The sequence below is a fragment of the Streptomyces soli genome, from assembly GCF_003999195.1.
GTDB lineage: Bacteria > Actinomycetota > Actinomycetes > Streptomycetales > Streptomycetaceae > Actinacidiphila > Actinacidiphila soli.
Window position 1 is genome coordinate 1 of the sequence record NZ_RJVR01000346.1, and the last position, 57671, is coordinate 57671.

Sequence of the window (57671 nt, forward strand, 5' to 3'; positions counted from 1 at the left end):
CGGCAAGCTTCCGGCCGGCCTCGTCCTGGATCTCGACATCGTGATGGTCCTCCGCCCAGTCATCGCCGATCAGCAGCAACAGACCCTCCCGGTCACGTAGTTCACTTCTTTCAGCAGCCTGCGGAAGGCGCGGCACGCGGCCTAATGGATCCAGTGCTCACGCCCTACGGGGCGGGCACGCCACCCCATCAGCGGTCTGGCCTCCCGGCCGACCAGCAGGGGCACGGTCTGACCCCAGAAGTCGAACGCTTCCGGCGGCGTGAGTGCTCACCTGCTGGCGGCTACGGCACCGAGTCTGACCGACCCGGTAGCTCCCATTAGGCGGCTCCGCTCCGCCCGCTGCCCGAACCGATGCCAACGACCTGAGCCAGGCGCTCGCACACGTGTAACCTCCCGGCATGGTATGCACCAGCAGTCCGCACCCACGCCGTGCTGTCAGCCGAAACCGGACTCGCGGTGTAGAGGCCGGGCAGGTAGACGGGGTTTCGGTCCGCGTCGACCGGGCCCTTGGTGCCCAGACCATGTACTCGCACGACTGCTTCAGGCGGCCCCGCCGCGGTCGGGAGACCGGCTTGTGCCGGGAGGCGATGCCACGCCAGGTCCATCCGGCGGCCTGCAGCGCGTCCGTCACCCCGACACCAGGTGCTTCCTCATCGCCGTAGACACAGGCACCTCCCCACACCGACACCGAACTCGCACCCGCCACGGTCCGCGCCAGCGGGGCAGCCCGTGCACACTCCCTGCACAGACGGGCTCACCTGGGGCTCCCCTTGAGGCCAGCGCAACCTTTCGGGACCCAGCAGGCAACCGTCCGAGCGCCCCGCGATCACAAATGCGCAGGTCACAGGCTTTACGGTTGCAGATCGACCGCTCCGGGCACCGGATCCACAAACCTGCGACCCACGAACAAAATCCGTTGCCCCCCGCATGGCCCAGCGAGACACCCGAAGAGGCATTTCCTCAGGTCAGAGCGTTTCTGACTGGCCATCAAAGTGGGGCGGGTGGAAACTGGACGGTCATGAGAATGGAACCCCTCACGGAGCATCGCCCAGTGCAAGGCCCCATCGTCTACGGCTATCTGCACCTGCCGACGGCCTCCACCAGCCGCCGCATCGCACTCACCGAGTCGCTCACCGAGTACTGCCGCCAGCACGAACTGCTGCTGTCCGGGGTCTTCACCGAACGCAGCCGGATAACAACCGGCCGACCGCCGGCCTTCACCGGCCTGCTCGACGTGCTTGCCATGCCCGGCACGTACGGCGCGGTTCTGCCGGCCGCCGCTCACCTGGGCCCGACCGCGGTCGCTGGCGAGCGAGAGCAACAGATCACCGCGACCGGCACACGCCTTCTTCTGGTACGCGCGACCACGCGGCAGCGAGGTGCCGGCCGGACCCCGCTGCCGCGCCACCGCGTGGCTCCCGCCCCCGTGCCGGACGCCGGAACGTGAGGCTCCCCATGCCCGACCCCATGCAGAAGTTCTTCGATGCCACGCCCGAATCCGTCGGCCACGCCCGCGCCTTTGCCGCCACAACGCTGGCCTCCTGGGCTTGGCCGAGCACATCGACGACGTCCGGGTGTGTGTCTCAGAACTGACCTCCAACGCCCTGGTTCACGGCAGCCTCACTGGAGACGGCTTCTTGCTGAAGCTGACCACCGACGAAGACTTCCTGCACATCGAAGTTCACGACCGCAGCGCACTCCGACCGCATCTCCGCAAGCCGACCGACAACCAGGTCTCCGACCGAGGACTTCTCATCGTCGAAGAGTTCTCCGACGGCTGGGGCGTGGAAGAGCGTGGGCCGCTGGAGAAGGTTGCGTGGTCGCGCTTCAAGGCCACGCCTCTGGCCGACGAGGAGCCCTCGTGCTGACCGGCCGCTACCTCCCCGGCTCCGGCCCGGCACCTGGTCTACTGGCCGCACTGGGCGCCTGGACCTGGGCCGGCGCGGACCCGAGCGGCCAGGACATCGCACACATCCTCATCGCTCATCCGCCCGGCAGGACGGCGTACGACATCGCCGAGACCTCCGAGCAGCGCATGCGGCACATCGCCGCTTTCCTCGGCGGTATGGGCGGCACGTACGACCGAGTGCCGGACCTTGGGGTGTGTCTGTCATTGGTCTCCGGATCCAGCGTGCTGCTTCGGTTCCAGGGCGCTCGCTTCGGACTCCGGCTGCCCTCCTACGAGGCCTGGACCGGCCTGCTCCGCGCCCGGGGCAAGGCCGTCGTACTTCTCGGCCTGAACCCACTGCCGCGCACGGCGAACGCAGCCCAGGTGGACACCTACCTGGAGCAGACACTCATCACCAACCGCCTGCCGTTCGGACTCACCCGCATCCCCGTCCCGCAAGGGCATGATCGTGGCCTCCCGGTAGACGGCCGGGCACAAGGAGGCACGCAGGCATGACGGCGCAAACAGAGTTCGAAGTGAAGGCGCTGGAGATCAACCCGGCGGATACAGCAACGCTCATCGCGGAAGCCGGAGGAGTACACGTGGCGGACCGGACGATGCGCCGCTACGTCTACGACATCGCTCCCGGCGAGCCGGGCCGTTGGATCCGGCTGCGCGACACCGGCAGCGAGGTGACCTTGTGCGTCAAGGAGATCACGTCCACCGCGGTCGACGGCACCCGTGAAACCGAAGTCGTGGTCAGCGACTTCGACACCACCCACGCCCTGCTCGGGCACCTCGGCTTCACAGCCAAGGCCTACCAGGAGAACCTGCGCTCCTCGTGGCTGCTGGACGGGGTACGGCTGGAGATCGACTCCTGGCCGCTGATCCCGCCCTATCTGGAGATCGAAGGCGACGACGCCGAGCAAGTCTGGCAAGCGGCCAAGCGTCTCGGGCTGACCCGGGCCGAATTGACCAGCGAGAACACCACAGCGGTCTACGCCCGATACGGAATCGACCTGGAGACGATCCCGGACCTGCGTTTTCTGACCTGACCGGGCCCCCAACGACGCCAAGGGAAGGCTGCACCATGCACGGCGAAGCGAACCTGTCCGTAGAGATCCGGCCGGACTGCACAGTCCAATCGGATCCAATATCGAATCGCCGTCACGACAGAGCGATCCGCGCCCACTGAACCTCCGTACTCACCCCGGGCCGGGCGCCGCCGTTGACCTGGTCCTGCCGCACCTACTTGTGCAGCGTCTCGGTCGAGCCGATGCCGAGCTTCGAAGCCACAGCTTTCATCGCGGCCCACTCGGTGGCATGATCGGGTCGCACCTCGGCGACCATGCGCACCGCACGTCAGCGCAGCTCAGCGGGGTAATTCGAAGGTCGTGCCATGACTCAATCCTCTCAGAGAATCGAGCCTCCATTCGACCCGGAGCAGTTCAAACTGCGACTACACTCGTTCTGTGGATCTCGATTCTGTGAAGCGGTGGTACCCGCTGGGCTCTGAACTGGTCGTCTATCTGTTCGGTGGACGCCAAGTCACAGGCTCCCTCCAAGAGGTCGAAGCCGACAGCCTGGTGCTGACGACTGACCGGGGACCGGTACTGCTCCATGCCTCCGGCATCGAGCAGGTCGAGCAGGTCGCCGAGAACGCCCGCTGGACTCCCGTTGAGAACATGGCTCCCGCAGCGGCAGCATCTCAGCCTTCTGTCAACCGCTCACCGGAATGGAGCACATTACTCTCGGAGTTCGCCCCCCAACCGAAGCAACCCATGTTCACGGCACCGTCATTCCGGCGAGACATGTCCATCCCGCTCAGTGATACAGATGCGTTGGCATTGGACAAGGAACTCGAAAGGTTAAGCAACCAATACTTGTACGCACGGAAAGTGCGCGAGCCGCATCGGATCCACGCGGCGGTTAAGGCCCTTCTCGGCTTAGCGGAGCGATACCACTACCCACCCGCTTACCATCTAGCGGCCCTCCTATTGCTCGACATAATCGAGTCACCTGGCCAACCCACCCTGCAACAGGCAGAGGAATGGCTCAGCCTATCGGCACACCTCGGCGGACAGTACAGTTGGGATCTGGCCACACTGTGGCTGCGCTTGGGCCGCGACAGAGACGCCATGCAAGAACTGGGACGTACGCTCACACGATCACCGGCCGAAGACATCACCGATCCAGTCTTGACCACCTGGGTCAGTATTTGCGCCGGGCTGGGCGAAACGAGTTCAGCTACAGAGGTTCTGACACCTGCCGTTCACTGCGCTCCTGGACAGCGGATGGCTGCGGTGCGTGCCAGTCTTTACTTGCTATACCACACGCGCGAGGAGGAAGCGCTAAAGTTCCAGAATCTTCTGGCCCTCCCGGTAGCCCAATACGCGGCGGACCACGTCCGTGCAGTGCTGAGCGCATTGCGCTCCGACAATTCTACCGCCGACGCTACCGCGCCTCCCCTCACTGCGGCACCGACCCCGCACACTGGATTAACTACAATCCGGGAACAGACGACCGGCACTCCGGGTGAGATTGCAACGCCCCCCCTTGGGCCGCACATCTACTCGGCAGCGGAGAATCATTACCGCCACGGACGATTTGAGATGGCGCTCCAGATCGCCGAGAAGGGTCTGCTGAGCCATCCGGACAACCCAAAACTGCTCGCTGTCGCGCGGGACGCACGGCTCCAGGTAGCGGCCAAGGGCCGCCCCTCTACCTCACCAGCCCCACCCCGTTCCAGAGCAGGGAGTCCCGCAAGCCCCCGACGCAAGGCACCGCCCGCACCACAAGGTGACTCTCTGTATGCGCAGGCCAAACGTGCCGAACACGCCAAGAGATTCGCCCGGGCGGAAGAGCTGTACGAACGTGCTATCCAGAACGGAGACAGCACCGAGCGATCAGTGCGCAGCCTGGCCTGGATGTTGCACGGTCGAAAGCGCAGCGAGGAAGCGCTGCAACTCCTCGCGGATCCCAGTTATCCTCTGCTGGAACGTCTACCGCATCACAACATGGTCATCTCGATCCTAGGTGACCTCGGCCGCTGGGCCGACTCTGCAGTACGCCTGGAAGAGCTCATCGCGGAAAGACATCCGATTGCCACACAAGTCGGGCTGCTAAAACGGCTGATCTACGCGCATCAGCAAGACCGTGACTGGCCGAAGGCAAACGAGGCCGCACGTCGTCTCCTGGCTCTCGACCCGGACGAGAGTGAATTCAAAGACATTGCTGCCGAGCTGGAACGGGTCAAGAGCACCGGTATTTTCACCAAACTCGACGCACTTCTGGCGGACGCCAACTGGACACCCGAACAATCCCGGATGCTGAGCCCGTTGCTGTCGATGCACCTCGATGAGTGTGAGTATGCCGGTGTACCGCCAACTAGGGTGCAGGGGCAGCGTCTCGGGGAGCGGGATCTGAAGGAACTCGAGTCACTCATCGGCAAGCTCGGCGTCACTCGACCGGGTGACCGGGCTGCCTTCAACCTGTCCACTGCCAGGATCCTTTACGACCTGTCCCTCACCGATGATCCCCGTTTCCGTAAAGCCTTGCGTTCCTTTGCGGCGGCGATGGGTGACCTCTGCAGCGCAGAAGGCCGACCCGGCGATGTAACTCGTACCTACTACGCGGAGTCCGTCTCTCTCGGTCATTGGGATGATACGGGTCGGGTCAAGGTCCGCCAGTTCATCGTCTCCTACCACGCTGCCGATGGCACCATTTCCGGCGACCCTCCCAACTTCGAAGGCTGTCTGACGTCAGTCCTGGCGGTTCGTGTACTGCGCCAGCCGGTTCTACTCGGTCTTCTTTCACTCGCCACTTTCTCCGATATCGTCGGCAAGGAGATTATCAACAAGACGTATACGCATAAGAAGCTCCGCAAGGACTTCACCGAAGAGCTGTGCGGATTCCTCAGCTCCCCGGCACCCGCACTTCTCACGGAAGCGTCCTATCTTGCCCTTTGGCAGGAAGCACTGCGCCGGTTCCGCCTCGAGATCAGCACCCAGCGCCAATCGCTGCAGGTGCTGCATCAACGCGGGGACGTGCTGTCCGCCCTGACGGAGGAGCAGGAGGAGTTGGAGCGCGTGCGTCAACTCTCAGTGACAACACGTTTGGACAGCGAGCGGCTCCGCGCCACCAGCGAGATCCTCGGTGAGCTACGTCACTATATGGATCAGTCTTCCTACTTGGAACAAGAGCGGCTTGAATCTCTGATCCGATCGTCCTTGCAAGAACGGATATCAGAGATCCGGACGAGTCCGACCCGGTTCAGTCTGGAACATCTCGCGCCTTACCTCGAACGGCTGGGAACGGCCCTGGGGGACCATTTCGCCGAGGCTCAGAAAGCCGCGGAACCGGCCACGCTCTCAGTGAGTTCAGTTCTCTCAAGCTACGTACCAGACGCGACCTCCACCATCCAAGTTCAACTCACAGTGGAGAACGACCACCGCCGCAGCCCGGCCGGCGACGTGAAACTGCGTGTGCTGGACAACCCCGACGACTACAGGCTGGTGGAGACCGTCTTCCCAGTCGCCCACAGCCTCCGCGACGGCCAGAAGGAAACCTGCGTCCTGCCACTTGTGGTCACATCTCGGGCTGCCACCGACAAAGTTCTTACGCTGCGCTACAGCTTGGAGTTCACGGTACGCGCCGGATCATTCGGCCGGAGCGTGGCCACGGAGCCCGAATCTCTGTCAGTGCGCCTCGATGACCCCCGCGCCTGGAGAGCCATTACGAATCCTTATGCGGAGGGTGCACCAGTCGAAGACAGAGACATGTTCTACGGGCGTGATCCGCTGATCCGTATCCTTGCCGACTCGCTGGCACGTAGCGAGGCAAAGAGCGTGGTGATCTACGGCCAGAAACGGGCCGGAAAATCTTCCGTCCTCTTTCATCTCCAGCGAGCTCTCGATCCACCGCTAGTGACTGGCTTGAACCGGGCGGCGGTGGGCCCTCAGTTGCTGGCAGCCCGCTTCAGCCTGCTCGAATTGGCCAGCAACCTGGACCATCCGTTCCTCCTCTACAAGATCGCACGCGCTTTCTATTCACGCTTCGAAGATCTCAGCGACGACGGATATCCGGTGCTTGATGTGTCGGAACCCCGACTCGACGACTTCACCACCAGTAGCGCTCCGCAGATTCAGTTTGAGGAGTACATGGCCAGGATGCGACGAAAGATGCGACAGACAGATCCCTACCGGGACTGGCGGCTCGTACTATTGCTCGATGAATTCACCATGCTGTACAGCGCCATTGAGCGCAATGATCTACCACGCGGCTTCATGAAGACATGGAAGGCCATGCTCGAGAGCAAGTTGTTCTCAAGTGTCGTCGTGGGCAACGATCTGATGCCAGCCTTTCTCAGGGCGTATCCTAATGAGTTCCAAGTCGCCCGGCAGGAGCGGGTCTCGTATCTCGACGACGACGATGCCCGTGACCTCATCACTAAGCCAGTGGTAGACGACACCGGGGTAAGCCGCTACAAAGGAAATTCGGTCGATCGAATTCTGGAACTCACAGCTCGGAGTCCGTACTACATCCAACTTTTCTGCAACCGATTGATCGAACACATGAATGCCGAACGCCAGTCCCTCATCGGTCCTGCGGATGTAGACGCGGTAGCAGCGATCCTGGTCCACAGCGACAAGGCGTTGCTGCAGGAACAGTTCGACAACCTGCTCACCCCCGGAGACGCGGACGTGAGCGCGCTGTCAGAACAGACCGTGCTCGAAGTGCTGCATGGCTGCCTCACTGGCCATCGAAGGGACCTGTATCTGGATGGCCGAAAGGCGAGTTCGATACCGGAAGGGCGGCGAGTTTTGGAGGACCTAGTACAGCGGGACGTCATCGCACGCGAAACGGAAGAACGCTTCCGAATCAAGGTGGGTTTGTTCGCCGAATGGCTCTGGGACCGGCGGGTATGAAAAAAGAAACCGGATATCCGGGTACCGATGGTTGGGAGAACCCTTTCGCAGCGGTGGGCCACCCCGTCTACGGGAAGAATCACGTCGGACGATTGGGTGACACCGAGGTGCTTCGGCAGAGGATCCTGCAACCCTCAGCAGTGGCCGGGGCGACCGCGATCGTAGGCCCACCTCGAATAGGCAAGTCCAGCCTTGCCTATCATATGTTGATGCGCCCCGAAGTACGCGAGCAGTATCCCCAGCTGCTGCCCGTCTGGATCAATGTCAGGACTCAGGAGAGTAGCGAACGATTGCTTCGCAAGCTCGTGGACGAACTATGGACAATGATCGAGGAATCAGGGGCTGATATCGTCGATGCGCCGCTATCGCGGCGCAGGGAGCGAGTCCTGGACTCTACCCGAGACTGGGCTGAACTACAGGACGATACTCAGCAGTTCCTGAAGCTGATCCGCCGCAGAGGTTGGAAGGCCGTTCTCATCCTCGACGAGTTTGATTCCGCAAGAGAAGTATTCAAAGCACGACCTGGCACCTTCCAAGCCCTAAGGGAAATTGCATCCAATCCCGAGTGGAGCATCGGATTGGTGACAACATCCCGTCGTGAGCTCCGCGAAATCGTTGATCGTGCGGATCCTGTCGAGTCCACCTTTCCTGGCATCTTCCGGGAAATTTATGTACGGTGCTTCGACTCCCGCGAGATAGCCGAGTTGGTGGACCGAGCACCGGGCGCATCCACCAGTCCATGGCTTGCTCCCTTCCTTGCGAAACTCAACCGAATCACCGGCGGCCATCCCTATTTGGCAAGTATGCTCCTTGATCGATTGTGCACATTGGCACCTGTCGACCCACTAGTGCCGGAAAGCATCGATGTTGCGATATCCGATATGCGACCAGCCCTGCAGCACTATTATAATGACCTAGAGGCATTGTTGCGGGCCGATGGGCGCTTTTTGTCCTTGCTGGAAGTTCTTATGGGGCCACAAATAACGGCTACCCAAGAAGATGCCGAACGCCTTCTGTATCAAGGCCTCATTCGGGCGGACGGTACCCGCTACCGCGCATTCTCAGATGATTTCGAGGATTATCTGGCTCTTGTCGGCCGCCAATCCGATTACTGGAGTAGTTGGGTGGCAGTGGAAACTTTGTTGCGGTCATTTGTCAGCGGCACCCTCACTGACGAACTTGGAGCGGATTGGCTCAATAAAGTGCGAAAGCAGCGGCCAAAATTGGTTTCTCTACTGGACTCCTGGGAGATGACGAGAGATCGAGAAATCTCCTCCTTCGGTGATCGCGCCTCCAGGGAAATCCTCGATTACACTTATCCTCACGATCTATATGCTTTAATTGCCTCTTATTGGGAATATTTCGGCAAATTACTTGGCCGGGATAAGAAATATTGGAATGATAGATTTGAAATATTGTCCAAAGTTCGCAATCCGATGGCGCACAACCGGATGTCTGTGATCACTTCAGCTGAGCGCGGCCTCTTCCACGCCTACTGCGACGAGATCCAGGAACTTCTCACCCCAATCCACCGCTGAGGTCGACACCGCACCCTGGGACCTGACGACTAACAATCTGCCTTCTTGATCTTCTGCTAAGAAGCCAGCTCTTCTACAGCCTCTGAGGGCACTTCCAGGGCACATGAGGGCCGAAGACGCCGGTGACCAGCGTCAACTACTGAAGGTAGTTTTGGCTGGTCACCGGCAGGATCGCCGCAAATCCGCAGGTGAACAACCAAGGAGGTCCACTTGCTCCACGAATGGCAGGACTTCGCCCAGCGCTGCCACGAGTCAGGGCACCAGCTCTACTGCCTGGTTTGGCCGTGACCTGCGGGTTCGCGGGTTGAGCTGATCGTTCAGAGGCCGTTCAAGCGGCCGTCCGGGAGGACCGGTTCAGGTCGCCAGGGCACATTGAGAGCACATGGCCTTGGAAGTGCCCTCCGCACCCGTCAGGGCAAGGGCTTGATCGATGACCCGCCGGGTCCGGGCGGCGCTTGCCGGCATGAGGTGCGTGTACGTCCGCAGCGTGAAGCCGGGGTAGGAGTGCCCGAGGCTCAGCGAGTACGGCGTGCCGGCCTCGCGTCTCCGGCCAATCCGAGACGGCGGCCGCGAACTGCTTCGCGCGGCCCGCAAGCCGCACCGGAACTCGCCCCTGTAAGTACCGCTGGCGCTGACAATTCGGCGCCGATGCGTTGGTTTGTGGCATGCGGCTTGGACCTGGCACGCCCCTACCACGTGGCCGTGGTGACCGCATGATGTTCCTTGATCACGTCACGATCCACCACGGCATCTACCGGAATTTGCAGGGTTGTGCCCTCCAACTCGCTGTACGAGACGTGACCCAGGAGGCTTGGGGCGACGCACACGACGAGCTCGCGGCTGATGGCCAACAACCCACCGTCGAAGAGTCGATGGATGTCCGCTCGCAGCAGCAGTCCTTCCTCGACCCGGTGCCGCTCCGTGGCGGCGAACGGACGAAGGTGAGCCGCCTCAAGTACCTCCGCTGGGGCTGGGCCTGTTATGGCACAGATCAATCCGTACCGACGAACGAGGGCCCTGCGGAAGGCATCCTGCCCCCGTCGAACTGCCGCTGTCATCCGCCGCCGGCCCCCCGGCAGTTCCAAGGGGTACTGTCGTGCTGCACCCGATGCTTGCCCTTGGCGCGGAAGGCAGACACCGCGCGCAGCCACTGCCGCGAGGGTCCGCGCCCGGTCGATTGCCTTGATCGACTGCTGGTCGGACTTGCTCAAGCTGAGCTCAGCCAGTTGAGCCTTGTCCATGCAGCCTTCGAAGGGTTGCCAGGTCCCTCCATAGTGAGCGCGGTACGCGGTCACCTGTATCGTCTCCACCTTCGGCCGGTCGAAAGCATTGCCGCAGGGACTGCACCGGTAGCGGGGTTGTTCCGTCGTCCGCTCCTTGAACCCAGTGCTTCCGCAATGAGGGCATCGGCTTCGAAGCTTTTGTTGGTCCGGCAGGACCTCCAACTCCTCCACATAGCCAATGCCCAAAGCTTCGCGGCCGTTCCGTACAACCACCAGGTCGCCCACCGCAACCCGACGATGGTTACCCACGGTCGAGTCGTAGCTGTAGGACTCCTCCACCATGTCCTCGTAGCCGGCGTTCCCCTGGAACTGCCGTTCCTCGCCAGCGATCAAAAAAGACCAAGCTCCGCCATTTACGGCTGCTGCTGCAATGTCCACCCCGTCCATGGCGGGAGCATACGTGAAGTTCCCCCCTGATCTGACCTCGGAACAGCACAACAGGCAGCCTCTCCTGGTGTCCTGACACGGCGCGGCCAGCCCATCCCTGGCCCCGGCAGGGAATGAACCGCCCGCTGCCCGCTCACGGAGGCCAGGGTGAGGGCCAGGTCGGTCAGGGCGAGAAGAATCCGACCGCGCTGCCGTCCGGGGCGCCGATCAGGGCCGCGCGGTCGAGGAGGGTGTTGTTGGTCTCGCAGCTGGTCTCCGGGAGCAGCACGCAGGCGTGGCACGCAGCGAGGTTGAGGCTGTCCGTTCCGCTGGCCTCGGACTCCATGCAGAGCGGGTCGTTGGAGCACCACTCGGCGCGCTGCAGCGCAGAGCGCAGGGCGATCTCGAGGCGACCGGGTTCCCCCTGGGCGACGATGCCGCCGAGGCTGCCAGCGGAGTCGCTGGTGGCGGTGTAGATGAGGATGCCCGCCATGTCGTCGGCCACGTAGAGCCGCTCACACAGCGATGCGGCCGGGTAGCCGCCGTCCAGGCTCCACTCGTTGATCAGGACATGGGCGAGCGTGTGCAGCAGGAGGTACCGAGGGGAGGCCGGGGAGACAGGAACCGGCTTGTCCGAGTCGCCGGCCCGCTCGCGCAGCAGCGTCGTGTGACTTTCGTGAATGCGCTGCGCCCGGGCGAGGGGACCGGGCTGCTGCTCCCATTCCTTGAGCCGGCTGTCGTCCAGGCGCAGGAAGACTCCCTCGCCGCTGACTTCGATGGCTGGGAGCCAGTCGAGCTTTGGCTTTGCTGCCGACAGTGGGGCGCGACGGCGGACGTCGTCCGCTGCGCTGGGCTCCTCGACGCGGGTGAAGGTCTGCAGGGCCCGAACCTCGCGCAGTCGCTTGACGAGCATGACCTGGTCCAGTCCGTACTGTTCCTGCAGCGCCGAGTTGCCGGCGGCGGGCGGCTCGCAGACGAAGTCCTGGCTGCCGGCCTCCTCCCGCTCGGGGTGGTCCGTCTGCAGGCTGAGGTACTCCTCCCTGTAGATCGTTTCGCGGGCGGAGCTCTCCACGACGGGCTCGTCCGCGAGCTCGGCGTCCTCGCGTTTGAGTTTCTCCACCAGGGCGACGACCTCGGCGGGGGTGTACTCGGGGTGGTGGTCGAGGATCTTCTCGATCCGAAGGTACGCCAGGATGTCCGCCGGGCTCTCGTCCTTCAACTTGTCGTAGATCGGGGCGACGACCTTGGTGAGCCCGTCGCTCCACGGCGGGATGGACAGGGCCGAGTGGACGACGGGGAACCACACCGACGACGAACCTCGCTGGAGGGTGCGCGGCGGCTCCTCGCAGCCCCCTGCAGGAGCGCCCTTGATCCACGGACGCCTGCCCGAGCACCGGACGCCGAGGTTCTTCAGTGCCTGCCGCCGGAAAGCGCCCTCCATGGAGACCTCCTTCGCGCCGCAGCTGCAGCTGATCAGGACGGCACGCAGCGAGGCCGTGGAGCCGTCTGCGCGGAACCTCAGCTCGCCGCCGCACAGGCCTCCGCCGGCGTGTTCGGTGTCCCTGTGGACCCACTTCCAGTACGGGAAGTCGTCGAGGTGCCCGTGGGCGCAGGCCATGACGAAGCGGGAGGGGACGAGGTCCTCCTGGCAGGTTGAACACTCGGCTTTGCCTGCCGGGGAGTTGAACTTGCGGAACGGCTGCAGCGCCCGGCACTCGGGACAGGAGTACATGAGGGGGAACCGAGCGGCGCGCACGCCGTCGGTTGCCAGGTCCGGGTCGGGCGCCGGAGGGAGGCGGAAGCCTTTGACACCGAGCGGCCGGGCGAGGCGCGGCTCCCAAATCCAAGGTGCCTCGGAGACGTTCCAGGAGTCGAGTCCGGAGATGATGAAGGACTCGTTCTCCACGGCGATCATGGCGCCCACGCCATAAGTGGTGATCAGCTGGGCACGGCGGATCTCGCCGAGCCTGCGCGCGTTGCGGACGGGGGCGGCGCCCATGCCGCGGCGACGGGTGCGGGGCGGGAACGGGCTCATGGTCACGACTCCAGGAAGAAGGTGGACGAGGCGTCGACGTCTCGAAGGCTCCACAGGGTGGGCCAACCGGCCGTGTCGTGCGGGTCGTCGTCGAATCCGCTGAGCAGGGCGGGGATGCGGCTGCTGCGTCGGGCCTCGTAGACCAGATTCGGCTGTGCCACTGCCTCGGTCTGCCACCAGGAGACGAAGGCGTCGAAGGCGCGGGCCGTGGGTGTTACCTCGGTCCCGGTGTTGTCGACCGTGGCCACGCGGGCGAGGACGATGGGGCGGACGAGGGCGTTCAGGTCATCGACGAAGGCGTCGATGTCCCGCGCGGCCTCGTTGCGGCGGGCGTCCGGCAGCAGGATTCTGGCGAGGGCCACGATCACTGCGTGCAGCCCGCGGTCGCGGGCTCGGGCGGAGAACGGGGTGACGCTGGTGGACTCCACTTCCCGGTAGAGCGCGGAGTGGAAGTGCTGAAAGCTCTCGTAGTGCGAGCGGTCGCGTGAGCGGGTGGAGTTGAGCATCACCGCTACCAGGCCGGGGTGGCGCCGTCCGACGCGGCTCGTCGCCTGGATGTATTCGGCGGTGGTCTGCGGCTGGCCCATGACGGCCATGAGGCCGAGTCGGTCCACGTCCACGCCGACGGAGATCATGTTGGTGGCGAGCAGCACGTCCAGGACGTCCGACATCGGCAGGTGCCGTTCGACCTCCTTGAGTCGCTTGGGGATGTCGCTGGCGTTCGCCCGACTGCTGAGCTCGGTGAGGCCGTCGATCCGGCGGGGCTTGACCCCGTCGCGGGTGGCCAGGTACTCAAGGCGGTCCTGAACGTCATCGAGCACCTGGAGCTCCGCCGCGGACAGCAGACGCAGGCTATTGAAGTAGCCGACCAGGGTCCAGTAGGCGTCCTTCACCTCGTCCGGCGCCTCGCAGGTGAGCGCCCGGTGGAGCAGGGCGGCGTAGACCCGGATCAGCAGGGTCGACTGGCTGGTGGTGGACGTGAACAGACCGATGTAGCGGCGGGCGGCCTTGCGGTCCCGAGTCGTCTCCACGGCGAACCAGGAGTCCCGGGAGTCCAATCCCCCGGGCGGGAACTGGCTGACCTTGCGACCGAACAGGTGATTGCCCTGCTCGTCGGCACGGCGAATGGTGGCGGTCGAAGCGATGACCTTCGGCTGGTCGGCGAGGGCGTCGACAACGGTCTCGTACAGGCCCGTGAGCGTGCCCAACGGGCCGGAGATCAGGTGAAGCTCGTCCTGGACGATCAATTCGGGCGGCTTGGTGCCGTCCTCGCGGTCACGGTTGAACAGGGCTGCTGTCGCGGGCCGCCAGGGCATGGCGGCGAACTTGTCGACGGTGGCAATGATGAGGGTCGGACGGGCGTGGTAGACCGCCTCGTCGATGAGGTGCACCGGAAGGCCGGGGTGGAAGTCGCAGGCTGAGTTCGGGCAGCGGATCGCCATCCTCAGCAGGTGTTCCTCCACCTCGTAGTTGTTGGCGTCCAGGGCGGTGCCGCACCACGGGCAGGCCTCCAACTGGACCGGGTTCTCCTTCTCCAGGCGCTTGCCGGGACTGACCCGAAGCTCGGTGAGCTTTCTGGCCGCGTTCTCCAGCGTGTTGGGAGTGGCGGACTTCCCGACCCACATACCGATGGAGACCGGCTCACTCCCCAATGTCTTCGGATCCATGGCGCGTCTGCGCTCCATCGCGCAGATCAGCGCGGCGGCGCGCTCGAACTGCTGGAGCGTCAGCAGACGGAGTGTGTAACGCATGAGCACCGTGACGCCGGCGCCTGCCGCACCGTCGCGAATGCGGCGAAGGAAGGTGGTGAAGGCGATCAGCCCGAGGTAGGCCTCGGTCTTGCCGCCGCCGGTGGGGAACCAGAGCAAATCGGCGATGCCGCGATCGGCGTGGTTGGCGTCGACGATGCCTTCCAGGCACAGCAGCAGGAAAGAGATCTGGAAGGGGCGCCACTTCCCCTTCTCGACGGCGGGGACTCCCGGTTTGCCGTCCTTGATCCATGAGGTGCGGGCGCGCTGCTCCGCCATGGCGAGGTTAGCGAGCCGGAATGCTTTCATGATCTCGGGCCGGCGAGGGTCGGCCAGCAGGTCCACACCGCGGTGCATCCGCTCCAGGGTCCGCCGGCACAGCGCGAGCTGTTCTCGGGCGGCCTCCTCGTGCTCGCCACCGCGGAGGCGTTCCGCTTCGGCCGCCTGGGCGCCGATCCATGCCTCGTAGCCGACCAGCAGACCGCGCAGCGCGGCGATGATCTCGACGTCGGGCGCGGTGCCCAGTCCCTGCATGGTCAGCGCGCGGTCGTCGATCTCAGGGTTGGAGTCGGTGAGCAGCACCTCGTGGGAGGGGACGAACTCGGTGCGCACGGCGGCCACGGCAGCTCGTTCGCGGCCGCTCGCGCCGATCGGCGGCGGGGTCCAGTCCCAGCGGGCCGCACAGCCGTGGCCGGTCGCAAAACTGGGGGCGTGACGGTGGAGCAGGCGGCTGAGCGCCTGCTCCTTGTCTACAGCGCCGAGGGCAGCCGGGCGCTCCACGAACGGGGCGGGGCAGCCGTCCGGGGCGGTGACCTCCAGGACGGGCTGGTAAAAGCAGTGGGCGTCGCGCAGGTCGAACCTGCCCACTCGCAGGCTGTTGACCACCGTGGCGGTCACCGTCACCGTCCCGTGCGGTCCGGTCGCCGGGCGTGCCACAACGCGCAGCTCCAAGCCCGGGTGGAGGGTTACGGGCTCGTGAGCGTGGGGGACGGTGACGTCCACGGTGACAGGGTCCAGATGCAACGCGACACGACGCCAGTGCTCCCGCTGTTCCTCGGTGCTGCGGACCTCGGTGCGGCGGGCAGAGATCGGGTTGCCCTCGGCGTCCTCGGGCGCATACGTGGCCGCGCGGACGGTCAACACGATGCTGCCGCTGGTCGCGGGATCCACAGCAAAGGTCAGGCCCATGGAGGAGGGCCTGCGGGTGTTGGCCAGGGCGACACCCAGGTCCGGGGACGGCTCCTCGCTGTCCCGGCGGGCGGTGAAAGGGGTCTCGTCCTGGCCGTCGGCTTCGGATGCCGCGTCGGAGATCTCCGCCCGGGCCTCGTCGTCCTCGGACTGGGGGAAGAGTACGCCGACCGGGTAGACGGTGATCGGAGCGTCATCCTTGAGGATCTCGTGTTCGCCGCCGACCGGTCCGAGCAGGTCGGTGCGAAGCGCCTCCAGAAGCTGGTCGCGCAACGTGTAGTGGGCCATGTAGTCCGGTGCGCTCACAAGTCGCTCTCTTCCGGGAATCCGTGGTCAATGACGTCTGTGGCGGCGTCCGTGTTCCAGTCGAAGCGCCCCATGCCGCAGAGGCGGACGGCCAGCCAAACACCGTGGTCGCCGAGGCCGGCGCGCTCCGTGGCGGCGGCGGAGCCGGCCACGCTCTCGACGCCGTCCACTCGCAGACCCGTGATCAAGGCGGGCCAGGGGCGGTCCAGCGCGGCGCCACCGCGCCGTAGGAGTCGGCACAGGTCACGGCGGAACTGCTCCGAGACCTGTCCGACCTGCCGTTCCTCGTGCAGCATGGCGTAGGGCGGGGACTGTTCCTCGCCGGCTGGCAGCTGGTGCAGGAGTCGCAGTTCCACGGCCTCGCCCGCCCGGATCGAGGTGCGTAGGTACTTTTGCACCTCGACCGCGTCGTGATGCATGCCGCGGGCTCCGTGCGGGGCCTCGTGGCAGACGTCCGTGCCCAAGGCCTCCAGACCGTTACGGGCCCACTTGCTGCGACCGCCGAGGTACCAGCGATCCAGCCGCCGGTCCTTGCGGTAGAGCCACGTCGACGGAGCCTCCAACCGGTAGAGGTCGTCGCGGGGGCGCGTCATCGCCACGTAGAGCAGTCGCGCCTCTGCGGCAGGGTCGTAGTCGTACTTCTTCTTGGGCACCTGGCGCGGAGCCATGAGCGTGCGCGGCTCGATCACCAGCACGCGATCGAACTCCAGGCCTTTGGCCCGGTGCACGCTGGAGATCACCAGCGGCGAGGGCTCCGGCGCAGTGATCTCGTCGGGCAGTCTGCCCTCGGCCAGCGCGCGGTACAGGGCACGCATATCCAGGGTGGCCCGCGGGCCTCGGGCCACCCGGCGTGCGGACTGCCACAGCTCATCGAGCGTGGCACCCTCGGGCAGCACCAGCTCGTCGTTCTTATTCGTATCGAGGAGTCCGGCGAATCGTTCATACGTGATCTGCGAGGCCTCGGTACCGGTCAGCAGCGCCGCCATCCAGGAAGGGGCCGGGCGGTCGCGGGTGGAGCGCTGGAGCCGGTGGGCCACGCCCCCGTCCGCCAGCAGACCGGATACGTGCAGCACCTGGCCGTTGTCCCGGCACAGGACCGCGGTCGTCCCCGGAAACCAGCGCAGCGAATCCAAGGTGAACTCGTCCGTGAACTTCCCGAATTCCGGCGCCTCCAGCAGTGAGGCACGCAGCTCGGCGTGGATGCGCTCTGCGGCCTCGGCCGCCCTGTCGGGGTCGCGGGGCAACTGCTGGAGGCGGGGGCCCAGGGGCAGTGCGACCCGCGACTGGACGGTGCGGGCTCGGAAATTGTCCGAGAGATGCAGTTCGGTCAGGTCCTCGGAGAAGGTCCCGCGCAGCCAGTCGAAGAAGTAGTTGGTCTCGGCGGCACGCTGTTCCGGGTCGGAGACCTGGAAGCCGTAGATGGACTGGGCCGCATCGCCGACAACGGTGAAGCCGCAGTTGTCCGCGAACCGGTCGAGCAGGGCCTGGACCATCTCACGGCGGACGCCGACCAGGTCTTGGACCTCGTCGATCACCACGTGTCCGGGTGCACCCTGCTCGCCTGCCTCCAGGACGCCGCGATCGATGGCCTCGCTCGCGGCAACGATCCGGTCGTCGAATGACACGCCCGTCCAGTCGGTGTCCGGGTAGGCCTGCTTGAGCAGGCTGGTCGCCCAGGAGTCGAAGGTCTGTGCTCGGACCCGACGTGCCGCGGTGGCGTGGCGGTCGATCCGTTCCCGCAGGTCTCGGACGGCGGCGCGGGAGAAGGTGAGGACGAGGATCTCTGCAGCCTCCAGCTCCTCGCGCTCCACCAGAACGTCGAGGCGTCGCACCAGGGTGTAGGTCTTGCCCGCGCCCGCCCCGGCGGTGACCAGTACCCGGGCGTCCCAGGGCTGGTCGACCACCGTCTGCTGATGCAATGTCAGCACATGCTCCTCGAAGTCTTCGAGGGTCACTTGTCTTCGCTCCACAGGTAGTCGAACTCGGTGAAGGCCAACTTTTCCTTGTAGTTCTTGATGTTGTCGGCCAGATTGAGGATCAGACAGGTGGGCTCACCACCATTGCGGGGACCGCGCAGGCCACGGCCGATCATCTGCTGGTAGACGTTCGGGCTGTAGGTGGGACGGGTGACCACCACGGCGCGGGTCGCCGGGGCGTCGAAGCCCTGGGTAAGCACACCGTAGTTGGTGAGGACCTTGATCTTGCCCCCGCGGAAGTCCTCGATGGCCTTGCGGCGCTCGGCCATGGGAGTCGCAGAGTCGATGGCGGCAGCCCGGATGTTGCGGTCGCCGAGCTTCGCCGCGAGGAACTTGGCGTGCGCTACTGAGGTGGCGAACACCAGGACCGGCCACTCGGGGTCCATCTCGGCGATACGGTCCACGATGCGCTTATTGCGGTTGTGGTCGTCGGCCAGTCGCTGCTCTGCGCCTTTGGGGAGCATGCCACCGAACTGCTTGGAGCGGCTCAGCTCGTCTGCGCTCAGAGTGATCTCACCGCCGACCAACTCCTCGTGCTCGACCTGCGCCAGCACGCCGATCTCCTGCAGGTGCTTAATCGCCTTGGTCTGGTCCCCGTTGAAGATCGGCGTCTCGATGAGCGCACCAAAGCGCTGAACCAGCCGCCTGGTCAGCTCCACATTGCTGCGGAACGGGGTGGCGGTGAGTCCGATAAGGTGGCGACTCGTCCTGTTCCGTACCAAGCTGAGTCCCAGGAGTTCCAGAAGCTCCGTGTAGCGCGCCGAGATGGCGACATGGGCCTCGTCCACGATCACCAGTGCGGAGCGGCGGAGCCAGGCATAGTCGTCCGTACCGAGGCACACCTGCAACTTGGCGTCGGTGGCCACGACGAGGTGCGGATGGCCCTGCACGGGGGAGGCCTCGTTGCTCGACCAGAGCCGACTGATGACCAGCGGCATCTCGGCCCCGACCTTCGACCAGACGAAGCGCCAGCTCTGGACAGCCTGCTCGCACAATTCCTCCGTCTGCGCGATCCAAAGGATCGGCCCGGGCAGGCTTCCCTGCTGGCGAACCCAGCGGATCACTCCCTCGGAGGTGACGCGGGTCTTGCCGGCCCCGGTCGGCATGGTGAGCATGGCACGCTGCGGCGTGGGGTTGTCGAGCATGGTGTGCAGGGCGCGAGCCAGCTCCTCCTGGTAGTCGTGCAGCGCGGGGAACTCCGACGGTCCCTCGATTTCGATACGCGGTGACAGCGACGGGACACGGGCACCGGCGAACGAATCGGGGAAGCCAAGGTCCGTGACGAACTTCAGAGCCTTGGTGTCGCCGGTGAACGTATTAGGAGCGATGCCCGGGTAGTCCACGGCCAAGTCCTTGCGGTGGACGCGCAGGATCGACTCGCCGTGGGCGTTGAACGCCATCTCCGCGACGCGGCGCGCATCGGGTTCCCGCCCGTGCTCGTTGACCTCACTTTCCAGAAGGCCCGGCGGCAGCTCGCTGCGCAGCTGCTCCTCCCCGAGCAGGAGAGCGATCTTGTCGATGATGCTCTCCGCCTCCAGGACCTGGCGGAGCTTCGAGCGGACTTCCAGGTTCTGCTCCTGACGCTTCTGGTGGTCGATCAGTTGGCGGCAGCCCTGCGCTTCGAGGCCCCAACCGAACTCGGCGTCCGCCGCCTCGAGAACGTCGAGCGGGGAGAGTCCGTCGAGGACCAGCAGGGTGCTGCCCTCGCGTGCAACGGTCATCGGGATCAGCCGGCTGCCGTTGGGCGTGCGCAGCGTCTGCTCCAGCTCGGTGCAGCGACGCACCTTACGGTTCAGCGCCGGGGCTCCGACGCGCTGCCGCAGCGGCGGGAACTCGTCCACCAGGAGGGTCGCACTACCCACCGGAACCTTGCGGATCGTCTTGGTGATGACGTCGGCGACTTTGCGCATCCCCCAGGTGTCGTACATCTGACGGGCGGCAGCAGCGTCGGACTTGTCCGCGACGAGAAGGGCCGGATACTGCTCAAGCACCAACTCCCGGAAGTCCGCTTCGCTCGTCGCGACCGCGATCTCGGTGTCCGGACGGGTCCCCCATCCGGCACCGATCCGGCAGCGGGTCCGCACATCCTCGGGAAACTCGAAGCCGACGCGCAACAAGAGAGCATAGGCGCGGCCGATGTAGACGTCGTCCGTGCTGATCAACACGCTGTCGAGAAGCTTGCGCCAACGAGCGGGCGGCACCTCCTCGGGCGTAGTGGGCAGCTTCAACCGCTTGGCCTTCTCAGCGCTGATCTCCGCCACGGGAAGCACCCGAGCAAACTCCTTGAGCTGGGGGCCGACGGCCTGGTTGAGGGGAACCAGACCGGCGCTCGTGCGGACGCGCCCGTACTTGGAAAGCATCCACCGAAGCGGGGAAGCGACGGTCTTGTCTCCCGTCGACCCGTAGCGGCGGATCCAGCTCTCGACAACCCCGGCTTCCGGGATGGCTTCGACAAACGCTGCACGCCCTTCGTCGGACAGCAGGGTCAGCAGATGGAGCGGACCGGCAGGAGCGCTGCCCTCGACCGTCAGGCGCCCCAGGCCGGGGCGCGCGGCGTCGGCAGGCAGCCTGCGGATGTAGGCATCGTGCACGGCTTGGCGGTAGTCCTGGAACCAACCCTCCTTCTCAGGGCTGTGATTCAGGCTCGGGATCTCGGCAAGGCCGAGCTCGCGGAAGACGTCCTGGTCATCGGCGTGGAAGTCCATGTCGACCGCGATCGAGGCATCTCTGCTTCCGTCGCTGGGTACGACCGGGCCCGGCAGCAGGCAGTCACGCATGACACGGAAGGAGCCGCCCACGGTGCGCACCCTGAGAGTGGCCAGAGGGTTGGCTACCTTCGCCTGAATCCGTCCGACCTGGGTACCGCTGCCCGCGCTGCGCAGCAGCACCCAGAACTGGGTCCAGGCGTCAGAGGCGTAGCGGTCGAAACCCTGGTCGAGCAGGCCCTCGAAGCGTCCCTGGGCGTCGGATATACGGATGCCAATGGCGTGCAGATGACGAGCCATTTCCGGACGCTCGGAGATGTGCGGGTGGACATATACGACGTCGTCGCGACTCTGCTCCGCACCGGTGCGGTGATAAACCTTGCCGGAGACGGGCGCGACGAGGCCGTGGGACTCGGTCAGCACGATGCGAGCCTTACGGGCCTCTGCGGTCAACACGGAGTCAGCGCTCCGGCGCTCGGCACGGTCCTTCTCGACCATTGCGGACAGAATCCGGATGGCGTGAGCCGAAGCCTCCGGCGTGCCGTCGGCCACCAGAGCCTCAAGCCAGGTCACCACGCTCTCGCGCGACTGCTTCTTCACCGCGAGGATGTGGGTCATCTTGCCGGAGCGCATGTCGCCCCCCTCCTCAACGGAGGGGTGCACCCAACCTTTCGGGCGACGGGGGTACTCCGCCCAGATGCGCAGCCAGCGAGCCTCCACCTCCTTCGGATGGATGTACAGCTCGTGAGGCACCCGGAGCACGCCGTCCTGATCAGGCAGCGACGGCTTGCGGGCGGCAACCTGCCACACCTGGCGCAGCAGGTAATCGTCCGCCCAGTTGATGAACTCCTTCTCACGGCCCGGGAGCAGCGGCAGATAGGCGCCGGGGTCCTCGGCCGGGGCCAGACGAGGCAGGGAGTCGATGACCAGGTTGGCCGCGACCTCCATCAGCTCCTGGTTGAACTCGCTGCCGTCAAGGAGGTTCTGACGGTCCTCATTGGTTTTCCACGCCGCATTGAGGTAGCCCGAGAGGGACATGGGGTACTTGGTCGGGAAGAACGACCAGAACTCCCCGGTGCCGCGCGGGACCGTCAAAAGACCGTCCTTGTTCCGGGTGTACTCGGGCACCGCCCAGGAGACATCGATGACCCCACGGTCGTGCAGCTCCCCGGCGCTCTGGCGCGCGTGGGCGGTCGGGGAATGCTCAACCGAGTACACCTTCCAGTCGTGCATCTCCTGCTTCGCGCCGGTCCGCACCTCGGTGACGGTCCGATGGGCACCCTCGGTGACCACCTTGAGCTCACGGCGGAAAAGCGGACTGCGCCGCCGATCCTCCAGCGTCACCTCACCAACGTGGGAGGAGAAGATCTGGAAGCCGATCGGGAACGGCTCGACGAGGTGCCGCCCCTCGGCGTCCCTGTGACCTGCGATGTCGTACCCCAGGCGCTCCGCGCTGCCGGGCAATAGCGGGAGACGGACGACGGTCGTCGCCCAGCGCAGCAGCGACCGCAGCACAGAGTCGCCGTCGCATTCCTCCTCCATGTCCAGGGGACGCGCCATGCGAAGCACCGGGGTGTCCATGTCGTCGACACGGGGCCGGCCGAGCACAGTGGCGATCTCGTGTGCCGACCATCCGCGGTCGAAGCCGAAGCAGCCGGTCCTGCTGAAGAACTGAGGCGCGTCACTCACCGAAAGCACGGACTTCACGCCCACGCCGAACCGGCCGATCTGCCCGCCACGCTTACGGGAGACACTCATGCGTAGGATCGTTTCCGCGCCCTCCGGAGTCACCGGCGTGCCCTGGTTCGCGCAGTAGAGGTAGTCGTCCGTCAGCACGACATGAAGCTTCCCGCCCGGGGCATCGGCGATCTCATCGGCGCCGTTCTGGACGAGTTCGAACAGCTGTCGGTCGCCGTAACCACCTTGGGTGATGCGACGCTCGTTGTTCGCGTGCTCCTGCACCAGCCCAGGATCAACTCGATAGGTCTCCAGAACCCGAGCGGACTGCTCAAGTACCTTCGCGATGACAGGGGAAATGGAGGTGACGGTGGACTGCCGGTCGCTCATGAATACCTGCTTCAGCGATTGGTCGGTGGGACGAGGTGGGGGTCGGCGGAGCCGGTACAAGTCCGGCCGCTGACCAACGCGGGAAAGCTCTCGACTACTTTTCGAACCTGGAGAGATGAGGAAGCGGATCATCACGCGCGCACCTCACAAGAACCCGTGCTCCTGCGGGTGCCCGCGCTGGGGCGGACTACGGGCCGCCCGAGCGGGAGATCGCGACATCGGCGAACTCTCGTGCGGCCAAGGGTTGCAGGCACACTCCCCTCGCCACCTCAGACTCCTGCCAGGTAGGCCATCGCCGAATCTGCTCTATGGCAATACCTAGCGGGCCAAGAAAGAACTCGACGCGCCGCTAGGCATCCTCGATACTGTTGTACGGCCTGAGGGTCCAGGTAATTCTAATACTCCTGAAGTCCATCAAGAAATTGCCCCCACCCGACTCCGATATGGAAAAACCCTGACCCAGCTACACAGTTTCCTCGCCGGGCCCACCACGCCGCGTACAGACTATCCACGCCGCGTTAAATCTTGCTCCCGCACAGGTTCCACGTCCGATTGAAGACAGACGCCTGCCCACACAGAGTGAAATACTAAGCCTGTTTTCCCCGAAGAATATGACTCTCCCCTAGCGCCAGAAACTACACCCGCTACTCGGTCGGTGCCACCCTTTTGCATTTCTTGCGGATAACAAATAGATCTCAAGTCGGATACGGAACCCAGCACGATTCGGGGTGCTCTGCACATCAATCACCCTGCCTCCCCGGATCCTTCACATCCAGACGCCTTAGCCGCAGGCCTCGACTGCACACGTTCACAACCTAGACCCCGCCACTGACAGTGCGTCCCCAATAGATCATCCGTTCTGCCAGGCGGGGTGCTGGCGCCCTCCGGTAATCACTGCGTCAAGAGTTGTTTGACACTGGAAAACTTGTCAATTGCCCCTGCTAGCATGGCGTGCACTAGGCATACTCAGCCTCCCCAAGGCGAGTTGAGGCCGCAGTTGGAGGAGTTGCGCCCATGCAGGACGGCCAAGAGTTCGGGCCCTGGCTCGGCAGACAGCTACGCCGACAGAACATGAGTCAGGCCGAGCTCGCCGAGCGACTGGGGCTGACGCGCGCGGCAGTTTCGGCCTGGATCACCGGCAGGGCACAACCACGCGCCGAGATGGTGCGTGACATCGCATCGGTCCTCGGAACCGACATCGCCACCGTGCACAACAGGACCACCGACGCGGTCACGGCACGTCCGGTCCGGTGGTATCACCGCCCGGCGCACGCAGACGGAGGCCGCGAGTTCGGCAACGCAGCGGCCTTCGCATTCGATGCGGATCTCGCCGTCCTCGCCCGCGAGGCGACCCAGAACAGTCTGGACGAGCGCCTCGACACGACTCAGCCAGTGCGTGTGCGCTTTACGCTCCACGAGCTGTCGGGCGAACACCTCTCCTCCTTCCTCTCGGCTCTGAAGTGGGAGCAACTGGAGGCGCACTACGAGGCCGCCTCCGAATCACGCCAAAAAGTCGGCCGGGTCCTGGCCGAAGGGCTTCGGGAGATGCAGGAGACCAACTCGCTGCTCCTCCTTCGCGTGGACGATTACAACGCCTCCGGACTGACCGGCCCGGAGTACGAGGACGGCCGCTTCGCCGCAGTCGTCCGTCGCCAACTCGACAGTCACAAGAGCAGTGACCGGGCCGGTGGATCCTACGGTCTCGGCAAAGCCACTCTTTGGGCCACCAGCCGGCTCGGCCTGGTACTGATCAACAGCACACTGTCCGAGAGCCACGAAGGACGCACCACGCGTCGTCTCGTCGGACGCCTCGACCTCCCCTGGCGCGAGGTGAACGGTTCCCCGTACGCCGGTCCGGCCTGGCTGGGTGAAGCGGACACGGAGAAGGACTTCGAGGGTGTCTCCCGCTCCTGGTGGGCCGATGAAAAGACAGCTTCGGAACTCTGGCTGGAGCGCGAAAGTGCCGCTCCCGGCACATCCTTTCTCATCGTGGGTGCTCACGACGCGGCAGGCGACGCCGACAGCCTCCAGGAGATGCACGACAAGCTCAGCGCCGCGCTCGCAGACAACTTCTGGGCGGCAATGACCGCCGGAAGCTCCGCCAACGCGATGCTGGAGGCATCCGTCTGCACGATGCGCAACGGTTCCTTGGTGATCCCCGAGCGGCGCGTCGATCCACGAGAGCGTCACTCCGCGCTCGTGCGTGCACTCAGGGCCTACCTCGATCACGAGACCGTACCCGAACTCACCGCCTCCGAAGAGGTTGCTTACGCGAGGGTGCCCCTGGTTGTTCCGCCGCTTCGCAACACCGGCCGGCAGGCCAAGGGCGTCGAGCACCAGGCTGTCCTCCTGGTCACTTCGGCCGACGACGAGGACCAGCAACACAGTCGACTGGTCTGCATGCGAGGAAGCCGTATGACCGTGATGACCCGACGCCCCCGCGACCTGGGCATCGGTGTGGACCCGTTCCAGGCGGTGCTTCTCGCGGGCTACGCAACCGGTGAGGGCACCGAGGACGTGCACGCCGCCGAGGCATTCCTCCGCGCCTCCGAGCCTCCCGAGCACGACCGTTGGGGCACCACCGACGAGTTGACCGCGACGTACCCCGGCGCATCGAGACGACTCACCGAGTTCCGCGCCGCAATGGACTCCGCTCTGCGTGAAATCGTCGGACGCCGCCCCACTCGGGACGTGCGCGGCCCCGAGGTGCTGAGGACCCTGCTGCGGCTGGACATCCCGGCTTCGGGCGGTGGCCGCCGGGCGGACGGCCACCCGGTCGTGCGCAGCGTCGAAGGTGAGGTAGACGCCGCGGGTGCCTGGTCGCTCAGGGTGTTCCTCAAGATTCCGCCGCGAGAGGATCCGTGGCTGCTCACCCCGGTGGCCAAGTTCGACGTACGCTCCGGCGGGCGGCCGACGCTCTCGTGGTCCGAGCTCACGGCCGTGGAGAACTGCCGAATCGTCGACGGGGTCGTCGTGATCGATCCCGAGGTTCGCAGCGCGGCGTTCGGCGGCGTGACAGCTGTCGGCAGTCACCCGGTGTCCGCGACCATGGCCGGCGTGACGGTCGACATACAGAAGGCACGGGGGGCTTCGGCGTGAACACTCTCTTCCCTTACCCAACGCTGGTCGGGGAGATCGAAGTCAGAGTCAAGCAGGTCCGTATAGACGGCAAGCCGCTTTCCCTCTCCGTGGTCTCCAGGCCACAGCGGGCGGTAGCCCTGCATCAGGTCGAGCGTCCCAACTGGGAGGACGGGTCCATCGATCTCGAGGTCACCCTGCCGGAGCTCGAGTTGGCCGACGGCCCGTGGTCCGAGGTTGCATGCGTCGCGATCCTCACAGAGGGATCCACGAACACACGTGTCGTGCGCCGCCTGCAGCGTGACCGGCTCTCCAGCACGTGGTCGGGCTCCGTCCCCGTGCTGCGGGCCATGCACCGTGATCGCGCCACGCTGAACGTCAGTGCTGTCGCCACTGTGGGCGGCGTTGCCGGACGAACGATCGGCACGGCTGACGAGGCCTGGATCATCGACCTCCTGGCGCGCACCCCGGTCCGGCAACGTGAGATCGAGATCGCGGAAGCCGATTTCCGCGACGGCCCCCAGGAGTGGCTGCGCCCGTTCAAGGACGCACCATGGCTGGTGGAGACCGCCGGTGAGATGCCCACGATCCTTCTCAACAGTTCTTTCGAGGGGATCACCCAGCTACTCAAGGGGTCCGGCAATCCATTGGAAAAGGCTGCTTCCGGCCTGGTGGCCGCTCAGATCGCCGGCGAGGCGTGGACAGCGATGTTCCACTCGGCTGTCGCCGACCTCGAACTGGACGACGACGGGGCCCCGCTGATCCCCAGCGGGTGGCGCGAGTCGGTGTTGCGGACAATGTTGCCCGACGTCCTCCCCGGGCTCGCCCTCGCCGATGCTCTGATCGAGGTGCACAACCGTCACGCCGCGGGCTACGGGTGGGCTGAACTGCAGTCCCAGATCCACTTCGCAGCGTCCCGTCGAGCCCAGGTTCCGAAGAACCTGACCACAGCCGTCCGTGCCATCACCCGATCCCAGGAAGGCGCGACACGTTGAACGGATCCGGAGTCGACATCCCAGACCGTCTGGCACACCTCCCCGGCGCCGCTGCGTCCAAGCACCTGACCCGCGGCGTGCTAACCGGCCAGGAGCAACCTCCTCGCGTCGCGCTGCTGCGCGCGAGCGCCCCGATCGCGGACCAGTCCGCGCGCTGGGAATGCGCACCGCTGCGTGAGCTCCTCGAGGAAGCGATGCGCCGATTCGCGGACTCTCGCTCCCGTGCCGACGCCTGGCTCGCGCCCCGTCTGCATGCCACTCTGCGCATGTCCCGCAACGAGGCGGCTGACCCCGCGATCTGGAACTTCCTCGCGCTTGTCGCAGCCCCGGACTACGTGATCTGGCGCCACCGTTCCCCAGCGGAGGCGCGGAACGGTGAGCCCGGATCGGTGTCCCCCGTCCGGTTCACCGGCCCGCACTACAACCAGGCGTTTGCCCGACTGTGGTGGGCCGCCGAACTGTTCCGGAACGGGGAGAACTACCGGCCCGCCGAAATCGCCTGTGGAAATCAGGACGTCCTCAACACGGCATTGCGCCTCGACGCCATCGACCACCGGCCCACCGCTCTGGCGATGGTGCGCGTGCTGGAAGGGCTCAGCGCGTCGGGAGCGTCCCGCCTCGGCGACCGTGTGAATGCCCTGTGCTCGGCCGTGAACGCTGCAGGCAGCACCCTCATGTACGACGTCATCGCCGCTGACGAACTGCCGGATCAGGACGGCCTGCGCGACTGGATCGAGGGCGCCGACTCCGCACCAGCCGTCCCGTGGGACAGGCTCCCGGACGGCCCGGACGACGGAACCGCGCCCCGCGATTCGGTGGAGACCTTGACCCGTCTGTTCGATAAATTCCAGGCGGAAGCTCCACTGCGTATTCGGAAATGGCAGCCTGCTGATGAGCCTTCGGCGCAGGGGGTCAGTCTGCACAAGGACTACGTGTGAACCGAAAGGTCTCTCGTGGACGCACACCGGAGGAAACCACTGTGGATTCACAGGTGTTGAAGCGATTCCGCATGGAGCTCCCTCAAGCCTGGCGTCCGCTGAGATAATTGTGGATGGCTTCGGCAAGTGCCTTGCCGAGGCCGATTGGGACGGCGTTGCCGATCTGTCGTGCGATCTCGACCTTGCTGCCGTACCAGAGGAAGTCCTCCGGGAAACCCTGGATCAGGGCGGCTTCGTAGTGGGTGATCGGCCGGTCGGCCTTGGGGTGCAGGTAACGGCCCTTTTCGGGCTTGTAGAACTCGGTGCGAATCGTCACGGAGGGTCGATCCTCATGCATCCGGCCCATGACGTCACCGGAGCCACTGTTGTGGCGATCCCAACTCGACGTCGACAGCGGGACCTCTTTGCCGTCGATCTCCGCTGTCTCGCCGCGGAGGTCGTGTCGGTTGCCGCCCGGCTTGATGACCGCGTAGCGCGCGAGCGACAGGGCGGTGGGGCGCCGGCCGATGTGGAGGTCTGCAGTCTTGAACGGACCAGGGAGCTTCACACCGAGGGGTGCGCCGGTACGCTCCGGAAGGTCCTTGTCGGGAGCGTCAATCGGAGTCTTCGAGAACACCTCCGGTCCCACACCGACCCATGGCTCGAGTCGCTTCCCTGAATCGAGCCTCTCCTGGCTCGGGTTGCTGTTCTGCTCGTGCGTGGGCTCAGGGTGCGTCAGGGGTTCGCCCAGCTCCTTGCGCGTCGCGATGACAATGGCCCGGCGACGCGCCTGCGGAACACCGTAGTCGGCAGCGTTGAGGACCTTGGGAACGAGTGTGTAATCCTGCAGGTCGCCCGTCTCGGTCGCGGCTTTGAGATCAGCAAATTGCTGCGACTTCAAAAAGCGGTCGACGTTCTCGAGTACGAAGATCTTGGGCCGAATCGTCGTGACCACGCGCATGTACTCACGCCACAGCAAATTGCGAGGGTCGTCCGGGTCTTCTTTACCCAGTCCGGAAAATCCCTGACAGGGCGGCCCTCCCATGATCACATCGACATTGCCCACGAGATCGGGACCTGGTTCCCAATCGGCGATGTCGACATTCTCCACATGCGACGAACCGAAATTGGCGGAATACGTCGCTGCGGCGGCGGGATCGAATTCAACAGCCGCCAGGCTCTCGAATGGTGAAGTCTCGCGACCTTGCGGCCTGTATTCCCGGAATCCCGCAGAAATTCCCCCGGCCCCGGAAAATAGGTCAACCACCTTGATCACAGGGTCGGTCGAGGGTCGGCCGGCGGCGGGATCAGAGGTAGAGGCGGTCATGGGTGGGAGTTTAATGGATCACGAGGCCCACCGGTCCCTCTTGCACCCATCGTTGTCACGTCGATGCCCGCTGCCCGAGACTCACCCACCACACCCCAGTGCTGCGACGATTGCCCGGCCGACCGCCTCGGCGACCGGCGGCGGCGAAGCGTGCCCGATCTGGCGGTAGACAGAGGTCTTGCGCCCGTAGAACAGCCAGTCATCGGGGATCGACTGGATCATCGCCGCCTGGCGAAGGTTCAGCTTGGGCATACCGTCGACGGGGAAGTCCGCGCCCGGGACGTCGTCGCCGATGCTGTTGCCGTTCACGCCGAGTGCTGCCCATGCCTTCTTGCTTCCAGTGGGCCCCAGGTCCGCGCCACCGCGATTTGCAGAACCGCCGACGAGCGCGGGGGCAGGCCTCGAGGCCCGCCGCCGCCAGGCGGCTGCCCCTGGCCAACCACGACCCGCCATCGACATCCCCAACACCTCGCCCACGGTAGGTGTCGGCAGACCTGTCGGAACGGGCCATCGGAACGAATCGAGGTGAGGATCGCGTAGAGCAACAAGCAAGCCCTGTTTCCGAAACTGCGGTACACCGAAGTCCGCCGAGTTGAGCACAGCCCAGGTCGCCCGGTAGCCCTCGTGCTCCAGCTGCTCCTCAATCCAGGTCCGGTCGCCGGCGAATGCATCGGAGGACACCAGGTCAGGGACGTTTTCCAGCAACAGTGCGCGGGGCCGTACCGATGTCAGCAACCACACCGCGGCACGCAACAGCTTGCGCTCGGCATCGGTGTCCGGGCGCTGGACGGTGGCCATGGACTTGACCCGGGGCAATCCGCCGCTGAGCAGGTCGACATTGTAGACCTGCCGGTGTTCCTCGGGATCGAAATCGATTACGTCCACGCAGCGGACGTCCCAGTGCGGGCGGTTCAGGCGTACCGTTCTGCACGAGTTCTCGTCGTTGTCGATCAGCATGACCGGGTCGAATCCCGCTCGTTCCAGTCCAACGGCCTGGGCACCGGCGCCGGAGCAGATCTCCAGCGAGGTCAGTCGCGGGGTAGCCAAGGCCCTGGTCCTCCACATGCTCGGTCAGCGGGGGTCTGCGCGCCAGGGCCCCCCGGATCAGGCTAATCGTTGGTGATGATGGCGTCTCCTTCGCGTGAGGAATCGATGGTCGTGAAGCGCACCATCTTGTTGTCACGTCCGCGCGCAGTGGCGGGTGCGACGAACGCGAAGGCCGTTACGATCTTGCCGGGGTCCAGGGTCCCCGACTGCTCGATGAGGGAGGCGTGGCTGCTCTCGACAAGTGGGAAGACGCTGATCACTCCGCGCTTGGCGGCGACATAGCGGTCTGTCGTGGCGTCTCCGCTGGAGGGGAGCGCACCGGCAATGCGGTAGGCGGCCGGACGGTGCTTGGGCTCGCTGATCGCACCGAAGAGTGGACCACGCCGTCGGTCGCGACCGAACCAGGAGAAGCTTCGTCGCGATTCGCCAAGGGCGATCGTCTTGGCACCGGTGGCATGCTGCGGAGCGAGTACGAGCCAGTCCTGCACCTGGCCCGAGGCTGTGATCTCCTCCAGGTAGGCCAGGTGGGGAGCGAACTGCTGCTCGGCGCCCCACTTGAGCGAGCGCAGGACGGACAGCAGTTCCTGACCCGGGAGCAGACCCGTGAAGGCTCGGAATCGGAAGTGGGTTTCCTTGCCCTCGTTCTCGATGCGATGAGTAAAGGTCTCGGCAGTCGTGGAGAGCCTCTCCAGGATCGGCGTCCAGCGCCCGGTGTTGTGGCGGAGGGCCGGCGCGGTCGTCGGGTACGCGGTCGGCTCCTCCCACTGGCCGGGCGAGCAGACCTCCACCAGTCGGGCGTTGAACATTTTGTCCGCGCTGGTGGGCTTGAGCCAGGGCAGGTGTTGGGACACCAGCGGCGGGACTCGGTTCGGGGTGACCTGGGCTTCGCCGTCGACGGGCTGGGAGTACTGCTCGAGCTGTAGTCGGAAGCTCTCCTCGTCCCGGCAGATGGCCTCGAAAGCCTCGTAGAGGTCGATGTCCTTCTTGCCCATCGCTTCTTCGCGTCCGACGTAGAGCCGGATGAGGTCGCGGTAGCCGGGGCGGAAGCCGAACCATCGGCCCATCTGCATGAGGGTGGATGCGTTGTTGGTCCGTCGCCGGTAGTAGGTGACGGTCAGGCCCTCGACGGTGAAGCCGCGGGCGAGCTTCTGTCCGCCGATGAGAATCTTCCAGATCGACCGCTTGTCGAAGTCGGCCTCGCCGGTCTCGATGTCCTTGTCGCCATTGACGACGATGATCGGCCGGTCGTCGCCGCCGATCCGAACGCAGGCCGCGCCGATGTACGGGGCAAGTTCCTCGAATGTGGTCGGCACTGCCGCCCCGTCCGCCCGGACCCGGGACACCGGGGCAAGATCGGTCTCGAAGAGCTGGCGCAGCCGAGCGTGCCCGGACGGGCCGCTGTAGCCCGCCGCGTACCACAGCCGCGTCACCGAGCTCAGCAGCTCCCGGTGGTCGGCGGTGCGGACTGATTCGTGGATCAGCATGGTGTGGTGCTGGAAGTACCGGTCGCCCAGGCCATTGGCCTCCCGGTAGAGCTTCATGGCCGCGGTGAGCACATACATGTCCAGGGCCTGCTGCAGGCAGCTCTCGTCGCGCTCGTCGGCCAGGACGATGTCACGGACATGCGCCTTCTCATTCGAATTCGCGAACGTTCGCTCCTCAACGGGAACGTCGGAGTCCAGGTCGTGGAAGTCCTGTACGCCCATGTATCCGGCAGGGCGTGGCAGGGAGACGATGAAGTCCTTGGGGAAGATGTCCTCGGTGTCGCTGGGGTCGATGAAGACGTTGGCGAAGGGGGTTGCGGTGTAGCCGACGTACTGGGCGCGAGGCAGCATCCGCAGCAGTTCGGAGATCTTCCGGTTGATAGCGGTGCGCTCAGCGTCCGGTTTGTTGGGGTTGCTGGTGTTGACGGAGGCCTCGTCGGACTCGTCATCGATGATCAGTACCGGGATCTCACCCAATGGGGTCTTGATCTTGCTGAGGTCCTTGACCAGCTTGGCGAGGACGGTTGAGTTCTTCTTCACCACCATCAGCCGTGCGGAGCTGCGGTGCAGGTTGCGAGAGTCGTGGAGCGGAAGGGCAGGCTCCCGCTTCTCGAATTCGAGGGCGACAATGCCCTGAAGGAGGCTCTTGTAGTCGTTGTCACGGGTGGTCATCCGGACGATGTCGATGCCGCCCAGAGTGGAGGGCAGGCCGCCGTGGGTCAGAAACTTGCCCTGCGCCCACGCCGGGTCGTCCGCGTAGTCGGACTCGTAGTCCGGTGCTCCACGCAGGATGTTCTCCCTCCCGGCGAGCTCCATGTCCAGACGGCGCTGCGTCTGCGCGCGCAACAGGTTGAGGGTGCCGCCGAGCACTATGACCAGGCGGTAGCCGGCGTCAACCGCCTTCGCGATGACCCCGGTGAAGTTGGCGGTCTTGCCGGACTGCACGTAGCCGACCACCAACCCCTTGGACTGGTAGGCGGTCTCGGAGGTGGGGTCGGCGAGGCGTTCGACAACCCGGTCCGTGGCGCTGTCCAGCCCGGCGATGGCGTCCTCGGGCCAGTCCTTCTTGGCGAGTAGGCGGCGGTAAGCGGGCCAGTACCAGGAACGACCGGACTGCGACTGCGGGGTGTACCAGGGCGTGAAGGTATCGCTGATCACCACCGGGCCCGCCGCTTTGGCGACCGGGATGAGCTCGCCCAGAATCTTTCGGGTGTCCGGCTCCAGCCCCAGCCGATCCAACACGGCAGCCCGCCGCTCGTCGGTGCGGGCCTCGGTGTCCGTCCAGGCAGGCTGCTCCAGGTAGTCCCACTGCGTGAGCTGCCGACGCCACAGTTCCAGCAGACGGTCCCCCGCTCGGGCTCCGAGTAGCGCGGTGCAATACTCGGCCTCCGAGGTGTCCACGTCGGCAACCAGATCCTCGGCGTAGAAGTCGAGGGCGCGCCGCAGAGCCTTGGGGCCGGAGTTGGCCATCCCCGCGAGCGCGGAGGTATGGAGTGTCAGGCGTGTGTTCTCGTCGGTCATCGTCAGTCCTTGGGCATGCGGCAGTCGTGGTTCAGGGAAGCTGGATGTCGCTCAGTGCGATGGGGGCGGTGTCCGCAGCGGGGAGGCCGGTGACGTCGATGCGATAGCGGACGTCGGCCAGGCGGGCACGGAGCTCGCCCGGGAGAGCGGACAGCATGGTCTCGTCCAGGCGCGGCAGCGACCCGTCAACAGCCAGAACGAGTGGCTCCGACCGCAGCGACCAGCGTTCGTCGTCCGGAAGTTCAGCGCGCCACCCGGCCCGGGCCACTCGCGCCAAAAATCGGGCAACGTGCGCAGGCGCATGCTCGGCAAGTTGCTCGCGAACCGCTGCGACGCACTGGGAGAGAGTGCGCCCGGCTGACCCTCCCCGGGTGAGCTGGAGAGACACCAACCAGAGCGGGCGGCCTGTTGTGGGACTGAGCTGCCCGGTGCCGTGGATGGTGTGCCGGCGTTGCTCGGAGGCCGTCGTTTTGACCTCCAGGTCGAACAGAGGGAGCGCAAAGTCGTGTTCCTCACCCTCCGGGCCGACCCAGGCTTCCAACGCGGTGGACCAGTCGTAGTCGGGCTGCGCGGCTACGGACCGCAGGACAGCCAACTCGCCGATCAAGCCGAGACGTATTTCCAACTGCAGGCTCCGGGGGCCGTCGAGCAAGGCGCTCCAGGCCCTCACCGTCTCCATGAAGGCCTGCTCCAAGGATCGGTGGTTAACCACCATACGTTCGGTGATCGCGCACAGCAGGTCGTGGAAGTCACGTAGTAGGGCTGGCTCGGTGGTCCGCAGCCGCGTCATGCGGCGACCACCCTCGTGGATCTGGTCGATGCCGATCGCCGGAATGGTGGTCCGTAGTGTGCGCTGATGCGGTCCTGTCTCGACGTGCAGGGCGATGTCCTCGTGCGCCACGACGTAGTCGATCCGCAGCTGGCCCACGCTGCCGAGCGGAATCGTTGCGTCCTGCCCCGAGTGGAGGTAGTACTCGACGTCCGACCAGGCCAGGTGGGTTTTTTGGGCTTCTGCTCCCTCAGTCATGATCTGCCGCCCCGTCCAGCCCGGAGCGTGCGGCAGCAACCAGCACGCTCTGCCACAGTTGAAGGGTGTCCTTCTCTCGAGGGCCGCTGTACGACTTCTCGAAGACCTGGCGCAGCATCAGGTACAGCAGGGACTTGACGAGCGGAGCGTCGTTGAGTCCGCCATGTCGGCCGGCAACGACGGCAGGACGGTAGTACTGGTTCAACCAGATGGTGCGGGTGTCGCGGTCGACGTCGAAGAACAGTGCGTGGTCCAGCCTCTGCCATCGGATCGCGATGCGTTCCTCGTATTCCAGGACGGGTAGTTCTTCTTCGATCGTCTGTCGCACCTCGGGGGCTACGCCCTCGCCCGGGCCGATCACTGGGTCGCGCGTGAGTCCGGTTCGCTTACGGGCCTCGCGGTAGGTGTTCTGGGCTGCGATCAAGAAGTCCGCGAACGGTCGACCTTGATCATCGACAGCGTTTTCCAGAGCGGATGCGAACGCCGGCGAGGTCTCCACGCCGGACTTCTTTACCGTCAGTCGGAAGGCATCGCCGACTTCGCTCGGAAGGTCCACGGCGATCCGGGCCAGGGAGAGGTGCTGCTCGGCCTGGCGATACTTGTTCCAGCCCCCCGCCTGTACGAGCCGATCGTTTCGATAGAAGTAGAAGCCCTGTCGGTCGATGACCGAGCCCAGTGCCTTGTACTCGTCCAGGTTGGACTTGGGCGTCCAGATGTGGGCGTCCAGCACAACGTCCCCAACGCCGGCGACGGGTGCGACGAAACGCCTCGGAAAAGTCGGGTCGCCGCTGACCGGGTAGCCGAACGGGTCCACCGGCTGGACCCCGAAATCCAGGTAGACCGTCCCGGTGCGCACGTCCTCCACCGCAATGGTGATGTTGAAGTCCTCTCGGGCCAGGAAACGGTGCAGATACAGGCCCAGGTGGAGTCCCAGCTTCACGATGATCCGGTGGAGATATCGGTCGGTCTGGCCCCCGCCGCCATGCTTGGGGAAGTCTTTCACGCCGTCCCAGCGCACGACGGTGCCCTGCCAGGTGATGGGCCGGTCGTAGTAACGGTCGAGCAGGTTCTGGGCGTACTCCGCGTCCACGATGTCGCAGCGGTGGTCGCTCTTCGCGTGTGCCATCACCCAGCGCCGCCCCGCCGCTCGCGTGCGCCGCGTCTTGCTGATCACCGTCACGCTGTCCGCCTGCGAGAGCGACGCAGACTTCAGGCCGGTACCGAACATCCCCAGCGCCCGCGCGGTGTACTTCTGCCGACCTCCGACCGTCATGGCGACATCCAGGTCGTCCTCGTCCATGCCGTACCCATCGTCCACAACCAGGAGGCTGACCAACTGCTCGCCGTCCCTCAGAAAATGGATAACCACGTCCTTGGCACCCGCGTCGATCGAGTTGTCGACCAGATCGGCGACCGCGACCTCGAAGTCGTACCCCTGGCTGCTCAGCGCCTCCCAGGAACGGGCATCCGGCGGCAGCACCTTGCTGCCGTTTGTGGGTACAACGAACTGCCAGTCGGTCATGGCCTGCCTTGCCCCATCCGGACGAGTCCGGGGCGGGCCCCGGCTGATCGCTGATCGATGCTTCCACCATGAAGGTAGCGGTGCCTACCGACAACGAGACCCCCTGTCCCGCATGCCGGCTGGTCAACGACGCACCGGCGGACGAGCCTGCCTTGCCGAGCGGGCGGCGACCACCGCCTCGGCCACCCGCTCCGCCACGGCACCGGGTGCCTCGTGCTCCCAGAACCGCAGCACTGTCCAGCCTGTGGCGGTCATGTGCTCGGTTGTCTCGCGATCCCTTGCCACGTTCCGTTCCAGCTTCGTACGCCACCACTCTGCGTTGGCCTTCGGGTGCGTGGCGTGCTCGGGACAGCCGTGCCAGAAGCATCCGTCAAGGAACACCGCGACCTTCGGGCCGCCGAAGACGATGTCGACCGTACGACGCGGCAGCCCAGGGACGGGCACGTTGACGCGATAGCGCAGGCCACGGGCATGCAGGAGCTTGCGCACAGCCAATTCCTGGCCCGTGTCGCGGGATGTCTGGCGACTCATCCGCGCGGAGACCGCGGGCGAGGACGGTACAAGGGCCATAGCGCTCATTCTCCCCCCGCCGAAATCGTGCTGCTGTCTGAACAGAGAATGGGAGTTGAGAGCGGCAGCCGGCCCGCACGCAGGCGTCGAACGGGCCGCAACCTGGTGTCGGCTCGTAGCCAGTCATCCCGAGGTCTGTCGGCCCCACCCGGGGCCCGGGAAATTGGGGTGGGGTGCCCATCCGGAGGACGTCGTTTTTGAAGGATCTCGGGGCGCGACGCCGCAGTCGGTGCGGTGTGTGGCGGACCTGCCCCAGGCACCGTGGGCGACGGCCCTGTCGGCAGGCAGGCTGGCTGCGGCGCGAAGGGGGCACGATCCGGAGACCGTCGTCCGGGACGAAGGTGATCCGGCGCAGGCGTTGCTGTGACTGGATTCCCCGGGCGGCGGCCTGCCAGGCAGCGGTTGCGGATACGTCCGACAACGAGACTGTCAGTTACGGGGTCGCTTTGCTGGGGCCTTCCGGCCATACCGGGAGGTGGCGTCTCGCTGCGGGAGGATTCTGCCGCCGAGGGCGGGCCCATGCCACGCGCGGCCGTTCTGCATTCGCGAGCGCCACGACGGCACGCAGGTCAGCGACCGGAACCTCCCAGCAGCTGGGGCCGCGATGGTCGTGGTGCTGCCACGACGTGGCACACTGCACGCGTGACGCGCACACCAGCCGAACTGACCATCGACGCGGACGGGCGCATCGCCCTCCCGCTCGGGCTGCTCGCCGAGGCAGGCCTCGATCCCGGAAGCCGCGTCCTCGCCTACAGCAACGGGGACGGTCGACTGGTACTTCGCCGGGAAGAGGACGCCCTGCGCGACCTGCTCGAACGCGGAACCCTGTAGCGCAGCAGCCGCAGCCGGCTTGGCGGACATCCAGCGAGCCAAAGCGCGACGGGGATCGTCGAGCGGGTGGACGCTGTCTGCATCTCGGAGGAAGCCGGAGCACGCAAACCTGAACCGGCTCTGTTCCAGGAAGGGGCGGCTGGTGCATCGGTGTCTCGATGCACCAGCCGCCCCTTGTCGTATGCGGTCCGCCGACTCTGGCGGCGACGTTCTCATGGTCACTCTTCCGGTCCGACCAGGACGAAGTCGTCCTGGGTCAGCTCCGCTCGGAGCCTTCGTTCGGCGACGCCGGCATAGTGCGCGGACAGCTCGACTCCGACGAACTGCCGGCCCTCGCGCAGGGCGGCGACGCCCGTGGAGCCGCTGCCGGTGAAGGGGTCGAGGACGGTGCCGCCTTCGGGGCAGATCTGCACGAGCTGCTGCATGATCTCGACCGGCTTCTGGGTGATGTGGACGCGGTCCTTGCGTGGCTGGGAGGCGATGAAGTGGCCGGGCAGGTACAGGTCGCGGTCCTTTGCCAGGCTGCCCTTGACGCCCCAGGTGATGAACTCGGCCGACTGCTTGAAGCCGCCCTTGCGGGGCCGGCTGGCGGGTTTGATCCAGGGGATCGTGCCGCTCCAGGTCCATCCCGCCATCTGCAGGGCGTCAGAAGTGGTCGGCTCCTGTCGCCAGTCGGAGAAGACCATGGCGACGGAGTGCTCGGTGGAGGCCCGGTACGCCTCGGTGAGCAGGGCGGTCAGCCAGCTTCGGTAGCTTCGCTGGTCGCGGTTCTCGCCGGGGAAGTTCTGCAGGTCGTGCGCGGATCCACTGGTGACGTACTTGGCGCGGGCGGTGCGGCAGGTGCGGTCCGAGCTGGTGCGTCCGCCGGAGTTGTACGGGGGGTCGGTGATGACGGCGTTGACGCTTTCGTCGGGGAGGGTCTTCAGCACGGTGAGGGCGTCGCCTCGGTGCAGCGTGTAGCTCATGTTCGGGGCCTCTTTCAGGGCACGACGTGACTGGGCCCGCTCCGGACAGCGCCCAACAGCGTTCGTCCAGAGCGGGGCTGCGCCGGAGGTTAGCCGCGTTTTCCGGCCTCGCCTAACGAACCTGTGCCCTGCTCTGGGCCGGGGTCCGGCGGTCGTTTGGTGCGGCCGCAATCCCGGTCTACTGTCTCGCCATGTCACCGAGGCGGAGCGCGGATCCACCCCTGCTGACCTGTGCTGATCGGTGTTGCCGCGTCCAAAAACGTGGCCCGGAAGGCACGTTGACCGCCCATTCTCGAAGCCGTGAGGAGACCCGTGCACCGCCTGAGATTACGAACGCGGCCGGCTGCCGCGCACGACCTGAGACCGGCGTCCGGGAGCTACCAACTCCACTGACACGGGCCCGCCCTGAGAGGCGGATTCACATCGGCGCGGTGCCGACGGCTTTGCACGAGAAGTCGGCACCGCGCCCCCTACGAACCGCGAGGAGCCACTGCGATGCAGCACGCCCTGATACGCCCACGCCCTGACCCAACCCCGTTGCCCGGCCGGGCCGTCCGCCCCGGAGAACGGCGGCGGCGATGAAGAAGACCACCGGCGCCGTCGTCGTACTCTTCGCCACCGGGCCGCTGCTGCTGGCCGTTCCGATCCTCGGCATCGCGGCCGGCAGTGCCTCGGCCGCGTGCTCGACCGGCGGTACACAGGGTGTGGATTCCGCAGCCGTTGCCGCCCAGGTGAAGGCGATCCTGGACGGCGGCGGCAAGGAGACGGTCTCCATGCCGGGCCTGGACGACCCCGCCGAGCAGGTGCCCAACGCCAAGACCATCCAGGCCACCGGCATCGCGATGGACATCCCGGCCCGGGGCCAGATCGTGGCCCTGGCAACAGCCCTCCAGGAGAGCGGCCTGCGGAACCTGACCTACGGCGACCGCGACTCGCTGGGCCTGTTCCAACAGCGTCCGTCGCAGGGCTGGGGCACCGCGAACGAGATCCTCGACCCGGTCTACGCCTCGACGAAGTTCTACGAGGCGCTGGAGAAGGTCTCGGGCTGGCAGTCCCTGTCCGTCACCCAGGCCGCCCAGGCGGTGCAGAAATCCGGCTTCCCCGAGGCTTACGCGAAGTGGGAACCCCTGGCGACGGCCTTGCAGAAGGCCATCGAACCGCTCTTGACGAAGACCGGCGATCCGTCACCCAGCCCCTCCCCCTCCGGTTCCGGCGGCGGTAGTCCCACACCAGGTACTGCGGGCGGCTGCTCGACCGGCGGTGACGGGTCCGACTTCGGAACGATCCCGCCCGGTGCCGTTCCGGCCGGGTACACAATCCCGACCGACGCCCCACCGCAGGCGCAGACCGCGATCCGCTGGGCGATGGGCCAGCTCGACACCCCGTACCAGTGGGGTGGCAGCTGTACCTACTCCCACGGGGCGGACCCGATGGGCCGCTGCGACTGCTCCTCGCTGATGCAGCAGTCGTACAAGGCGGCCGGGGTCACCCTGACCCGGACGACCTACACGCAGGTCAAGGAGGGCCGGCCGGTCTCGGTTGACGCCCTCCAGCCCGGTGACCTGGTCTTCACCGCGGGGTCCGACGGCACCGCCACCGCACCCGGTCATGTCGGGATGTACATGGGCTCCGGACTGATCATCAACGCGCCGCACACCGGGGCCGTGGTCTCGATCGACACGCTCGCGTCCTGGAAATCGCAGATCGTCGCGGCCCGCCGCATCCTCTGACCGGCGCTTCTCCCTCCCCCCTTCCTTTGCACCGCCGCTTCGCCCCCTCGGGTTTCGGCATGCATTAAACCGAACTGGAGTTTGTTATGTTCGTCAAGGTCGTCCAACTCGCCTACGACCCCGGGATCCAGCCCAACGCAGGCGGCCTCCCCGGCCTGGCGGTCCTCAAGCAGGTGATCGGCTCCATCAACCTCTTCGGCATCATCGCCGTGGTCGGTTCCCTCGCCGTCAGCGCGGGCGTGTGGGCCTGGGGCCACCACTCCGGCGGTCACCAGGCCGAGGCCAACGGCAAGAAGGGCGTGCTGGTCAGCGCCGGCGCGGCCCTGCTGTTGGGTGCCGCGAACGGTGTGGTGGCCTTCTTCAGCACGCTCGGGACGCAGGTCCACTGATGTCTCCCCGCTCCACGAACCCCGGCGGCGCATCTCGCGTGCGCCGCCGGGCGCTGCTCGGCACCGCTGTTCTGGTGGTGCTCGTCGCCCTCGCCGGCTTGGCCGCCTACCTCACCCGAGACGGCAGGACCTCCTCCACGGCTCCCGCACCGCAGATGAGTTCGGCCTCCTCCTCCCCCACCGCCTCGCCACCACCGAGCGGGCACCACAGCGACCTTCCGGTCCCCCCGACAACGCACGACCCGATCGCCTTCGGGAAGGCGGCAGCCGCAGCGCTGTGGTCCTACGACACCCGGGCCTACTCCCAGCCTGAGCTGCTGGCCGCCCTGCACGGGTGGCTGACCAGCCAGACCAAGTACGCCGACGCCGCTTCGGTCGACGCGCTCGTCCCCTCGCCCGTGCTGTGGAAGGAGATGGCCGCCAACGGCCAGTTCGCCACCGCCACTGTGAACGAAGCCCACTTCCCCGACTCGTTCACCCAGGCCCTCCAGGCAGATCCCGGAGCGATCACCACCGCGTACGTCTACGCCGTGACGGTCTCCGGCAAGCAGTCGATCGGGTGGAGCGGCTCGCCCGCAGGAGGCGCCGAAAGCCGCATCACCACCCTCGCGGTGCAGTGCCGCCCCTCCCAGCCCTGCGCTCTGGCCGGTGTCCTGCCGGCCGTCGCGCCCTGACCCCCACCCCAGATAAGGAGGTACCGCCATGGGAGTCTGCGACCTGCCGCTGATGAGCACTGTCTGCGACGCCGTCGACTTCGCCACCAACCCCGCCGGGACCGTCACCGACGGCATCGGGGCCTGGATCGCGAAGTCAGCGGGTGAACTGGCCGCCAGCGCAGCCGATCTCGCCGCCAAGGCCGTCAACGAGACCACCGCCATCGATCTCAACGCCGGTTGGTTCCGGGACAACTACGAGCTGCTGCTACCCATCGGGCTCGCCCTGACCGTCGGTACGTTCTGCATCCAGTTGATGTTCGCGGCCTGGCGACGGGACGAACGCGACCTCGCTCAAGCCGCGATCGGCACCATGACCGGTGTCCTGTTCTCCTTCTGCGCCGTCGCCTTCACCTCTGTCGCCATCACGGTGGTCGACGCCCTGTCCGACGGCCTGTTCCAAGCAGCCGACAGCTCAGTGGACGACGCGATCCGCCACGTCATCGAGGTCGACGAACTGGGGGCGATGTACGGCCTCGGTTGGGGCGTCCCAGCCCTGGTCGCCCTCGGCTGCGCGATCGGCGCGTTCATGTACTGGGGAGTCATGGTCGCCCGCAAAGTCGGCGTCCTGATCATGGTCGCCCTCGCGGTCTTCGCCGGATCCGGCGGCGGCTGGGAAGTCGCCAAGCGCTGGCGGCGCGGCTGGATCGAGGCCACCGCCACCCTGGTCGTCAGCAAACTGCTGATGACCGTGGTCTTCCTGATCGGCGTCTCAGCCATGGGCAAGTCGGATGCCACCGACGGCATGGCCGCCCTGTCCGATGCCATGTCCGGCCTCGTCGTGATGGTCCTGGTCCTTCTGTGCCCCTACGCGACCTACAAGTTCGTCCACTGGGCGACCGACAGTGGCGGCCACGACGATCTGCACCGTACCGGCGTCGCCGGCGTGGCGGTCGCCGCAGGGGCCGCGAAGACCGCGGGCAGCCTCGCGATGCAGGTCGGCACCGGCACTCCCGCTCCGCAGGGGCCGAGCCAGGTCCCCGGCGCGGGCAGCGACGGCGTCGCCTCCGGTATCAACCCCTCCGGCGGGAACCTGAGCAAGGAGGGCATCGACGCTGGACCGCCGAAGCCCCAGACCAGCTTCCGGTACGGCGAGGACCCGACAGCCTCCGGCGACAAGGGCCGCGCCCTGATCCAGCGCCCTGGCATCCCCGCGCTGATCACACGGCCCGCCGACACCGAAGCAGGAGGCTCTGAGGGAGGCGCTCTCTCCGCCGCCCAGCCCGCTGGTGCGTCGGTTCCGGGCAGCAGCTTGACCCGCGTGGGTGCCGTGCCGCCCAGCGGTCCCTCCACACCGCCGCCGCCCTCCACCGGTCCGTCGGCGACCGGCACCCCGACTCCGACGAGCTGGGTCTACCCCAACCAGCCGCCGCCCGGGTCCTGATCCACCACCACCCAGGGGGCGGGCTACATCCCTCCAGCCCGCCCCCTTCCCCCGACCACCCGAAACGGAGTCATGCCATGACCTCCAGAAGAGCACCGCACCTTCCGCCCCTTCCCGCCCGCTCCCACTGTCTGGAACCGCCATGTCTGACAACCCCCAAACCGAAGCCACCACGGCCCCCGTGAAGTTCCCGCACCGCAGCAGGCGCGGCATCCTGCTCGGCCTCACAGCCCCGCAACTGATCGTCGTGGGCATCACCGGCCTGCTCCTGCTCGCCGTGATCCTCACCCGTGGCGTGGTCGGCGCTCTCGAACTCATCCCGCTGTGGGCCGCCATCGCCCTGCTCGTCTTCGTCCGCTACCGAGGCCGAGCCCTGGCCGACTGGGCTCCGATCGTTACCCGGTACGTGCTCCGCCGGATGCGGGGCCAGTTGATCTGGCTCGCCCAGCCCTCCCGCCGCCCGGTCCGCGAAGGACTCCTCCGCCTGCCCGGTACCGCCGCCAGCTTGCGCGTGGTCACCGCCCCCGACCGTCGGTACGGCGCGGTCCACAACCCCCACACCGGCACACTGACCGCCGTCGTCAAGGTGTCCTCCCGCGCCTACGCCCTGCTCGACCCCAGCACCCAGAACGCCAACGTCAACGGCTGGGGGCGTGCCCTCGCCGCACTGGCCCGCACCGGTCAGGTCGCCCGCATCCAGGTGATCGAGCGCACCGTGCCGGACTCCGGCGACGCCCTTCGCCGGTACTGGCAGGAGCACGGCCAGCCCGACGCCCCTGTGGCCGGCGCGATCTACAGCGAGCTGATCGAGAGCGCGGGCCCGGCTGCGGCTCCGCATGAGGCGTACGTCGCGGTGTCGCTGGACGCCAAGGCCGCACGACGGCTGATCAACCAAGCCGGCGGCGGCCTGACCGGTTCCTTCAGTGTCCTGGCGCAGTTGACCTCGACCTTCGACCAGGCCGCCCGCACCGCAGGGCTCAACCCCACCGGCTGGCTCACCGCCCACGAGATCGCGGCGGTCGTGCGAACGGCGTACGACCCCAAGGCCCTTTCCTCACTGGACCGCTGGTCCTCCTCCGGCCGCCCCGAGGCGGACCCCGCCGCTGCCGGTCCGGTCGTGGTCGTCGAGAAGGCGGACCACATCGCCACCGACTCCGCCGTCCACGCCACGTACTGGGTGGAGAACTGGCCCCGCACCGAGACCTCGGCGGGCTTCCTGCACCAACTTCTGTTCACCGCCGGGGTGCGGCGGACCCTGTCGCTGTCCTACGAGCCGAAGGGGCTGGACGCCGCACTGCGCGATGTCCAGCGCAAGAAGGCCAGCGTGATCGCCGACGCCGCAGAACGTGCCCGGCGAGGCCAGGTCGACTCCGAAGCGGACTCGATCGAGTACCAGGACATCAAATCCCGTGAACGCCAGCTCATCGCGGGCCACTCGGATGTCGCCCTGACCGGCCTGCTGACCGTCTCGGCCGACTCCGAAGAGGAGCTGCGCTCCGCGTGCGCGGTCGTGGAGACCGCCGCGGTCGGCGCCCAACTCGACCTCCGGCCGCTCACCTGGCAGCAGGCCGAAGCATTCACCGTCGCCGCCATGCCGCTCGCCCTCGCCGCCTGATGCCGGCCCTCCTCCCTTCCGAAAGAGCACCCCCATGTCCCGCACCGCCACCCCGACCATGCAGGACTTCGTGCCCTTCGCCACCGCCGCGCTCGACTTCCACCGCGCGCTCAACATTCCAGGCGGTCCGCTGATCACCACCCGCGCCGAACTGGACGCCCTGCACGCCCACCTCGTCTCGCTGCACAGCCTGCTCGACGCCCACGCCGCCCGCACCGGCTCGCTTGTGCCCATCGAGGGCGACCAGCTCCGCGCCGCCCGCACCCGGATATGGCAGGCCGCCGACCACGTCCACGCTGCCTACCACGCGGCCCCCCGGCCCGACTCCGGCGAGATCCCCGACCACGAAGCGTTCCAGGCCGGCCTGCCCGAAGGCGCTCCGGAGCTGGCCATCTGCCAGCGCCACCAGCGCACCGCGCACCTGGTCCGGCGCCGCACCACCCCGGCGGACCTGCACACGCCGTTCACCGGCCTCGTCCGCCACTGACCCCACCACCGCCGACTGGAGATTCCGCCATGCCCAGGACCCGCGCCAGCGCCTCCCACCTGTTCGTCCCCCGGAAAGCATCGCGTGCCGAACAGCGTGCCGCCCGCGCCGGTTTCGCTGAGGCCCGCCGTCAGGCCCGCCTCGCCGGAGCCCCGCCCAAACGCAGCGGCAAGGAGGCACTCGACCCGGAGCTGCGGCCGACCTACCCGCCCTCCGGACGCCCCGGCCCCTCCTCGGCGCGCGGCGGCAAGCTCAGCCTGCCCGCACACCGGATGACCACCGCGACGGTGTCCGGGGCCTATCCGTTCCTCGCCGAGGGCGGCCTGGGCGCGGAGGGAATCTTCATCGGCCGCGATGTCCACGCGGAGGCCGCTTTCTGCTACGACCCGTTCTCGCTGTACAGCAGCGGACGTATCGAAGGCTTCACCAACCCCAACGCCGTCCTGGCCGGAATCATCGGCATGGGCAAGTCCGCACTGGCCAAGTCCATCGCCACCAGGGCGATTGCCCACGGCTACCGGGTCTACGTGCCCTGCGACCCCAAGGGAGAATGGACGGCCGTCGCGCAGGCACTCGGCGGCTACAGCATCGCCCTGGGACCAGGGCTCCCGGGCAGGCTGAACCCCCTGGATGCTCCGGCCCGGCCCGCCTCGGTGAGCGAGGACGACTGGTCGACCGAGATCCGCAAGCGCCGTCTCCTGCTCCTGGCCGGCCTCGCTCGCACCGTGCTGAAGCGCGATCTCCTGCCGATGGAGCACACAGCCCTGGACCTCGCACTGGACCTGGTCGTCGCCGAAGCCGAGGCCGAGGGCACAGTGCCGCTGCTCGGCGAGATCGCGCACACCCTGGGCTCGCCCGAACGCCTCGACCGGGCCCTCGACGACCAGGCCGGGCACATGGGGCCCGCCGCACAAGACCTCGCGCACGCCCTGCGCCGTCTGGTGCACGGCGACTTGAGCGGCATGTTCGACGCGCCCTCGACCGTAGCCTTCGACCCGACCACCCCGATGCTGTCCATCGACCTCTCCCGCCTCGGCGGCTCCGGCGACGACACCGCCCTGGTTCTCGCGATGACCTGCGCGAGCGCCTGGATGGAATCGGCGCTCGCCGACCCAGACAGCGGCCGACGCTGGGTGATCTACGACGAGGCATGGCGCGTGATGAGGCACGTCGGCCTCCTGGAGCGCATGCAGAGCCAGTGGAAGCTCAGCCGAGGTCTCGGCATCGCCAACCTGATGGTCATCCACCGCCTCAGCGACCTGCTCAGCGCTGGCGACGCCGGCTCGCGCGGCCGGGTGCTGGCCGAGGGTCTCCTCGCCGACTGCTCCACCCGCATCATCTACCGCCAGGAGCCCGACCAGCTCGCCGCCGCCGCATCATTGCTCGGCCTGACCGGCGTCGAGACCCAGGCCCTGTCCGCCCTCACCAAGGGCAGGGGCCTGTGGAAAGTCGCAGGCCGGAGCTTCATCACCCAGCACATCCTCCACCCGGCCGAGCGGCAGTTGTTCGACACCGACGACCGCATGTCCGCCATGACCCAACCAGCCAGCAAAACATAGGAGTTGATCCGTGTTCTTGCCCGTACTGGAACCAACTACTGGGTGTACGAGGGAAGCCGCCGATTTCCCGCAAGCCTCGCGACGAACCCTGCCCTGCTGCCCGAGAACGTCGCCCCACCCCAGCGCCACCCGACGACCGGCCCGCCCGCACGTCCGGACAACAGCGCACCGGCCACTGGCTGGAACGACCGCCTCGCCGCAGCCCGGACGGAGGAGTTCACCGGCCGGTTCCACGAGGCCGTTACGGAGGATTTCGGCGCGGTGGCCCGCCTGCACCAGATGCTCGAAACCGTCTCCGAGTGGTGCCGCACCCACGGTGCCCAAAGCAGCGCATCCGAACTGGACGCCATCGCCACTCGGCTGACCGACCTCGGCGAGGAGCTGCATCTCGTCGGGGAGAACGTCGACCACGAGATCCGCTCCCGGTCGCACCAAGCGGCAGCAGCGGCCCGCCCCTCCGCAGCAGCGTCCACCCGGGGACCTTCCCCGGGCGAGCAGAACGGCGCTCCTACTCCCCCCTTGCCATCCACCGCGCGCTCGCTGCCGCGCTCGCGGTGAGGCACCGTACAGAAACGAGGAACGACCATGCCCACATCCCCCGACTCCCCCGCCACCCCTGACGGCCAGCCACAAGATGCCGGCGAGCGGGCGGCATGGCGGGTGCGCGTCCAGGCCCTGGCCTCCGCCGCCGACGGCATCAGGCAGGCTTCGGACCAGTGGGACGCGGTCTCGGACTCATACTGCGACGAGGACGGCTGGCCCGTCGATGAAACCGGGTACGCCGACGGCAAGGTGGCCCGGGACGCCGCCGCTTGGGAGCACGTCGAGACCTTCCTGGCCCACGGCCCCGAGGTCCTCGCGGGTGTCCGGGCTCCGGCGCAACCGGCCGACTACCTTGACGGCCCGATCAGCGCCGACCTGCTGCGCCTGCGAGGGATCGACTCCGTACTGGCGCGGGCAGGCGAGATCCGCCGCGAGTGGGTGCCCGCTTCACCGCCCGCCTCGGCAGCGTCGGATTCCCCTGCCGCGCGCCACTCGCGCTGACGCCTCCAGCACCGATCTCCGGCTAGGCCAAACCGCCCGATCGGCGCATCCTCGACGAACGCCACCACCCCTACCAGCCCCTGCCCGGCCGCGGCTTGCCGCCGTCGACTAACCGGAGCAACCGGCCACGGAGAAGCCCACATGCGCCCCATTCAGACCCTGGTCACGTTCCAACGCGAGGGCACACGCATCACTGCTCGCACCAGCGGACCTTTCATCCAGGCCGCTGGCACCTCGGAGCCTGAGCATCGGTACAGCCACCTCACCGCGCCACTACGGCAGCGCGGCCTGGCCTGCACCGTCGAGTACGGCCTCAGCGACTACATCGTCCACGCCGAACTTCCCGACGGCAGCGCCCTGATCATCTCTCCGCCCCAGGAACCGGCCACCGACCACCCGCCCGGGTATCCGGAGAGCTGGTTGGTGACCCGCGGGCATCCCAATGACTCCACGCTCCACGAAGTGATCTACGACTCGGAGCCCGACGGCCCTCACGCCCGGCACGGTGGCAGCGTCCCACGCCTGCTCGCCGCCATCGACGCGCGCCTGGATCAGCTCGGTCTGCCGCCCCGACCGGAATCCCGGCGCCTCGCTCAGGAGAGCGCTGCCGACGCGGTGCTCCACCGTGCGGGCTTCGTCCCCGTCGTGCTGTTCCGCGAGCGCTTCCACCGACTGCCCTCGGCCATGACCGACCTGGTCGAGCAGCGCCAGATGGTGACCCGGGCCTTCGACATTCTGCAGGCCGAGGGCTTCGACGTCTCGTGCGATCCCGACCTGCTCGACCCCAGCCTGCCGTACCCCGGCGACCACGGGCTCAGCCTTGGCGACCAGCTCGGCCACCTGACCCAATCCATCCAGGCGGCAGCCCACACGAGCGAGGCCGTCGCCGCGCTGAGCGAGCTGACCGCTCCCGGTGACGGCGTTCTCCAGCGCGTCGTCGAGTCCCTCAACACGACGGCCGACTGGTGGGAGGGCCTGGGCGAACCCGCCGATCCCCACTACGCGAACCGCCTGCGCTACATCACCAAGAAGCTCGACTCCTACACGCTCGAGATCCGGTCCATGCGCGGCGAGCTGGCCGACCGGCACACCCTCCACCCCGCCAAGGTCCAGGTCCCGGTGGACCGAGTCGCCCTGGAGGAACCTGCCGCGCCCCGAGTCGCCGCCGCTCTCGCGGTCTCCCCGACCGCACGGCGCACGGCCCCAGCCGCACTGCCGGCAGCTTCAGCCGTACGCCCCGCCCTTCCTCCCGCCCGACCCTCGTCCGCACCCGGTCACTGACCGCTGCCCACCTCGGAGACCGCCATTACCCGCACCAGCAGAACAATCCCACCATCGACCGCCCCTCTCCCCATGTCCGCACCGGATGGATCCGCCATGCCCACCCCAGAGCACGACCCGCTTCCCGACGTCGCAGTCGGCCGCCACCCCGACTTCGGCATCGTCGCCGCCAACCCCAAACAACTGGCCGCAAACACATGGATGTTGAAGGGATTCGGCTTTCACGCCGTCCCCGGCCACCCCGCCCTGTACACGCTGGCCGACCAGCAGCGTGACGGGCAGGACCGCGCCACACGGGCCGTCGCGCTGCTGCGCAAGGCCGGCTACCGGGTGGATGTGGACGCCGCGTTCGACCCCTCTCCGGCCTCCGGACCAGCGCCCGCTCGCGACCGGCCCCCGCGCGTTGAGCCGGACGTCGCGTTCGCCGAGCATCCGCAGCTCGGCGTTGTCGCCGCCACCGCCGACGGTTCCTCTCTCGGCGGCCGACTCATCCTGGAAGAGCACGGCTGGCGGCATAACCCGAGCCTGGACATCTACACGCTGCCCATCACCACCGACCGCGGCAAAGCGCTCGGGAAAGTCGCCAACGCCACGCTGGCGATGCACCGGGCCGACCTCCAGGTGGCCCTGCAGCCCCTCCTCGCCCAGGAGGTAGCCGCGCGCCGCCCACCCGCACCCACCACGGCAGCGCGCCCCGAGCACAGCCAGGGCTTCACCACCCACAAGTTCCCCATCAGCGCCGCCGCGCTCGCCGCCAGCCCCGCCCGCGCCGGCCTGCCCGGTAAGGCGCCGGTTCCCGCGCCCGCCGCCTCCACCTCCGCGGCCCGCCCGGTGGACCCGCGCATCGCGTTCTCCCGCAACCGCTGACCCAACTCCGGTAAGGAGCAGTTCCCATGGCCGTCAAGACCATTTGGCAGATCACCCATTCCTGTAGGCACGAGTCCGAGCGCGACCTGTCCGACCGGGCGGCCGACCGTCGCGCGGGCTTCGCCGAGTGGCTCGCCAAGCAGGAGTGCACCGACTGCTGGCGGGCCGCCAAGGAGGACGACGAACAGGACAAGGCCGCCTGGCTGGAGGCCAAGCGCGCCGAAGAGCAGGCCGAGTCCAAAGCCTGGTCGGAGCAGTATCGGATGCCGCCCCTGGAAGTGACCGAGCGCGCCGTCGCCTGGGGTGTGCGCTGCCGCCACCAGGTCCTGGCCGCCGCCCACACCGCCCTGGTCCTCGAAGGCGAGACCAGCGAGGCGGAGTGGGAGGAGATCGAGGAGTCGGCTCGCGCGATCACTCGCGCCGGATGGTGGATCGACCAGCGCTCCTCCGAGCCCGGCGACCTGACCGAACTGCTCCAGGCGGCCACCGAAGCCGACCGGCCCACCGAGAACCCCCACTTCTGACCGCCCGGTGCCCCGCCCCGGCGGGGCACCTGCTCCCCCTTGCTCGCCGGGCAGCGCCCCGCCGCCCCGGTCGCCGCGCACCCGATGACCTCGACCACCGAGTTCCTTCCAGGACAGGAGCTGCCCCGATGACCAGCAGAAGAGCGCCCCGCGCCCCGCCCCCACCACTCGCCTGCGCTCACCACCTGGACCAGACATGCCCGCACCGCGTACCAGCGCGCCCTCGACCACCACCGGGTCGGACGCGCTCCTCTACCTCCTCTTCGGCGTCCTTGGCGCCGCCCTCGGCTTCGGCTCCCTCGCCTGGGTGACCGGCAATCTCACCAACGCCCTCGTCGGTGCCGGTCCTTGGGTTCCATTCAAGGCCACCGACGCGCTGCTTCACCCCGACGTGCTGTGGCCGCACCTGAGCCACACCGCACTACTGGTCGGCGCGCGGATCGTCCCCGGCCTGATCTCCGTCTGCCTCACCATCGCCGGCCTGGTCCTGTGGCTGCGGCTGCGCGGCGGCGCGAAGAACGGCCTCGGCCGCAAGGCGGATCTCGCCCCGCTGCTGGACAAGGAGATCACTGCCAAGGCCAGGAGCCTGCGGCCGAGCCTGTCCGATCTCAAGCCGCGCCAGGTCGCCCCGGCCGACCGCGGGATCCTCGTCGGCACACTCTCCCCCGGCCGGGCCGAGGTCCGCGCCTCCTGGGAGGACGTGATCGTCGCGATCATGGCCCCGCGCTCCGGCAAGACCTCCGGACTGGCCATCCCCGCGATCCTCGCCGCCCCTGGCCCCGTTCTGCTCACCAGCAACAAGGCGGCGAACGACGCCTTCACCGCGACGGTGGACGCCCGCGCGGAGGTCGGCACGATCTGGACCCTCGACCCACAGCAGATCGCCCACCACCCGCGCGAGATGTGGTGGGACATCCTGGCCGACGCCCGCGACCTTGCCGGGGCGAAACGCCTTGCCGGGCACTTCGTCGCCGCCTCGGTGGACGACTCGAACGGCTCCGACTTCTGGTCCACCGCGGCCTCCAACACCCTGGCGGCGCTGTTCCTGGCTGCCGCCAGCCACCGACGCCCGATCACCGACGTCCTGGCCTGGCTCGCCTCCCCGGCGGGCCGCACTCCCGTAGACCTGCTCACCGACGCCAGCCACGAAGCGGTCGCCGCCCAGCTCCAGGGCACCGTCAGCGGGGCCACGGAAACGCGGGACGGCATCTATGAGACCGCGCGGCAGTACGCAAGCTGCCTGCTCGACCCGGACGTCGCCGCCTGGGTCACCCCCAGCAAGGACCTCCCCGAGTTCAAGCCGTCCGCGTTCGCCACCTCCCGCGACACGTTGTACCTGCTCAGCAAGGACGGCGGTGGCTCAGCGTCGGCGATCATTGCGGCAGCGGCCGATGCGGTGATGCGCGCGGCCGTGGTCGTCGCTGAACGCTCCGGCGGGCGGCTCGACCCGCCCGCCCTGTGCGTCCTCGACGAGGCCGCCAACGTCTGCAAAATCTCGGATCTCCCCGACCTGTACAGCCACCTGGGCTCGCGAGGCGTCATCCCGATGACGATCCTGCAGTCCTACCGGCAGGGCCAGCGGTGCTGGGGCGAGGCAGGCATGGACGCCCTCTGGTCCGCCGCCACCATCAAGATCATCGGAAGCGGCATCGACGACGCCGACTTCGCCGACCGCCTGAGCAGGCAGGTCGGCGACCACGACGTGCAGACCACGTCCGTGTCGACCAGCGATGGCGGCAAGTCCACCTCGGTGAGCATGCGCACCGAACGGATCCTGCCCCCGGACGCGATCCGCGCGCTCCCCAAGGGCAAGGCCCTGCTTCTCGCCACCGGCATCCGGGTGGCCATGCTCGACCTCCGGCCCTGGTACAAGGAGCCCTCCGCCAAGGTGGTCGGCCCGGCCTCGGCCCGCGCGACGAAGGCCATCACCGAGCGGGCCATCGCCAAGTCCCTTGGCCGCGACGACTTCGGGCCGTCGGCATGAGCGCGCCCACGCCGCGATCCGGGCGTCTCCTCCGCTCACCAGTCGTTCGGCACGACGGGCAGTGGTGGCTGGTCAGCGGTGCCGGCTCGATTCTCGCCACCGACCCCACGTTCACCGGCGAAATGGACGGCTTCGCGGCAGCGGTGGCCGCCGCCGACCAGGCCGTCGCCGACCTCCGTGTCCGGCAGGACGAGCCCCCGGCTCCCGGCTGCGGAGGGCAGCGATGAACCCGCTTCTGGGCGCCGAGCAGGCGGTGCTCGGCTCGGTGCTGCTCGACCCCGGCCAGCTCGCGCACCTCGACTGGCTCGCGCCGGATCACTTCTACCGCCCGGTCCACCAAGCGCTGTTCGCCGCGCTGCGCAAGCTCCGGACCGATGGCCATCCCGCGTTGACAGCCGAAAATTCCGTGCCACTGTCGTGGGTGACCGACGCGGTCGGCGAGGCCAGCCTCCACGTCCGGGGGCTGACCGCGGTCTACGCGCACACCCTGATCTCGGCCTGCCCGCGCCCCGGGCATGCTCCGGTCTACGGGCGCATGGTGTTGGAAGGCGCGATCCATCGCAGCGTGACCGAGCACGCGATCCGCCTTCATCAGGCCGCCCGTGCCCACGCCCTGCAGGGCGAGGTCGAAGGAGCGCTGCACTACGCGGACGTCCTGACGGGTGTGCTCGCCGATCTCGCACGGCGGTGGGGGTCCGAACCGCGTCCGCTCGCGCCTGCCTCGCCACCGGCTACCGCCCCGGTCGCGCCGCCGCCGGTCCGGGCAGACCAGGTCGCCGAGGACGAGCGGTTCCTGCTGGCTGTTCTGGTCGAGCGGCCGAAGGCAATGGACGAGGTGGTCGGCTGGCTGCGGCCGGGCGACTTCGCCGACCCGGCCCACGGCCAGCTCTACCGCTGCCTCGGCGCGCTGCATCACCGGAGCGAGCCCATCGACCGGATCACCGTGCTGTGGGAGGCCCAGCGGCGCGGTCTGCTGGCCGAAGGCACGCTGTCCACCGAACAGCTCACCGCGATCTGCGACGGCGTCGGCCCCGGAAGCGCCGAGTGGCTCGGCGAACAGGTCATGCGTTCCTCCGTCACCCGCACGGCCGCTGTCTCCGCCCGCGCCATCCGCGCGCTCGCCGAGAACGAGACCTTGGCCCCCGGGCGGCTCATCAGCCACGCGCTGCACGCGCTCGGCCCGGTCGACGACGTGCGTACGCGCTGGCAAGCCGCCAACGGCCGCCCCGCTCCGACGCCGCCGACCACCGCGCCGCCGACCGAGGAGCCCCCGACGGCGCGGGTCCATGCCGCCCTCGCCCGCAGCACCGCGCGACCGGCCGCACGGCCACCGGAACGCCCAGCCCCCGCCACCAAGTCGTCAGCCGCACGACCGCCCTCGCACACCCACGGCTGACTCGCCCTCCTCCAACCCATGCCATCCGACCGACCTCACCTCTGGAGCGCACCGTGGACAAAACTCCTCTCTCCGGTGCCTTGGCCCTGCGCGCTACGGCCTCCGCCTTCGACGCCCAGCGCGGCAAACTGCCGGTGCCCGAAGACCCCCGCCGCTCACCCGATGCCGTCGCGCACCAGATCTCCGAACTCGGAAAGCTCATCACCGACCTGGGCGACGAGGTCCTCTTTCGCGTCGCCGACCATGACCAGGCACCGCACACCGCTCTGCCGCTGCGACGGAGCGCGCAAGACCATCCTCCCCCAGCCTTCGGCCGGGGGTACCCCCAGGCTGGCCGTACTCCTTCGCCGCCGGCCTGGAGTGGGGCGCCACGTCGTGGACGACACTGCTGGACGCGGCCCGGATCGGGCCTGATGACGACACCACCATCGTGACGGCCCGGCAGGCACGGCGGGTGGTCGAGCGTCTGGATGCCGCCGGTGTGCTCGCCGGACGCCCAGCCCCGGTGTTCGTCTTCGACGCCGGCTACGACCTGACCCGAACCACCTATCTGACCAGCCAGGACGGCCTGGAAGTTCGCACCCCCGCCAGAAGACCGAAACCCGCAACCTCGGGCCCCGGCCGCCCGAAAGGCACCACCCGACCACCCCGTACCCGCTACCCAGTCGGGAAGAGGAAGACCACCCCCACCAGCAAAAACAACCAGCGCCAACCAACACCAGAGGTCGAGAGCACCACAGCGGCTAAATGATCTTCACAGGTTTAATCTCAAGCTGAGAGGCGGTTACTCAAGCAGGATTTCCTCCGGCCGCCGGTTGGTTACCGCGGTCTCCCTGCCGCTCAGTATGTGCTCGATGCAGGCCTTCAGATCGCCGCCGTGGTCATCCCGAGCCATGCTCCGGAGCTCCTGGGTGAGGTCCAGGCCGTTGATCAGGACGATCGGGTACTGGTCTTCCACCATCTCGGTCTGGGCAGGCACCGAGTAGGCCCCCGTTGTCACGTAGACGCCGATCCAGCCGCGCCGAAGTCGGGCCACCACGCGGGCAATCTGCTCGGCGGATACAAGGTGATCCGGCCTGACGCACTTCGCCTGTCCCAGCACAACGAGACTCGTGCCAGCCAGCCCGCTGCCCAGATCGAGCCGCCCCACGAAGTCAGCTCCGCCGTCACCGGACCTGCGGGTCAGCCATCCTTCAACGTAGCTGTTTCCGGCCCCGCGCAGCACACGCGCGGCGACGGTTGAAGCAATGGCCTCGAAGTCGTGCTTGCGCCCGTCGAAGTATTTGTAGATCAGCTCAAGGTCCTCGGCCTCCCTACTGCCAGCCTTCGGTCGCTGCTCGGGCACCTTGGTGACCTTGGCCCGGGCAACGCGCCGGCGGAGTCGAGGTAGGGCAGAGTTGCCATGCTTGACCCACTCGCGCCATGCCTTCGGGGCCTGCTCGAGCGCCTCTAGGTCGGTCACGGACTCATCCCGCCGGGAGTGGATCCACTCCCAAGGAACCTCGTCGTGCTCGGCTGTGAGGTCAATGAGCGCGATGTCGTATACGTAGTTGATGAATGTGGTGTGCTCGCTGCCGCCCCACTGCACCAGCCGCTCTGCCCTCTCGATGACGCCCAGCCCACAGAACTCGACGTGCCCCTTGGGCTTGCCGTTGCGGGAGACCGCGCGAAACAGCAGCAGTGGTGTGGCGGTCGCTCGCTCCTCCGGCGTGTGCCCCTGGTGACTGGTGAAGGCCTCAAGTAGGGCTGCGTTCCCGTTTGTGGTTCCGGGCACGAGAGTCGTGCTGGCTTTGTGGTCGCCGAAGTAGCGGACGTGCCCGTTGTCCATGTCGAACACGTCGTGCCACGGCGTCTGCTCAGTGCCAGCCTTCCAAGGACTCGACCGAATGAGGATCACAGGACGCCTCGGTCCCGCTGGCGCTCCAACTTTGGCCATCCCATTGATCCCAGACTCCAACAAGGCCCTCTTCAGGCCCGGCGAGTGCGTCACATGATGGAAGTTTGGGTATCCGTCCAGCTCGGCTTGCTTCGGATCCTTACCTGTGGCGTAGCGGTACACCTGGCCTACGCGGAGCGACCTCCCCAACACCCTCTCCCCTCCTGTCACTTCACGATAGTGTCATGCGCCAGAGGCATGTCCTGCACGCTGTCCCAGGCTCGAAGGTTGGTCGTCGTTCGCGTACCACCAACGCGCCTGATCACAGCAAACGCGTAAGTCATTGGATCGATCACCCTGACTACGAGGAAAGTTGGCGACTGTGGTACCTGCAGAGGCGAAGCTTTACATCGATTTCCACGGTCGTGTGATTGAGCACCTCGGGATCGACATGTACCAGTCCCCTATCGCAGCGATTGCGGAATTGGTCTCAAATTCTTGGGACGCAGACGCTAACAGCGTTCAGGTCAAATTGCCGAAAAACCTGGCACCATCTTCCGAGATCATCATCTCAGATGACGGCGAGGGCATGACTCTGCAGCAATGTCAAGATCGGTATCTCAGGGTCGGATATAACCGTCGCAAGGACCGCCAATCCGAACTCACTGCGGGTGGCCGTCCAGTAATGGGACGGAAGGGGATTGGAAAGTTTGCTGGCTTCGGTATCGCCGACCTGGTGATAGTAGAGACGGTCAGCAAGGAAACCGGAGAGCGGACTGTATTTGAACTGGATGTCGCTCGCCTGACCGGCGAGTCGGAAGAGTACGCTAGCGAAACCCTTCTAGATGTGGAGGTTGTCGAATACTCCGGGCCGGACGATTCTGCGAGGTCTCAGCACGGAACAACGATCCGCCTACGAAATCTAACGCTCAAGAAGCGGCCCAATAAGGATCAGTTCCGGGTTAGCATGGCGCGCCGTTTCTTGCTTCTGGAGCGAGCGGATGAGTTTGAGGTTCTCGTAAACGGAGATCCGATTTCAACGGAAGAAGACGTCGAGAGAATCCAGTTCACATTTCCTCCCGACTATGCAGAAAAGGAGATTCCGCCTGGCCTGCAAATTGAGGACGGTTGGGGAGTCGAGGCACTCTCCAACGGAGAGAAGATTCGCTGGCGGTTCCACTTCTATCATGACCCGATTCACGAGGATGAGCTCGCCGGCATTTCGATCTTTAGTCATCATAAGCTCTCTCAGCGTCCGTTCCTGTTCAACCTGAGTGGCGGGTTCGGAGGCCAGCAGGGTACAAGCTACCTGTCGGGTAGGATTGAGGCCGATTTTATCGATGACCAAGAGAAAGATCTGATCTCGACAGAGCGTCAGCGAATCAACTGGGAATCTGATGCGGCTCTACCTCTTGCTGCATGGGGTCAGGAAAGAGTCAAGTCGCTTCTGAGGATTTGGCAGGATCGTCGAGCCGCAACGAAGGTTAAGGCGATGAATGCCAGGATCGAGCCGTTCTCTCAGCGATTGGGCAAGTTGGAGAAGCATGAGCGACGGATTGTGGACCGGGCTTTTACTTCTCTCGCGAAAATTGCCGTCATTTCAGATGATCAGTTTGAAGATCTGGCTAACGCCATCTTGAATGCCTGGGAGGGAGGGCGGCTTCGCGACTTGATTGACGATCTAGGCCGCACCAACGAGATGGATGCCGATGCGCTCGTGCGGATTCTCGTTGAGTCAAGGGCTATGAATGCTCTCCATGCTGCGGAACGGGTGAAGATTCAGCTAAATCTTATTGAGGGTCTGGAAGAACGCATCAAGAACCGCGAGCTCGAGAATGCGGTACGGGACTATATTGCCGAAAACCCCTGGATGATCTCTCCAGAGTGGGATACCTTCAAGGTGGAGAAAAGTCTCGAAAACATGATGAAGCTCGTGGGTGAAACCTCTCTCGATACCCTGAATGGATGGAAGGGGCGAGTGGACCTCGTCCTTTGTGCAGGGCATCAGCTATTGGTTATCGAGTTCATGCGACCCGGAGTCACGGCCGATTGGGATCATGTTGGCCGTTTTGAGCGATACATTTTTTCACTTCGGGAAGCCGTAAATGCCAACCGCGGCGGCGACTTCAACTCTGTAACCGGTCTCATGGTGGCCGATAAGCTGGAAAGGCCTGCCGGGTTTAATGAGAAACTCTCCGGGTTGCGCCGACAGGGCATGGATGCGACCGACTGGTCCGGACTCCTAAGTAAGGCTAAGTCGCAGTGGCAGGATTATTTCGACATCCTTTTCCAGCGTGCCCCTGAAGATGGACGGATGCAATCGCTGGCCGGCGGCAATCCTGGCAGTTCAAGCGGATCGGAGTAGAATCGCTCAGTTTCCACCTCGATGGAAGTTCGCGCGTGTCCATTCACGGGGTGGTAAGGCCGGGGTGGGTAGCCAGGGTGTTCCTGCGAGGGCGCGGTGGATGGGGTGGATGCCGTGGCCGCGTGCGCTGACGAGGTAGAAGCGGA

Annotated in this window: 40 protein-coding genes and 3 pseudogenes; 27 read left to right on the plus strand and 16 right to left on the minus strand. The window is 66.6% G+C overall.

The window, feature by feature from the left end:
- Window positions 1-440: 440 nt before the first annotated feature.
- Window positions 441-628: pseudogene (locus EFK10_RS51505) on the minus strand (site-specific DNA-methyltransferase); the annotation flags it as partial.
- A 396-nt stretch (window positions 629-1024) separates the two neighbouring features.
- On the opposite strand from EFK10_RS51505, the gene EFK10_RS41865 reads away from it, so the two are divergent.
- The 6 genes from EFK10_RS41865 to EFK10_RS41890 all read left to right on the plus strand — a co-directional run bounded on the left by EFK10_RS41865 (window position 1025) and on the right by EFK10_RS41890 (window position 9353).
- Complete coding sequence (locus tag EFK10_RS41865; protein WP_127360880.1) at window positions 1025-1447, plus strand: hypothetical protein; 423 nt, start codon at window positions 1025-1027, stop codon at window positions 1445-1447.
- A 100-nt stretch (window positions 1448-1547) separates the two neighbouring features.
- Entirely contained in the window at window positions 1548-1868 is a 321-nt protein-coding gene (locus tag EFK10_RS41870; RefSeq protein ID WP_240677801.1) for an ATP-binding protein, read from the plus strand.
- Window positions 1862-2404 carry a hypothetical protein gene (locus EFK10_RS41875; RefSeq protein ID WP_127360881.1) on the plus strand — a complete coding sequence of 181 codons (543 nt, stop codon included), beginning with the start codon at window positions 1862-1864 and terminating at the stop codon, window positions 2402-2404. The genes EFK10_RS41870 and EFK10_RS41875 overlap by 7 nt, the downstream gene beginning before the upstream one ends.
- The gene (locus EFK10_RS41880) at window positions 2401-2943 is read left to right on the plus strand and encodes a class IV adenylate cyclase (protein ID WP_127360882.1); all 543 of its coding nucleotides are present in this window, start codon (window positions 2401-2403) and stop codon (window positions 2941-2943) included. Before EFK10_RS41875 ends, EFK10_RS41880 begins: the two co-directional genes overlap by 4 nt.
- Before the next feature lie 417 nt (window positions 2944-3360).
- The gene (locus EFK10_RS41885) at window positions 3361-7815 is read left to right on the plus strand and encodes a tetratricopeptide repeat protein (protein WP_240677802.1); all 4455 of its coding nucleotides are present in this window, start codon (window positions 3361-3363) and stop codon (window positions 7813-7815) included.
- Window positions 7812-9353 carry a Swt1 family HEPN domain-containing protein gene (locus EFK10_RS41890; protein WP_127360883.1) on the plus strand — a complete coding sequence of 514 codons (1542 nt, stop codon included), beginning with the start codon at window positions 7812-7814 and terminating at the stop codon, window positions 9351-9353. The genes EFK10_RS41885 and EFK10_RS41890 overlap by 4 nt, the downstream gene beginning before the upstream one ends.
- A gap of 354 nt (window positions 9354-9707) precedes the next feature.
- On the opposite strand, the pseudogene EFK10_RS51510 reads toward EFK10_RS41890, so the two are convergent.
- From EFK10_RS51510 to EFK10_RS41920, 6 genes and pseudogenes are all read right to left on the minus strand, one after another.
- Window positions 9708-9866: pseudogene (locus EFK10_RS51510) on the minus strand (site-specific integrase); the annotation flags it as partial.
- A gap of 176 nt (window positions 9867-10042) precedes the next feature.
- The gene (locus tag EFK10_RS41900; protein ID WP_127360884.1) at window positions 10043-11023 is read right to left on the minus strand and encodes an HNH endonuclease; all 981 of its coding nucleotides are present in this window, start codon (window positions 11021-11023) and stop codon (window positions 10043-10045) included.
- Window positions 11024-11186: 163 nt separating this feature from the next.
- On the minus strand, window positions 11187-13037 hold the full coding sequence (gene drmB, locus EFK10_RS41905; protein ID WP_127360885.1) for a DUF1998 domain-containing protein: 1851 nt from the start codon (window positions 13035-13037) through the stop codon (window positions 11187-11189).
- A 2-nt stretch (window positions 13038-13039) separates the two neighbouring features.
- The gene (locus tag EFK10_RS41910) at window positions 13040-16261 is read right to left on the minus strand and encodes a helicase-related protein (RefSeq protein ID WP_127360972.1); all 3222 of its coding nucleotides are present in this window, start codon (window positions 16259-16261) and stop codon (window positions 13040-13042) included.
- 14 nt (window positions 16262-16275) lie between these two features.
- A complete protein-coding gene (locus EFK10_RS41915) occupies window positions 16276-18234 on the minus strand; it encodes a UvrD-helicase domain-containing protein (RefSeq protein ID WP_127360886.1) in 1959 nt (652 codons plus the stop codon).
- Window positions 18231-23027, minus strand: a complete 4797-nt coding sequence (locus tag EFK10_RS41920) for a DEAD/DEAH box helicase (protein WP_127360887.1) — start codon at window positions 23025-23027, stop codon at window positions 18231-18233. The genes EFK10_RS41915 and EFK10_RS41920 overlap by 4 nt, the downstream gene beginning before the upstream one ends.
- 1014 nt (window positions 23028-24041) lie before the next feature.
- Here EFK10_RS41920 and EFK10_RS41925 point away from each other — a divergent pair.
- The 3 genes from EFK10_RS41925 to EFK10_RS41935 are packed head-to-tail and all read left to right on the plus strand — an operon-like array spanning window position 24042 to window position 28038.
- Window positions 24042-26126 (plus strand): helix-turn-helix domain-containing protein, encoded by a 2085-nt coding sequence (locus tag EFK10_RS41925; RefSeq protein ID WP_127360888.1) that lies wholly within the window; start codon window positions 24042-24044, stop codon window positions 26124-26126.
- A complete protein-coding gene (locus EFK10_RS41930; protein ID WP_127360889.1) occupies window positions 26123-27100 on the plus strand; it encodes a hypothetical protein in 978 nt (325 codons plus the stop codon). The genes EFK10_RS41925 and EFK10_RS41930 overlap by 4 nt, the downstream gene beginning before the upstream one ends.
- On the plus strand, window positions 27097-28038 hold the full coding sequence (locus EFK10_RS41935) for a DUF6339 family protein (RefSeq protein ID WP_127360890.1): 942 nt from the start codon (window positions 27097-27099) through the stop codon (window positions 28036-28038). The genes EFK10_RS41930 and EFK10_RS41935 overlap by 4 nt, the downstream gene beginning before the upstream one ends.
- Window positions 28039-28120: 82 nt before the next feature.
- Here the strand turns inward: EFK10_RS41935 and EFK10_RS41940 are convergent, their stop codons facing one another.
- From EFK10_RS41940 to EFK10_RS41965, 6 genes are all read right to left on the minus strand, one after another.
- Window positions 28121-29344, minus strand: coding sequence for a DNA cytosine methyltransferase (locus EFK10_RS41940; protein ID WP_127360891.1), 1224 nt, complete (start codon window positions 29342-29344; stop codon window positions 28121-28123).
- An 81-nt stretch (window positions 29345-29425) separates the two neighbouring features.
- Window positions 29426-30409, minus strand: coding sequence for a DNA cytosine methyltransferase (locus tag EFK10_RS41945; protein WP_127360892.1), 984 nt, complete (start codon window positions 30407-30409; stop codon window positions 29426-29428).
- A 44-nt stretch (window positions 30410-30453) separates the two neighbouring features.
- Window positions 30454-33396, minus strand: coding sequence for a Z1 domain-containing protein (locus EFK10_RS41950; protein WP_127360893.1), 2943 nt, complete (start codon window positions 33394-33396; stop codon window positions 30454-30456).
- A 31-nt stretch (window positions 33397-33427) separates the two neighbouring features.
- Entirely contained in the window at window positions 33428-34423 is a 996-nt protein-coding gene (locus EFK10_RS41955; RefSeq protein WP_127360894.1) for a PD-(D/E)XK motif protein, read from the minus strand.
- On the minus strand, window positions 34416-35945 hold the full coding sequence (locus EFK10_RS41960) for an ATP-binding protein (protein ID WP_127360895.1): 1530 nt from the start codon (window positions 35943-35945) through the stop codon (window positions 34416-34418). The genes EFK10_RS41955 and EFK10_RS41960 overlap by 8 nt, the downstream gene beginning before the upstream one ends.
- 123 nt (window positions 35946-36068) lie before the next feature.
- Window positions 36069-36524 (minus strand): very short patch repair endonuclease, encoded by a 456-nt coding sequence (locus tag EFK10_RS41965; RefSeq protein WP_127360896.1) that lies wholly within the window; start codon window positions 36522-36524, stop codon window positions 36069-36071.
- Between the two features lie 633 nt (window positions 36525-37157).
- Here EFK10_RS41965 and EFK10_RS41970 point away from each other — a divergent pair.
- On the plus strand, window positions 37158-37346 hold the full coding sequence (locus tag EFK10_RS41970; protein WP_127360897.1) for a division/cell wall cluster transcriptional repressor MraZ: 189 nt from the start codon (window positions 37158-37160) through the stop codon (window positions 37344-37346).
- Window positions 37347-37564: 218 nt separating this feature from the next.
- On the opposite strand, the gene EFK10_RS41975 is transcribed toward EFK10_RS41970, so the two are convergent.
- A complete protein-coding gene (locus EFK10_RS41975) occupies window positions 37565-38311 on the minus strand; it encodes a DNA-methyltransferase (protein ID WP_127360898.1) in 747 nt (248 codons plus the stop codon).
- A 578-nt stretch (window positions 38312-38889) separates the two neighbouring features.
- On the opposite strand from EFK10_RS41975, the gene EFK10_RS41980 reads away from it, so the two are divergent.
- The 15 genes from EFK10_RS41980 (at window position 38890) to EFK10_RS42050 (ending at window position 53284) form a co-directional block, all read left to right on the plus strand.
- Complete coding sequence (locus EFK10_RS41980) at window positions 38890-40041, plus strand: C40 family peptidase (RefSeq protein ID WP_127360899.1); 1152 nt, start codon at window positions 38890-38892, stop codon at window positions 40039-40041.
- A gap of 86 nt (window positions 40042-40127) precedes the next feature.
- Window positions 40128-40430 carry a DUF6112 family protein gene (locus EFK10_RS41985; RefSeq protein ID WP_127360900.1) on the plus strand — a complete coding sequence of 101 codons (303 nt, stop codon included), beginning with the start codon at window positions 40128-40130 and terminating at the stop codon, window positions 40428-40430.
- Window positions 40430-41104 (plus strand): hypothetical protein, encoded by a 675-nt coding sequence (locus EFK10_RS41990; protein WP_127360901.1) that lies wholly within the window; start codon window positions 40430-40432, stop codon window positions 41102-41104. The genes EFK10_RS41985 and EFK10_RS41990 overlap by 1 nt, the downstream gene beginning before the upstream one ends.
- Window positions 41105-41132: 28 nt before the next feature.
- Window positions 41133-42527: an SCO6881 family protein gene (locus EFK10_RS41995; RefSeq protein WP_127360902.1), complete on the plus strand. Its 1395-nt coding sequence runs from the start codon at window positions 41133-41135 to the stop codon at window positions 42525-42527.
- Between the two features lie 142 nt (window positions 42528-42669).
- Entirely contained in the window at window positions 42670-44142 is a 1473-nt protein-coding gene (locus EFK10_RS42000) for an SCO6880 family protein (RefSeq protein ID WP_127360903.1), read from the plus strand.
- A 34-nt stretch (window positions 44143-44176) separates the two neighbouring features.
- Window positions 44177-44629 (plus strand): DUF6238 family protein, encoded by a 453-nt coding sequence (locus EFK10_RS42005; RefSeq protein ID WP_127360904.1) that lies wholly within the window; start codon window positions 44177-44179, stop codon window positions 44627-44629.
- Window positions 44630-44658: 29 nt separating this feature from the next.
- Window positions 44659-46188, plus strand: a complete 1530-nt coding sequence (locus EFK10_RS42010) for a P-loop NTPase family protein (protein WP_127360905.1) — start codon at window positions 44659-44661, stop codon at window positions 46186-46188.
- A gap of 3 nt (window positions 46189-46191) precedes the next feature.
- Complete coding sequence (locus tag EFK10_RS42015) at window positions 46192-46746, plus strand: hypothetical protein (protein ID WP_206305807.1); 555 nt, start codon at window positions 46192-46194, stop codon at window positions 46744-46746.
- A gap of 27 nt (window positions 46747-46773) precedes the next feature.
- The gene (locus EFK10_RS42020) at window positions 46774-47232 is read left to right on the plus strand and encodes a hypothetical protein (protein ID WP_407647249.1); all 459 of its coding nucleotides are present in this window, start codon (window positions 46774-46776) and stop codon (window positions 47230-47232) included.
- 141 nt (window positions 47233-47373) lie between these two features.
- A complete protein-coding gene (locus EFK10_RS51515; RefSeq protein ID WP_240677803.1) occupies window positions 47374-48513 on the plus strand; it encodes a hypothetical protein in 1140 nt (379 codons plus the stop codon).
- Window positions 48514-48609: 96 nt separating this feature from the next.
- On the plus strand, window positions 48610-49380 hold the full coding sequence (locus EFK10_RS42030) for a hypothetical protein (protein ID WP_127360906.1): 771 nt from the start codon (window positions 48610-48612) through the stop codon (window positions 49378-49380).
- Window positions 49381-49406: 26 nt separating this feature from the next.
- On the plus strand, window positions 49407-49904 hold the full coding sequence (locus EFK10_RS42035; RefSeq protein ID WP_127360907.1) for a hypothetical protein: 498 nt from the start codon (window positions 49407-49409) through the stop codon (window positions 49902-49904).
- 196 nt (window positions 49905-50100) lie between these two features.
- The gene (locus tag EFK10_RS42040) at window positions 50101-51888 is read left to right on the plus strand and encodes a type IV secretory system conjugative DNA transfer family protein (RefSeq protein ID WP_164836377.1); all 1788 of its coding nucleotides are present in this window, start codon (window positions 50101-50103) and stop codon (window positions 51886-51888) included.
- Complete coding sequence (locus EFK10_RS42045; protein WP_127360908.1) at window positions 51885-52115, plus strand: hypothetical protein; 231 nt, start codon at window positions 51885-51887, stop codon at window positions 52113-52115. The genes EFK10_RS42040 and EFK10_RS42045 overlap by 4 nt, the downstream gene beginning before the upstream one ends.
- Entirely contained in the window at window positions 52112-53284 is a 1173-nt protein-coding gene (locus EFK10_RS42050) for a DnaB-like helicase N-terminal domain-containing protein (RefSeq protein ID WP_127360909.1), read from the plus strand. Before EFK10_RS42045 ends, EFK10_RS42050 begins: the two co-directional genes overlap by 4 nt.
- Window positions 53285-53439: 155 nt before the next feature.
- Here the strand turns inward: EFK10_RS42050 and EFK10_RS52435 are convergent, their stop codons facing one another.
- Window positions 53440-53574: a hypothetical protein gene (locus EFK10_RS52435; RefSeq protein ID WP_265737602.1), complete on the minus strand. Its 135-nt coding sequence runs from the start codon at window positions 53572-53574 to the stop codon at window positions 53440-53442.
- Between the two features lie 41 nt (window positions 53575-53615).
- Between EFK10_RS52435 and EFK10_RS51520 the strand changes: the two are divergent.
- Window positions 53616-54035: pseudogene (locus EFK10_RS51520) on the plus strand (transposase); the annotation flags it as partial.
- Between the two features lie 33 nt (window positions 54036-54068).
- Here EFK10_RS51520 and EFK10_RS42060 read toward each other — a convergent pair.
- Window positions 54069-55391, minus strand: coding sequence for a restriction endonuclease (locus EFK10_RS42060; protein WP_240677804.1), 1323 nt, complete (start codon window positions 55389-55391; stop codon window positions 54069-54071).
- 151 nt (window positions 55392-55542) lie between these two features.
- Between EFK10_RS42060 and EFK10_RS42065 the strand changes: the two genes are divergently transcribed.
- Entirely contained in the window at window positions 55543-57525 is a 1983-nt protein-coding gene (locus tag EFK10_RS42065; RefSeq protein WP_240677812.1) for an ATP-binding protein, read from the plus strand.
- Window positions 57526-57671: the final 146 nt, after the last annotated feature.

What these genes read in the sequence shown, in the direction of transcription:
- EFK10_RS41865 (WP_127360880.1), top strand. Translation starts at nt 1,025, where the DNA reads ATGGAACCCCTCACGGAGCATCGCCCAGTGCAAGGCCCCATCGTCTAC.
- EFK10_RS41880 (WP_127360882.1), top strand. Translation starts at nt 2,401, where the DNA reads ATGACGGCGCAAACAGAGTTCGAAGTGAAGGCGCTGGAGATCAACCCG.
- EFK10_RS41890 (WP_127360883.1), top strand. Translation starts at nt 7,812, where the DNA reads ATGAAAAAAGAAACCGGATATCCGGGTACCGATGGTTGGGAGAACCCT.
- EFK10_RS41900 (WP_127360884.1), bottom strand. Translation starts at nt 11,023, where the DNA reads ATGGACGGGGTGGACATTGCAGCAGCAGCCGTAAATGGCGGAGCTTGG.
- drmB (WP_127360885.1), bottom strand. Translation starts at nt 13,037, where the DNA reads ATGAGCCCGTTCCCGCCCCGCACCCGTCGCCGCGGCATGGGCGCCGCC.
- EFK10_RS41910 (WP_127360972.1), bottom strand. Translation starts at nt 16,261, where the DNA reads ATGGCCCACTACACGTTGCGCGACCAGCTTCTGGAGGCGCTTCGCACC.
- EFK10_RS41920 (WP_127360887.1), bottom strand. Translation starts at nt 23,027, where the DNA reads ATGAGCGACCGGCAGTCCACCGTCACCTCCATTTCCCCTGTCATCGCG.
- EFK10_RS41925 (WP_127360888.1), top strand. Translation starts at nt 24,042, where the DNA reads ATGCAGGACGGCCAAGAGTTCGGGCCCTGGCTCGGCAGACAGCTACGC.
- EFK10_RS41940 (WP_127360891.1), bottom strand. Translation starts at nt 29,344, where the DNA reads ATGACCGCCTCTACCTCTGATCCCGCCGCCGGCCGACCCTCGACCGAC.
- EFK10_RS41945 (WP_127360892.1), bottom strand. Translation starts at nt 30,409, where the DNA reads ATGTGGAGGACCAGGGCCTTGGCTACCCCGCGACTGACCTCGCTGGAG.
- EFK10_RS41950 (WP_127360893.1), bottom strand. Translation starts at nt 33,396, where the DNA reads ATGACCGACGAGAACACACGCCTGACACTCCATACCTCCGCGCTCGCG.
- EFK10_RS41955 (WP_127360894.1), bottom strand. Translation starts at nt 34,423, where the DNA reads ATGACTGAGGGAGCAGAAGCCCAAAAAACCCACCTGGCCTGGTCGGAC.
- EFK10_RS41960 (WP_127360895.1), bottom strand. Translation starts at nt 35,945, where the DNA reads ATGACCGACTGGCAGTTCGTTGTACCCACAAACGGCAGCAAGGTGCTG.
- EFK10_RS41965 (WP_127360896.1), bottom strand. Translation starts at nt 36,524, where the DNA reads ATGAGCGCTATGGCCCTTGTACCGTCCTCGCCCGCGGTCTCCGCGCGG.
- EFK10_RS41975 (WP_127360898.1), bottom strand. Translation starts at nt 38,311, where the DNA reads ATGAGCTACACGCTGCACCGAGGCGACGCCCTCACCGTGCTGAAGACC.
- EFK10_RS41980 (WP_127360899.1), top strand. Translation starts at nt 38,890, where the DNA reads ATGAAGAAGACCACCGGCGCCGTCGTCGTACTCTTCGCCACCGGGCCG.
- EFK10_RS41985 (WP_127360900.1), top strand. Translation starts at nt 40,128, where the DNA reads ATGTTCGTCAAGGTCGTCCAACTCGCCTACGACCCCGGGATCCAGCCC.
- EFK10_RS41990 (WP_127360901.1), top strand. Translation starts at nt 40,430, where the DNA reads ATGTCTCCCCGCTCCACGAACCCCGGCGGCGCATCTCGCGTGCGCCGC.
- EFK10_RS41995 (WP_127360902.1), top strand. Translation starts at nt 41,133, where the DNA reads ATGGGAGTCTGCGACCTGCCGCTGATGAGCACTGTCTGCGACGCCGTC.
- EFK10_RS42000 (WP_127360903.1), top strand. Translation starts at nt 42,670, where the DNA reads ATGTCTGACAACCCCCAAACCGAAGCCACCACGGCCCCCGTGAAGTTC.
- EFK10_RS42005 (WP_127360904.1), top strand. Translation starts at nt 44,177, where the DNA reads ATGTCCCGCACCGCCACCCCGACCATGCAGGACTTCGTGCCCTTCGCC.
- EFK10_RS42010 (WP_127360905.1), top strand. Translation starts at nt 44,659, where the DNA reads ATGCCCAGGACCCGCGCCAGCGCCTCCCACCTGTTCGTCCCCCGGAAA.
- EFK10_RS42020 (WP_407647249.1), top strand. Translation starts at nt 46,774, where the DNA reads ATGCCCACATCCCCCGACTCCCCCGCCACCCCTGACGGCCAGCCACAA.
- EFK10_RS51515 (WP_240677803.1), top strand. Translation starts at nt 47,374, where the DNA reads ATGCGCCCCATTCAGACCCTGGTCACGTTCCAACGCGAGGGCACACGC.
- EFK10_RS42030 (WP_127360906.1), top strand. Translation starts at nt 48,610, where the DNA reads ATGCCCACCCCAGAGCACGACCCGCTTCCCGACGTCGCAGTCGGCCGC.
- EFK10_RS42035 (WP_127360907.1), top strand. Translation starts at nt 49,407, where the DNA reads ATGGCCGTCAAGACCATTTGGCAGATCACCCATTCCTGTAGGCACGAG.
- EFK10_RS42040 (WP_164836377.1), top strand. Translation starts at nt 50,101, where the DNA reads ATGCCCGCACCGCGTACCAGCGCGCCCTCGACCACCACCGGGTCGGAC.
- EFK10_RS42045 (WP_127360908.1), top strand. Translation starts at nt 51,885, where the DNA reads ATGAGCGCGCCCACGCCGCGATCCGGGCGTCTCCTCCGCTCACCAGTC.
- EFK10_RS42050 (WP_127360909.1), top strand. Translation starts at nt 52,112, where the DNA reads ATGAACCCGCTTCTGGGCGCCGAGCAGGCGGTGCTCGGCTCGGTGCTG.